Raw genomic sequence first — 54,643 nt, forward strand, 5'->3', positions numbered from 1 at the left:
AAATAGGGTGGTTTTTTCAAAAAGTCCCTGAAAAAGGTTACTTTTAGCCGAAAAAAAAAGAAACCGACACTCAAAAATGTCAGTTTCCTTCTATATAATATGTCATACTCTCTTTCTCTCACCAAAGTTTGTGGACAACCTGTGGACACCTTGTGGACAACCAAGTGTCAAACTGTGAACAAACTTGACAGAATTGTGCGAAGCCTCTACATTACAACGATTTAGCAAACCGTCCTCTTCAGCCTCTTGAGTACCACTCCATATATGGCGGAGAGGGTGGGATTCGAACCCACGGTGCCTTGCGACATCACTGGTTTTCAAGACCAGCTCCTTAAACCACTCGGACACCTCTCCATAGCAATAAACATTATAACAAAATGATTTTATCAATGTCAATAAAAAATACTGTTGGGGCTTTTATTTTAGCATGGTTTAAGGTAAAATAATATGAAGTATTTTTAGAATCAGAAAAGGATTATTATAAGCGAGGTGAAATCACCAGGCTGCAGTAGGGCGGTCTGGTGCCTATTTGCAGAATATATCAGAAGAAATTATTGAATTTGCCGATAGAAGCGAAGCCATGGCTTTGCTGGGAGAAAGAGACGAGTATGTTCGTGTACTGATGGAGAGTTTTGACGCCCGGTTCATTAGCCGTGGAGAGGTGCTGGAAATCAGCGGTGAGTCCTCACAGGTGGAGCCGGCTGCCAAGATTATGCGGGAGCTGCAGTACCTGTACAGACAGGGCAACGCCATTACCATGCACGAGGTAAGATACAGTATAGGTCTGGTAAAAGGTGGCAAGGGTGAAGCACTTCACAGCCTTTTTGGGGATACCATTTTGGTTACCTCACGTGGCCGTCATGTACGTCCAAAAACTTTGGGACAGCGTGTTTATGTAGATGCAATCAAGAAGAATTCCATCACCTTTGGGGTGGGGCCTGCGGGAACGGGCAAAACCTACCTGGCAGTGGTGCTGGCCTGTGCGGCCCTCCGTAACCGCGAGGTGGAAAAGCTGATTCTCACCCGTCCTGCAGTGGAAGCGGGAGAAAAGCTGGGCTTTTTGCCAGGAGATTTGCAGGAAAAGGTAGATCCATATCTTCGTCCTCTGTATGATGCCCTGCAGGATATATTGGGACAGGACACTTATCAGAAGCTGATGACCAAAGGGGTTATTGAAATTGCTCCCTTGGCCTATATGCGTGGCCGTACTTTGGAAAATGCTTATGTCATTCTTGACGAGGCTCAGAACACCACTGCCAAGCAGATGAAAATGTTTTTGACCCGTCTTGGCTTTGGCTCCAAGATGGTGGTAACCGGCGATCCGGGGCAGATTGATTTGCCACGGGGAGTTACCTCGGGTTTACTTGAAGCAACCAAGGTCCTTGAAAATGTCAAGGGTATAGAAATAGTACGAATGGAAGCCATGGATGTAATAAGACATGATGTGGTATCGAGGATAGTGGAGGCCTATGACCGTTATGAGGCTTCCCACAAAGAAGATTAATAGGAGAATTTGCCAATGGATGTTATTATTAGCCGTGAGCCTGAAAATTTGGATTTTGAGCCGGAAATCGAGGAAATTGTCCGCCATGCCGCAGAGATTACCGGTCCCCTTTATGGTGTGGATAATGGCGAGGTCAGCATAACTTTAACCAATAATGAAAATATTCACGAGTTAAACCGTCAGTATCGCGGCCTTGACCGTCCCACTGATGTGCTTTCCTTTGCCTTTGCTGACAGCCAGGAGGAGGAGCCGGAAATTGAAGGTGGCCTTGAGACTGAGATTTTGGGAGATATTATTATTTCCGTGGAAAAGGCCAGGGAGCAGGCCAAGGAATATGGCCATAGCCTTAAAAGAGAGCTGTCCTTCCTTACGGTTCATGGTATGCTTCACCTTATGGGGTATGATCACATGGATGAGGAAGAGCGTCTGGAAATGGAAGAGGAGCAGCGTTATGTAATGGGCAAGCTGGGTATCAGCCGGGATGACGGTGATGACAAGGATATGCAGCTGCCATTGGCCCAGGCTCCTGATGTGGTAAAAAATAAGGGGGTAGAAATTGATATCAATTCTATTCCCAAGAATGAACCCAAGAAGCTGCCAAAGGATTATAAGTCCGGCTTTGTGGCAGTAATCGGACGCCCTAATGTGGGGAAGTCCACTTTGATTAACAGTCTTATCGGTCAGAAAATTGCTATTATGTCCGACAAGCCCCAGACTACCCGCAACAGAATTATGTGTGTGCTGACCAAGCCAGATGCCCAGCTGGTATTTTTGGATACCCCGGGTATTCACAAGCCAATTGATAAGTTGGGTGAATATATGGTAAAGGCAGCTGAGGGAACCCTTCAGGAGGTTGATGCCATTATTTTTGTGGTTGATGCCAACGAGAAGTTTGGTCCTGGGGAGCATTATATTCTGGAACGTCTTAAGTCCACCAAAAAGCCGGTTGTATTGGCGATTAACAAGGTGGATTTGTTGGAGGATAAGGAATCCCTTCTGCCAATTATTACAAACTACAATGGCAAATATGATTTTGCCGCCACTGTGCCTATTTCAGCTTTGGAGGAAAACAATCTGGAGGGCCTCCTGGACGAAGTAAAGAAGTATCTTCCAAAGGGGCCTCAGTATTATCCTGAGGACATGGTGACAGACCAGCCGGAGCGTCTGATTATTGCGGAAATGGTGCGTGAAAAGGTGCTGCATCTTACACGTGATGAGGTGCCTCATTCCATTGCCGTTGATGTGGACGAAATGAAAATTCGCGATAACGGTGATAACTATGTACGGGTAACTATTTACGTGGAGCGTGATTCCCAGAAGGGAATTATTATCGGCAAGAAAGGTGCCATGCTGAAGGAAATAGGTGCCCAGGCCCGTCAGGATGTACAGATGCTCTTGGGGGGCAAGGTTTTCCTGGACCTGTGGGTTAAGGTAAAGAAGGATTGGCGTAACCGTGACAATATCCTTAAAGGATTCGGTTTTGAATAATGGGACAGTATCAGACTGATGCCCTGGTGCTGGGGGTAAAGAACTGGGGCGAAGCAGATAAAATAATTACCCTGCTGTCCCGTGAACACGGGAAAATAACGGCAACTGCCTTTGGCTGCCGCCGGCCTAAAAGCCCTTTGGCAGGAGCCCTGCAAATGTTCAATGAGGTGGATATTCAGCTTACCAAGGGGAACCGGCTGGACACTGTCCGTCAGGCTTCTTTAAAGCATGCCAACCGCACCATGAGCACGGATTTTTCGGCAATGGCCTATGGCGCCTTTGTGGCGGAACTGGCCACTAATCTGGCTGTGGAGGGATTTCCCCAGGGGGATATGTATAATAAGCTGCTGGAGGTTTTTGATGCCTTCGGCACCCGCAATCCCAGAATTGCGGCCCTGGCGGCGGCCTTTCAGATTTTGGAATTTTCCGGAATGCAGCTTTCCTATGAAAGATGTGTAAGAAGTGGCCTCGATATTGAGGGAGATGCCTTTTTTTCCATACAGGAGGGTGGGGCAATGCTACCGGAAATGGTGCAGCCCGGGGACAAGGATATAATGGAATATCCGGAGGCTATGCGGGTATTTATCTGTCAGCTTCTGAAGCTGGACTGGCTGGAAAAGCCTGCCTTCAAGGTTAGCGGCAGTATAATGGTGCAGGCAGAAAATCTGCTTTTGGGCTATCTTTACAATATGTTTGGCAAGCCGATGAAATCGCTGAAGTTTATCCAGCAAATAGGATAAAAATAAAAGTCTGGGAAGTGATTACAATCATTTCCCAGACTTTTTTGTTTTGGTTTATTTACCGAAATATCTCTTTAAAAGACCCTCAAAGCCCTTGCAGTGTCTGGCCTCGTCCTTGCACATTTCATGTACGGTATCATGGATGGCGTCAAGATTAAGCTTCTTGGCATGAACAGCCAGCTTTTTCTTGCCCTCACAGGCACCAAACTCTGCATCTACACGCATTTTAAGGTTCTTTTCAGTGCTGTCGGTAAGGATTTCACCTAAGAGCTCTGCGAATTTTGCTGCATGCTCTGCTTCCTCCCAGGCATAACGCTTAAAGGCCTCTGCAACCTCAGGGTAGCCCTCGCGGTCAGCTACCCGGGACATGGCCAGATACATACCAACCTCAGTACACTCGCCGCTGAAGTTTTTCTGAAGCCCCTCAACGATTTCAGAGTCCACCCCCTGGGCTACTCCCAGCTTGTGCTCGTCAGCCAGCTGCTGTTGTCCTTCTTCTACCTTGTTGAATTTTTCTGAACCAACGTGGCAGATAGGGCACTCATCTGGTGGAGCGTCTCCTTCGTGAACATAACCACAAACGCTGCAAACATATTTAGCCATTTTGTACCTCCTTAAAAATAGTACACACACTAAGCTTCTTACCTATAATTATATCCTAAAAATTGCAAAAATAAAGAATAATTTGACAAGAGCAAAATTATTGTGCAAAAATGACGATAAATATACCAGTAAGTTTATTTTAAGGAGGTTTTTGTATGAAAAAGATGATTATAGCATCGGTGGCAGGTCTTACTATGGCAGCTTCAGCCCTTTGCTGTGCCATGGTTTCACCGGATGTAATTGCAATTTCCGGCGTTGCTCCCGGTTCCTCAGTAACAGAGGCTACTGCTAAGCTGGGGAATCCTCAGTATGCCGGCGATAAGATTTATTTCTCCAATGGGATAGTTATTGAGCGTTCTGATTATAATCCTAATATGGTGGAGGAAATTGAAACCTATACTGCCGGTAATGTGACTCCGGCAGGAATTCAGGTGGGCATGAATGAAGCTTCTATCACTGCCGCTTATGGGGCACCGGACAAAATTGACAGGGATTATGATGATACGGAATATACCTATTACAGCACAGATTACTTTAAAAAGCTGGAATTTAAGGTTGTGGGCGGCAATATCGTGAAGATTAAGTGTAAGCTTCGTGATTAAAAAAGAGGCTGTAGTGCCATAAGAATATCCCCCAAGGGTTTGACACCTTTGGGGGATTAATTTTTGTATTAATAAAATTTAACTACAATCTTTTAAAAGAAATACTTCAGCTCGCAGATGCAGCCAGGGCATTTCCACTCAGCAGCGGCAGTGCCAAGGCTGAAATGGCAGCCACAATCCCTTTTTTCATATAAATCCCCCCAAAATATATGTGTATGATTTCTTGTTTAAAAGTAGCATAGTGGTTGGTAAAAATTCAATGATTATTTGTCAATTATTTCCCCAATAGTATAATGGCAATTATATATTCCCTTTATATTAGTTTGTAATTAAATGGCAAATATGATAAAATCGCTTGTTAGTATCAGTATCATATATGAGATTTGAGCATGAATTCTTCAGGAGAAAAATATGTTTGAAATTGTTTCAAAATCCCCGGTGGAAACGGCTGCCATAGGTGAGAAAATAGGCAGGCTTTTTTCTGAGGGAATAGTAATTTGTTTATATGGTGATCTGGGAGCGGGCAAGACCCTCTTTGTGCAGAATCTGGCCAAGGGACTGGGGATTGATGAGGATGTTACCTCTCCTACATTTAATATAATGAATGTTTATGAGGGGAGACTGCCCCTTTATCATTTTGATCTGTATCGTCTGGAGCAGGAGTACGAACTGGAGGATATTGGCTTCTACGACTATGTGGATGATCCTGACGGTATCGTGGTTATTGAATGGGCGGATAAGTTTGCCGACTGTCTGCCTGATGATTTTGTGTTGCTTAATATTGAAAGAACAGAAGCAGACGAAAATCAGCGCCGCCTGATTTTTGATATCAGAGGGGACGTTTATACAGATATTTTCCGGGAGGTGGAAGAGCTGTGCCAATTTTAGCAATGGATACTGCCACCATGGTTTCAAGTGTGGCAGTTGCAGACAATAAAAAATTACTGGCGGAGTTAATCGTAGAAAATAAGCTGACCCACTCCGAGACATTGCTGCCTCATGTGGAGCAGGTTCTTAATATGGCTGGGACCCAAAAGGAGGCAATTGAGGCCGTAGCTGTGAGCATTGGCCCAGGCTCCTTTACGGGACTTCGCATTGGACTGGCTGCAGCCAAGGCCATAGCCTATGGCCTGAATATTCCAATCATTGGTATTCCAACCATGGAGGGCCTGGCCTGGCATTATCCCGTTCCCGGAATCAGGGTGGCAGGCTTTATTGATGCCCAGAAGGGCAATGTTTATACCGCTCATTATAAGTGGAACGGCAGTGATTTTGATGAGGTGAAGTCCATTGAAGTGCTGCCTCTGGATGATGCCATTAATATCTGCAGCGAGATTGATGGTCCTGTTGTGGCTGTAGGAGATATGGTTTCCAAGAAGATGACCAGGATGGACGGCCTGCCGGAAAATCTCATCATTCCTCCTAAGCACACCATGATGCCACGGGCAGCCAATATTGCTATGGCAGGTCTGAAGAAGCTGGGCGCTGGCCAGGTGGGGTCCGTTATGGATATGGAGCCTATTTACATAAGGAAGTCTGAGGCTGAGGTGCTTTGGGAAAAGCGTCAGGAAAAGCTGAAGCAGGAGGCAAAATGATTAGCTTTCGTAAAATGGTGCCGGAGGATGCCGATGCGGTGGCTGAGGTGGAGAAGCAGTGCTTTGCCACTCCATGGTCCCGGGAATCCTTTTGGCGTGATGCCTCCAGCAGCGATACATATTATCTTTTGGCCATTGATGAGGATGCTGATAACAAGGTAATTGGCTATGTGGGATGCTGGATCTTGGCCTATGAGGGCAGTATTACCAATGTGGCCATAGCTCCTGACTATCGACGTCAGGGAATTGGGCGGCAGATGCTCCTTAAGTTAATTCAGGAGGTTAAGGCCCGTGGCGTTACGGCCATGACTTTGGAGGCAAGGGTTTCCAACACTCCTGCCATTAAATTGTATGAGGGCCTGGGCTTTAAAAGTGTGGGCCAGAGACCAAAATATTATACCAGTCCCGTGGAGGACGCTGAAATAATGTGGAATACCCATATTTAGGCTGGTTATGGATACGGAGAATAATATGGATAAGGTTAATAAGGATAAAGAAAAGATTATTACACTGGCAATCGAATCCAGCTGTGATGAGACTTCCGCTGCTGTGCTGGTTGGTGGCAGAACTGTGCTTTCCAACATCATAGCAACCCAGATTCCAATACACAGAAAATTTGGCGGGGTGGTGCCTGAAATTGCCTCCCGCAAGCATATTGTAAATGTGATGCCGGTTATTGATGAAGCACTGGAAAAAGCCAGTGTTACACTTAAGGATATTGATCAGGTGGCGGTAACCTATGGCCCAGGGCTGGTAGGAGCACTGTTGGTGGGTGTATCTGCCGCAAAGTCTCTGGCTTTCACTTTGGGTGTGCCTCTTATTGGAGTAAATCATCTGGAAGGCCATATTTTTGCCAATTTCCTCAGTGCCCCTGAGTTAAAGCCACCATTTATGGCATTGGTGGTTTCCGGCGGACATACTTCTTTGGTTCATGTAAAGGATTATAATTCCTTCAGCCTTATGGGACAGACCAGAGATGATGCGGCTGGGGAGGCCTTTGACAAGGTGGCAAGGGTTATGGGACTGCCGTATCCTGGTGGTCCTCAGATAGACAAGCTGGCCCAGGAGGGAGACCCAATGGCCATTGATTTCCCAAAAGCCTTGCAGGAGAAAGGGAACTATGAGTTCAGCTTCAGCGGTTTGAAGTCTGCTGTGCTTAATTATCTTAACAGCATGAAGCTGAAGGGCATTGAGGTGAACAAGGCTGATGTGGCGGCCTCATTCCAGCATACTGTTATTGAGGTACTGCTGGCCAAGGCCTTGGACGCCGTAAAGGAGACTGGCTGTGACACCTTGGTATTGGCTGGGGGCGTGGCGGCAAACAGCTCCCTGGAAAAGAGACTCCGTGAGGTAACAGCTAAGAATAATATAAAATTCTACTTCCCGGATAAAATTCTTTGTACCGACAATGCAGCTATGATAGGCTGCCGTGGTTATTATCAGTCTTTGGCCGGGAATTATTCGGACTTGTATTTGAATGCAGTACCAGGACTGGCCCTTAGTGATTTGTGACCTCATCCACCATCTGTGATGGACCCCCTTCCCCAGAGGGGAAGGCAATTTACACAAGATTACGGGGAGAGTATTATGAGCAGGCACAATAATCATGAATCAGATACTTCCATATATAGACAGCATACGGATTTAACTGCGGTGCAGATTGATCTTTTGCGGCGCATGGGAAGCTGTTTTGGTTTCATTGCGGATTTTGCCCATGCACACCTTCTTTTGTATGTTAAAACAAAGACTCCTGATGTATATATGGTTATGAAGCATCACAAGCCCCATACCTTCTACAGCCAGGTGGAGCTGCCCAAGGTGGGCAGCATGGTACAGGCCCAGACAGAGCCATTGGTGGCCTATGTTTTTGAGAAGGAAAAATCAATTCATGGCCGCAGGGAATGGCGCTTGGGCATGACCCTTGATATGTACGCTTATCCCATTAAGGAAGGCAACGAGATAATTGGTGTTATTACGCTGGAGACCAGCAAGGAATACGCTTCCGGCAGCAATTATTATCAGACGCTGGATACGGCGGAGCTCCTTATGCATCATTCCAAGCGGAATATTGACATGGAGATGTTTAGCCCGATTTTTGCGGGAACCGGTGTGGTTATAGCGGATAAGATGAATCGCATAACTTATGTAAATCTCTCCGCCAAGAGAATTTATCGTGCTCTGGGCATAAATCATTTGCTGGGGGCAAGGCTTCCCGACCGTGAAATAAGTGCCATGCTCCATAGGGAAACCTTCGACAGCAGCCGCCCTTTTGAAAAGGAAATTCAGATAGGGGACATGATACTGCTTCAGCGTGATATTAAGCTGGAGGAAGCAGGGGTAATGCAACGACGGATTCTGCTGCTTTCCGATGTTACAGAGGTTCGCAAAAAGGAGCGGGAGATTAAGATAAAGACGGCGGTTATTCAGGAAATCCACCATCGGGTCAAGAATAACCTTCAGACTATTGCCAGCCTTTTGAGACTTCAGGGGCGGCGGTCAAAGTCCCCGGAGGTGAAGGCCGCTCTCCAGGAAAGTACAAACCGCATTTTGAGTATGGCGGTGGCCCATGAATTCTTGTCCCAGCATGATACGGAAGAAATAAATGTCAATGAAGTTACCAAGGGCATAATAGAGCGGGTGGCACCCAATATGGTGCCCAATGATTTTCAGCTTACCAGCAAAATTGAGGGACCGGAGGTGGTACTGCCTTCCCAAAATGCCAGCAACCTTGCGGTAATAATTAACGAGCTCATATTAAATTCCATAGAGCATGGCTTTGAGGGCCGAAATTATGGTATGATTGGCCTTAGAACTGCCATTGAGGAAGATGGTTATCTGATAGAGCTGTATGATGATGGTATAGGTCTTCCGGAAAATTTTGATATAAATAAGTCAAAGTCTTTGGGCCTGCAGATTATAAAGACCTTGGTGCAGGATGATATAGGGGGCAGCTTTGAAATGAAGAATGCTCAGGGCACCCATTGTATTTTGCACATACCTGTAAGTAATGCGGGAGGAGAGTAAGTATGAATCCCTTGAAAATCCTTATTGCCGATGATGAAGCCTTAATCCGTATGGATATGAAGGAGTTGCTGGAGGAGGCCGGCCACGAAGTGGTGGGTGAGGCACCAAACGGTCGCAAGGCTGTGGAGCTGGCCAAGAAGTTGAAGCCAGACCTTTGTATATTCGATGTAAAAATGCCGGAAATGGATGGTATTGAGGCAGCCAAAATCGTGGGGAAGGAAAAAATTGCCCCAGTGGTACTGCTGACAGCCTTCAGTCAGCCGGAATTTGTAAAACGGGCCAGTGATGCCGGAGTACAGGCGTATCTGGTAAAGCCGGTTCAGGAAGCAAATCTTTTCCCTGCCATCGAGGTGGCCATGTCCAGATATCAGGATATGCAGGGCCTTGAGGAGGAGCTTTTCAAGGTGAAGGATACTCTGGAAATGCGCAAGCTGCTGGACAGAGCCAAGGGAATTCTTATGGATGCCCATAATATCACTGAAAGTGAAGCATTCAACCGCATTCAAAAATACAGCATGGCAAAAAGAAAGACAATAAAAGAGGTTGCGGAGGCCATTATTCGCGCTGCAACCAAATAATCATAATACGCTGACATCAGAACTTCGTTTCCTTTTGGAGACGAAGTTTTGTTTTTTTGACTTTTTACTTGATTTTTTGCTCAAATAGATTTATCATAATACTCGGAGTTAGCACTCAGCTATATGGAGTGCTAACAAAAAAGTTTACAAACTATCTTTTAGGAGGCAGATAAATATGATCAGACCATTAGGTGACAGAGTCGTTATTGAAGTTGCTGAGGCAGAAACCAAGACTGCCAGCGGTATTATTTTGGCAGACACTGCAAAGGAAAAGCCTATGAAGGGCAAGGTTATTGCAGCAGGTCCTGGCAGCATCGATAAGGACGGCAACCGCATTGCTATGGAGGTTAAGGCAGGAGACAGCGTTCTCTATTCCAAGTATGCAGGCACTGAGGTTAAGATTGATGGCAATGATTACCTCATTATGCGTCAGAGCGATATTCTCGGCGTAATCGAGTAATCCCAACAATCCTTAAATTTCGGTTTATCTTATTTCTAATATAGATTATTGGAGGCATTTAAAATGGCAAAGCAGATTTTATTTGATGAAGAAGCTCGTCGTGCTCTGGAAAAGGGCGTTAACGCATTGGCAAATGCAGTAAAGGTTACCCTTGGTCCAAAGGGCCGTAACGTAGTTCTTGATAAGAAGTTTGGTGCACCTACCATTACCAATGATGGTGTTACCATTGCCCGTGACATTGAGCTGGAGGATCCATTTGAAAACATGGGTGCTCAGTTGGTTCGCCAGGTTGCTACCAAGACCAACGATATCGCCGGTGACGGTACTACCACTGCTACTCTTCTGGCACAGGCCATGATTCGCGAGGGTATGCGCAATGTAGCTGCTGGTGCTAACCCTATGGTTCTGAAGAAGGGTATTGAGCAGGCTGTTAAGTCTCTGGTGGCTGAGCTCCAGAAGGTTTCCAAGCCAGTTGAGTCCCAGAAGGCAATTGCACAGGTTGCAACTGTTTCCTCCGGCGACGAGGAAATCGGCAAGTACATTGCTGATGCCATGGAAAAGGTTGGCAAGGAAGGTGTTATCACCGTTGAGGAGTCCAAGGGCATGGAGACCAGCCTTTCCGTTGTAGAGGGTATGCAGTTCGACCGCGGCTACATCTCCCCTTACATGGTTACAGACACTGACAAGATGGAAGCTGTAATGAACGATCCTTATATCCTCATTACTGATAAGAAGATTTCCACCGTTAATGATATTCTCCCAATCCTTGAGCAGGTTGTTAAGATGGGCAAGGAGCTGGTTATCGTTGCTGAGGATCTTGATGGCGAGGCTCTGGCTACCATCGTTGTAAACAAACTCCGTGGTACCTTCAAGGCTCTGGCAGTAAAGGCTCCTGGCTTTGGCGATCGCCGCAAGGCTATGCTGGAGGATATTGCAATCCTCACTGGTGGTCAGCTCATCTCCGAGGAGTTGGGCCGCAAGCTGGACAGCGTAACTATCGAGGATCTTGGTCGCGCCCGTCAGGTTCATTCCTCCAAGGAGAACACTACTATTGTTGATGGTATGGGTGATAAGGGCGCTATTAAGTCCCGCATTGAGCAGATTAAGAAGCAGATTGTTGACACTACTTCCGACTTTGATAAGGAGAAGCTCCAGGAGCGTCTGGCCAAGCTCTCCGGCGGTGTAGCTGTTATTGAGATCGGTGCTGCAACTGAGGTAGAGATGAAGGACAAGAAGCTCCGCGTTGAGGATGCTCTCCATGCTACCCGTGCAGCTGTTGAGGAAGGTATCGTAGCCGGTGGTGGCACTACCTTTATTGACATCATGTCTGTTCTGGATTCTCTGGAGGCTGAGGGTGATGTTAAGACTGGTATTGACATCGTTCGTCGCGCAGTTGAGGAACCAGTTCGTCAGATTGCAAATAATGCAGGCCTGGAAGGCTCTGTAGTAGTTGATCAGGTTAAGAACAGCGACTTTGGCGTTGGTTTCGATGCTTACAAGGGCGAGTATGTTGACATGATTGCCAACGGTATCGTTGACCCTGCAAAGGTTACCCGTTCTGCTCTGCAGAATGCTGCTTCCATCGCTGCCATGGTTCTCACCACTGAGACCTTGGTTGCTGACAAGCCAGCTCCAGAGGGTGCCGCAAACCCTATGGGCGGTGCAGGCGCAATGGGCGGCATGCCTGGTATGATGTAAAAAGTCGGATAGTATCCATACGGTGAACGCTCGCGCTCTGTATTTTACGTAGCGGACACTAAGCTCATGCAGCATTTTCGGCTTGCATTCACTAAGTGCCGACGTAAAAAAGGCCACCGTATGGACACTATCCTCCTATGTGTATATAATACTTGACTTAGATATATTAATAGTCTATAATACGTACCGTGATTTTGGCTTTAGGGTCAAAATCACGGTAATATTATTTTTGAAGTCTTTATGTTCATATACTGAAAGAACTTATGGTTCTAGCGCATGGCCTTGCTTTGACAGAAAGCAAGGTGACGAGGAAGAGGTTGTCGATTTATCAGCGGATGCCTCTCGGCTTGCCGGTCGTTAGAATACTGTTAAAACTGTCGGGTGACTGGCAGGACAGAGCGGTATTTGGGCAGGACATGGGACTTCCAGTTTTTTATTGGAGGTTTTTATTATGTGTGGTATCGTTGGTTACATTGGTAGCAAGCAGGCTACCCCATTCCTCATTGAGGGTCTCACCAAGCTGGAGTATCGTGGTTATGACTCTGCTGGTATTGCAGTTCTCAATGGTGAAAAGATTCGCGTGGAAAAGTCAGTAGGTCGTCTGGCTGCTTTGGAGGAGAAGATTGAGGGCAATGTTCCTGAGGGCAGCATTGGTATTGGTCATACCCGTTGGGCAACCCATGGCCGTCCATCTGACAACAATTCCCACCCTCATACTGATTGTCATGGTGATTTTGCAGTTGTTCATAACGGTATTATCGAGAATTACATGACTCTGAAGGAAGAACTTATGGCAAAGGGACACAAGTTCCTGTCTGATACTGACACCGAGGTTCTGCCTCATCTTTTGGAAGAAGTATACAACGGTGATTTCGAGGCTTCTGTCCGCGAGGTTATTAAGCGTATTGAGGGCTCCTATGCCATCGTATTCATGAGCAGGAATGACCCGGACAAGCTGATCTGCACCAAGCAGGACAACCCTATGGTTATCGGTCTGGGTGATGATGAAAATTTCATCGCTTCTGATATTCCTGCTATTATTTCCCGCACCCGCCGCACCTATATCGTAAATGACGGTGAGGTTGCTGTTGTAAAGAAGGATTCCGTATGGATTACCAATAGTCTGGGTGAGCCAATTACCAAGAAGGTATTCGAGGTTAACTGGAATGCTGAGGCTGCTGAGAAGGGCGGCTATGAGCACTTCATGCTGAAGGAAATCCATGAGCAGCCAAAGGCAGTTCGTGATACCCTGGCTTCCCGTATTTCCAAGGATAATTCCGCTGTAGTTCTGGAGGAGCTCAGCTGGACCGAGGAATATGTAAATTCCTTCTCCAAGATTTTCATTGTTGCCTGTGGTACTGCATATCATGCAGGTCTGGTGGGCAAGTATTATATTGAGCGTCTGGCCCGTATCCCGGTAGAGGTGGATATTGCCTCTGAGTTCCGTTATCGTCAGCCAATTATTGATGATAACACCCTTTGCATCGTGGTAAGCCAGTCCGGTGAAACCAGTGATACCATGGCTGCCATGAAGGAGGCCAAGCGTTTGGGTGCCAAGACCTTGGCTGTAACCAATGTGGTTGGTTCCTCCATTGCCCGTGAGGCAGATCAGGTTATTTACACCATGGCAGGTCCTGAGATTGCTGTAGCTTCCACCAAGGCGTATACTACCCAGCTCATCGTTATGTTCCTGCTGGGTGCTTATATGGCAGGCCTCCGCGGTACTGTTGCTCCTCGTCGCATGAAGGAGCTCCTGGGCAAGCTGCGTGAGATTCCTTCCCAGATCAGTGAGACTCTGGAGGATGTGGAGCCTATTAAGGTATTTGCCAAGAAGTATGGCTTCAACACTGATGTATTCTTCATTGGCCGTGCCCTGGACTATGAGGTGGCTCTTGAGGGCTCCCTGAAGCTGAAGGAGATTTCCTATATCCACGCTGAGGCTTATGCTGCAGGTGAGCTGAAGCATGGTACTCTGGCTCTGATTACCACCGGTGTGCCTGTAGTGGCCCTGGCTACCCAGAAGAGCGTTTACGAGAAGACCCTCAGCAACATCAAGGAGGTTAAGGCCCGTGATGCTGTTGTTATCGGTATTGCTGCCGAGGGGGATACTGAGCTGAAGAAGTATGCGGACCATGTTATCTCTGTTCCTAACACTGATGAGCTGCTGATACCGCTTTTGGCAGTTCTGCCACTCCAGCTCCTCAGCTACTACACTGCAATTACCCGTGGTGCAGATGTTGATAAACCAAGAAATTTGGCGAAATCTGTAACTGTTGAATAAGGTTAAATAGAGGGCTGTCCTTGCTGAGAGGACAGTCCTTTTTTTGTTGACAAGGTGCATGGATTGTACTAGTATAGTAACAATATCTTTTGACCCGACAGGTTTTTAAAGGTTGAAATGTGTTTAAAAATTTAAAGAAAAGAAGGGATTAAGTTGGCATTCTATTTTGAAGAACCATCACACACTTTTGGCGAGTATTTATTAGTTCCTGGTTATTCTTCTGATAAGTGCATTCCGGCGAATGTTTCTCTGAAGACTCCTCTTGTAAAGTTCAAGAAGGGTGAAGAACCAAAGATTTCTATGAATATTCCAATGACCTCTGCTATAATGCAGTCCGTATCCAACGACACTTTGGCTATTGCATTGGCTCGTGAGGGCGGCGTGTCTTTTATCTATGGTTCTCAGACAATAGAAGAAGAAGCAGCCATGGTGGCCAAGGTTAAGAATTTCAAGTCCGGCTTTGTACGCAGCGACTCCAATATCATGCCTTCCACCACCCTGGGTGAGATTCTTGCCCTGAAGGAGAAGACCGGTCATTCCACTATGGCGGTTACTGAAAACGGCGAGCCAACAGGCAAGCTGCTGGGTATCGTAACCTCCCGTGACTATCGTATCACCCGCATGACCATGGATACTCCTGCTTCTGAGTTCATGACTCCGTTTGATAAGCTGGTTTATGCCGGTGCAAACACCACTCTGTCCGAAGCCAACGACCTTATTTGGGAGCACAAGCTGAACATGCTGCCATTGGTAGATGCAAATCAGCGTCTCGTATATATGGTATTCCGCAAGGATTACACAGCCAACAAGGAACACGAGCTTGAGCTCATTGATTCCAACAAGCGTTACATCGTTGGTGCCGGTATTAACACCCGTGACTATGCTGAGCGCGTTCCTGCATTGCTGAAGGCTGGTGCTGATGTACTGTGTATTGACTCCTCCGAGGGCTTCTCTGAATGGCAGCGCATGACTTTGAAGTACATCCATGAGCATTTCGGTGAGGATGTAAAGGTTGGTGCCGGCAATGTTGTTGACCGTGATGGCTTCATGTTCCTGGCAGAGGCCGGAGCAGACTTCATCAAGGTTGGTATCGGCGGCGGTTCCATCTGTATCACCCGTGAGACCAAGGGTATCGGCCGTGGTCAGGCAACTGCTCTTATTGATGTTTGCAAGGCCCGTGATGAATATTACGAAAAGACCGGCGTATACATTCCTGTATGCTCCGATGGTGGTATCGTACACGATCATCATATGACCCTGGCTTTGGCCATGGGTGCTGACTTCATGATGCTGGGCAGATATTTCTCCCGCTTCGACGAGTCCCCAACTGATAGAATTAAGATTAATGGTACTTACTATAAGGAGTATTGGGGTGAAGGTTCCAACCGTGCCCGCAACTGGATGCGCTATGATTTGGGCGGCGCCAAGAAGCTGTCCTTCGAGGAAGGCGTTGACTCCTATGTGCCTTATGCCGGTTCCCTCCATGACAATGTGGGGGTTACCCTCAGCAAGATCCGCTCTACAATGTGCAACTGCGGTGCCCTTACCATTCCTGAGCTCCAGGAGAAGGCACGCCTGACTCTGGTATCTTCCACTTCCATTGTGGAAGGTGGTTCCCACGACGTAATTCTGCGTGACCAGTTTACCCGTGCAAACGTATAACTATTAAATATTAAGGACTGTAACAGTATTGGTTACAGTCCTTTTATATATGGGGAAAAAGATACTTCTGATTTCATAAAGTTTTCAAAATATGATACTATTATTATGACAGTGGGGCGGAGGCTCCCTTTGTGATAAATCAGATTATTTTTGAAGATAACGATGAGGTGATATATATGCGGGTTTTGTTGGCAGAAGACGATATGAAGCTGGGGAAGCTCACCCAGTATATGCTGGAGCAGGATGGTATCAATACTGAATGGGTTACCACTGGTGATATGATATATGAATGTGCTATGTACGATGATTATGATGTGCTCATTTTGGACTGGATGATGCCGAAGGAAACTGGGGTGGATGCATGCCGCAGACTTCGTGCTGAGGGGTATCAGAAGGCTATTCTGCTTCTTACTGCCCGTGATGCGGTGGAGGACAGGGTTACCGGCCTTGATGCAGGTGCTGATGATTATCTTGTGAAACCCTTCGAGTTTTCCGAGCTTATGGCCCGCCTGCGTGCCCTCAGCCGCCGCAGCAGCCAGAAGATTCAGCAGGATGTGGTGGAGCTGGGGGGCTTTACCCTGGACCGTACTTCCAAGCTGCTCTTAAAGGGCAAGCAGGAGATACAGCTTTCCCCAAGGGAGTTCCAGATTTTTGACCTGCTGGTGCAGAATATCGGTATTGTTGTGCCCCGTGAAATCATTTTGGACCGCATTTGGGGTATTGAGTCTGATGTGAGCTCCAATAACATCGATTCCTATGTAAAACTTATTCGTAAAAAGCTTGATACTGCTGATGGGAAGATTATGATCAGTACGATTAGAGGTGTTGGCTATAAACTGGAAACAAAATAGGCTAAAGTTTGGCGGGCTCTTTTCCCGCAGCCGCATGAGGCTCACCTTTGCCTATTCCCTGTTGATGTTTGGCCTGTTTATTATAATAATCTTTTTGGCTCATCAGACCATGGAATGGGCAGTAACCTCCGAGCAGGCCAGGGAGCTTTCCGAGACGGTACATGCTGTTTCGGAAACGGAGTCCACCATGATACGCAATGGTGTATATGTGGGTAACGACGATCTGGGCAAACGGGAGAGAATGTTTTTTTATACCTACGACAAAAGCGGCAAGCTGCAGAATTTTTCCAGGGCACCGGAACGTATAGAGGATGACGTGCTGGAGGTAATAAAGCATGGTGACGTTCCCACTGGGGAAGTGGCCATATACGTTCAGCAGCAGGACGAGGACAAGCCCAAGGTGCTGATGATGACGGCTTGTGATGTGCGTCTGGTTACCGGCGAGAAAATCGGTGTGGTATATCTGGGAAAGGACGTGTCAGCCCTTTATAAAGGCATAAAAAAAGCCACATATTTTTATGGGGCCATTTCCTTCATTGCCTTGCTTACGGCCATTATGCTGGGGCATGTGGTTTCCGGCAGGGTTGTGGCCAATATGCAGCAGGCTTATATCAGACAGCGCCAGTTTGCGGCGGATGCTTCCCATGAGCTCAGAACTCCTCTAAGTGTTATTATGGCTTCGGCGGATCTTCTTTCCAACGATAAATCAATTCAGTCCCCATTCCTGCAACAGGTAATACAGGACATGAAGGACGAGGTAAAGAAGATGTCCAATCTGGTGGGGTCCCTTTTACAGATTGCCCGATCGGATAATAATGCTGAGTCGCTGGACATTAAGGAGTTTGATATTATCGCCATGATGGAGCAGCTGGGGCGCAAAATGCAGCCACTGGCTGAGAAGAAGAATATTACCCTTAATGTAAATGCCTCCGGCCAGGTTATGTACAGGGGCGATGAGCAGAAAATCCAGCAGCTTATGCTGATTTTGGTGGATAATGCTATAAAATATACCCCTGATGGAGGCACAGTAACCCTGTCCTACGATGGCAAAGGGCTGGGCAGCTTGGGCGGTATTCGTTTTTCCGTCAAGGATAATGGTATTGGTATTTCTGCTGAGGATTTGGATAAGCTCTTTGAACGCTTCTTCCGGGTGGACAAGGCCCGTTCCCGCTCCATGGGCGGCAATGGCTTGGGACTTGCCATAGCCAAGACCATCGTTGATGCCCATCATGGTAAAATCGATGTGGACAGTGAACTGGGCAAGGGGACTGTTTTTAAGGTTACTCTTAAAAATATGAAAAATCCAAAAAAGAATTAAATAATGCTGGCATAATGCAGGGCTGTTCTTTCCCTAATATATGGGAGAGAACAGCTTTTTTATTATCCTAACAAAAAAAGTCAAAAAGTCTAAAACATCAATTGACTTTTTGACTAATTCGGCTATAATAACCTTAGAAGACTAAATACAAGTCATTTGGAGAATGGAGGGAGCAGAATATGGAACAGGAAAAATACACTCAGAGAGTTTTAAATACCTTACAGTCCGCACAGCAGAATGCGGCACTTCGCTATCATCAGGAAATCACATCACTTCATGTGCTCATGGCACTGGCCCAGGAGCCGGAGGGACTTCTTGGAACTATTTTTCAGGAGTCCAATGTGGATACCAGAATGCTGCAGGCCAGCGTTGAGGAACAGTTAAAGAAGATTCCAAGTGTCAAGGGACAGGACCGTCTGACCATGAGCATTGAGCTGGGCCGTGTTATGGCCAAGGCTGAACAGCTGGCCGGGAAGATGGGTGACTCCTATATCAGCACTGAACATCTGTTGCTGGCCATCTGTGAGGACGGCGGTGATGAGGCCAGGGAAATTTGCAAAAGCTTCGGTCTCACCAGTGGCAAGGTGAAGGATTCCATCAAGAAGAACAGAAAACAGAATGTTAATTCCACCAATCCAGAGGAAAGCTATCAGGCCCTGGAAAAGTATGGCCGTGATTTGACCCAGGTGGCACGTCAGGGCAAGCTGGACCCGGTTATTGGCCGTGACGAGGAGATTCGCAGAACCATTGAAATTTTGTCCCGCCGTACCAAAAACAATCCTGTGCTTATTGGTGAGCCAGGTGTGGGTAAAACCGCTATCGTTGAAGGATTGGCCCGCCGCATTGTGGCAGGGGATGTGCCGGAATCCTTAAAGAGTAAGACATTGTACTCACTTGATATGGGGGCCCTTATAGCTGGTGCCAAGTATCGTGGCGAGTTTGAGGAGCGTTTAAAGGCTGTACTTAATGAAGTCGTAAAATCCGACGGTCAGATACTGCTCTTTATTGATGAGGTTCATACCGTTGTGGGTGCCGGTGCTTCCGAGGGCTCCATGGATGCGGGCAATCTGCTGAAGCCTATGATGGCCCGTGGGGAGCTTAGATGTATTGGTGCCACCACTTTAAATGAATACCGTAAGTACATTGAAAAGGATACTGCCCTGGAGAGACGTTTCCAGCCTGTTATGGTGGGTGAGCCAAGTGTGGAGGATACCATTTCCATTCTCCGCGGCTTGAAGGAACGCTATGAGGTTCATCACGGCGTAAGAATTCGTGATGCGGCCCTGGTTTCTGCAGCTGTCCTTTCCGACAGATATATTTCTGACCGCTTCCTTCCGGACAAGGCCATTGATCTGGTGGACGAGGCTGCAGCCAAGCTCCGTACGGAAATTGAGTCCATGCCGGCACCTCTTGATGAGGTTCGCCGTAAGATTTTACAGCTGGAAATTGAAGAACAGGCCCTTCAGAAGGAAACAGATGAGGCTGGCAAGGAAAAGCTGGCAGCCATTCAGAAGGAAAAGGCACAGCTTCAGCAGGAGCAGGAGGCTTTGCAGGAGGAATGGGATTCTGAGCATCAGGCCATTCTCCGTATTCGCGGTATAAAAAAGGAAATGGATGCTGTACGCAGCCAGATGGAAGCGGCAGAGCGTGATTATGATCTTAACCGCCTTTCCGAGCTTAAATATGGCAAGCTGCCGGAACTGGAAAAGCAGCTTAAGGAGCAGGAGGAGGAAATGGCGGCCAAGGCCGGCGATGAACAGCTCCTCAAGGAAGAAGTTGGTGAGGAAGATATTGCCAAGGTTGTCAGTCGTTGGACTGGTATTCCTGTAACCAAGATGATGACCGGTGAACGGGAGAAGCTGATACATCTGGAGGACAACCTTCATCAGCGTGTCATCGGCCAGGATGAGGCAGTAACAGTGGTAAGCGAGGCTATTCTTCGGGCCCGTGCCGGCATCAAGGCTCCGGACAGGCCAATTGGTTCCTTTATTTTCCTTGGTCCTACAGGTGTGGGCAAGACCGAGCTGGCCAAGACATTGGCGGAATCTCTCTTTGATTCCGAGCGCAGCATGATTCGCATTGATATGAGTGAGTACATGGAGAAGCATTCCGTGGCCCGTCTTATCGGTGCGCCTCCGGGCTATGTGGGCTATGAGGAAGGCGGACAGCTTACTGAGGCAGTACGGCGTCAGCCATACAGCGTAATTTTGCTGGATGAAATCGAGAAGGCTCACCGTGATGTATTCAATGTTTTGCTGCAGATTCTGGATGACGGTCGTCTTACTGATGGCAAGGGACGTGTGGTAAACTTCAAGAATACCGTTATAATTATGACTTCCAATCTGGGCTCCCACGAAATCCTTAATAAGGATTATGATGAGGCTGAGGCGGCTGTAAAGGAAATACTTAAGGACTATTTCCGTCCTGAGTTCCTCAACCGTGTGGACGATATTGTGGTATTCAAATCCCTGGCCAAGGAGCAGGTAAGGGAGATTGCAGATCTGATGCTGAAGAATCTCAACGAACGCGTAAGCAAGCAGGTTAAGATTACCCTCAGCTGGGATGATGATGTGTTGCAGTACCTTTCCGATGAGGGCTATGAGCCAAACTTTGGTGCCCGTCCTCTCCGTCGGCTGCTGACCCGTGTAGTGGAAACAGAGCTTTCCAAGGCCATCATCAGAGGTGATGTGGCCGAAGGCGACAATGTAGCCATGAGGGTGACAGATGGACATATTTCCTTTAAATAAGGGAGTTTACAATATAATTATTGCAATTTAACAAACAAATGGGCATTTGCAGAGGACAAAACCTTTACAAATGCCCATATTTTTTATGGAATTGCTTGAAAAACACTTATGGGTGTGATATATTTAACGAGTAAGTAAATATAAGAATGTGTTGATGAGGAATAGTAGCATCAGGAAGTCTTCCAGAGAGCTGTCGTCAGGTGCGAGACAGCAGACGAGCTTTTGTGAACTGGCCTTTGAACAGCCAGCTGAATTCGTTCCAATGCACTGGGGATGATAGTAGGTGACGCCGGGACTGACCGTTATATCAGGAGAATATGAAGTCATGGGATATGACCGTATTCGGTGAGTGTGTGCCTTTACGGGCGCGAAATTGAGTGGTACCGCGAAAGTCAGTCTTTCGTCTCTTTGGAGATGAAGGGCTTTTTTATTGCAAGCTGGCCTCATCCGTCACGCTTCGCGTGCCACCTTCCCCATAGGGGAAGGCAATACAACATAGGGGGAGAATATGATGAAGAATTTTACAAAATATTCCAAGGGGTATTATATGCCACCAAAGCCAGATATGAGCTGGATGTACAAGGAGCATCCTGAAAAGGCACCTAAATGGTGTTCCGTTGATCTTCGCGATGGTAACCAGGCCCTGATTATCCCTATGAGCCTGGATGAAAAAATAGAGTTCTTCAAGATGCTGGTGGAGGTTGGTTTCAAGGAAATTGAAGTGGGCTTTCCTGCTGCCTCTGAGACAGAATACACTTTCCTTCGCCGTCTGGTGGAGGACAATCTCATTCCTGATGATGTTACAGTACAGGTGCTGACCCAGGCCCGTGAGCATATTATCAAGAAAACCTTTGAGGCTCTGGAGGGAGTAAAGAACGCCATCGTTCACGTTTATAATTCCACCTCTGTGGCCCAGCGTCAGCAGGTATTCAGAATGTCCAAGGAGGAAATCAAGCAGATTGCCGTGGATGGTGCCAAGCTTTTAAAGCAGCTCACTGAGGAGGCAGGGGCAGATTATCGTTTTGAGTATTCCCCTGAAAGCTTCACGGGGACTGAGCCGGAGTATGCTTTGGAAGTATGTAATGCAGTGTTGGATGTGTGGCAGCCAACTCCTGACCACAAGGCCATTATAAATATCCCGGTAACTGTGGAAATGTCAATGCCCCATGTGTATGCCATGCAGGTGGCATATATTTCCCAGAATCTTAAGTACCGCGATGCAGTTGAGCTTTCCCTGCACCCACATAATGACAGGGGCTGCGGCGTAGCTGATACAGAGCTGGGTCTGCTGGCCGGGGCTGACCGGGTTGAGGGAACTCTCTTTGGAAACGGCGAGCGTACGGGTAATGTGGATATTGTTACCCTTGCCATGAATATGTTTGTTTTGGGGGTTGATCCGGAGCTGGATTTCACCGATATGCCAAAGCTGGTGGATCTCTATGAGAAGGTTACCCGTATGCAGGTACCTCCTCGCCAGCCTTACGCCGGTGCTCTGGTGTTTGCTGCTTTCTCAGGCTCCCATCAGGATGCCATTGCCAAGGGCATGAAATGGCGTGATGAAAAGGACCCTGACCATTGGACTACTCCATATCTGCCTATTGATCCCCATGATGTGGGCCGTGAATATGATGGTGATGTTATCCGTATCAACAGCCAGTCCGGCAAGGGCGGCGTGGCCTTCATTATGGAGCAGAAATACGGCATTACTATGCCAAAGAAAATGCGCGAGGACTTCGGTTATTGCGTAAAGAGTGTATCTGATCACAAGCATAAGGAGCTTATGCCGGATGAAATCTATCAGATTTTCCATGATAATTATGTAAATGTGGAAACTCCGTACAAGTTAATAGACTTTACCTTAAGGAAGGATGTGGACGGCAGCCGCTGCGGCGTTGTGGATCTGGAAATTGATGGGAAGATGGTAACCTTCAATGCCCGGGGCAACGGCCGTCTGGATGCAGTGTCCAACGCTATTCAGGAGAATACGGATATTAAGTACACTGACCTTACCTATAGTGAGCACGCTCTGGAAATTGGTGCAAATTCCCGTGCTATGGCCTATATTGGCATAACTGGAACTGATGGCAAGATGACCTGGGGTGCCGGAATGGATACAGATATTATCACCGCCTCTATTATGGCTCTCTTTAGTGCCATAAACAGAATGAAGGCTGGAAAATAATAAAAATTATGTTAGAATAACATAGTGAAGTTCAAGACAAAGGGCTTGCAGCAGCGAGCCCTTTTTGCGTGATATGGAGGAAAAAATGAGAGCTGTTGTTACCCGAGTTAATTCTGCTTCCGTGGAAATTGACGGCAAGATTCACGGAGCTATAGATAAAGGCTTTTTGGTGCTTTTGGGGATTGCCCCGGAGGACACTGAGGAGGACACGGAGGTTTTGGCGGAGAAAATCTGCAATTGCCGCATTTTCCCGGATGAAGATGATAAGATGAACCTTAATCTGGAGGCGGTTGGGGGAAGCCTTTTGGTGGTGTCCCAGTTTACCCTTTATGCTGATGTGAAAAAACGTCGTCCCAGCTTTTCCGGTGCCGGCAAGCCGGATATGGCTATTCCTCTCTATGAGAAGTTCATGGCTGTTTGCCGGGAGAAGGGCTTTAGAGTAGAGCATGGTGAATTTGGTGCCATGATGAAGGTTACTTCGGAAAATGATGGGCCTGTAACCCTGTTGTTTGATACTGCCGAATGGCGCAAGTAACATGGTAAATTACTAAAGCGTTAAAGCTACCCTTCCTTGACACTATTTGTGTATTTAAGTAAAATATAATAGTATGGCTGGGTAAAACATTCCAGTCAACAAATAATGATAATTAATGCTTAGAGAGGCTTAATAATTAGTAGGGAGGTGTGTTATTATCATTGAAATAGTTGGAGCAGCTGTTGTTGCCCTGTTAGTGGGCGGCTTTGGCGGATATATGATGCGCAAGCAAGCAGCCGAGCAGCAGATTGGTTCTGCTGAGGAAGAAGCAAAGCGTATCGTTCGTGATGCTGAGGAAAAAGGTGAAGCAGCGAAGAAGATGAAGCTGCTGGAGGCAAAGGAGGATGTCCATCGTCTTCGTCAGGAGCTGGATAAGGATACTCGTGAGCGCCGCTCCGAGATTCAGCGCCATGAGCGCCGTATAGTTCAGAAGGAAGAAAATCTTGATCGCAAGATTGACGCTCTGGAAAAGAAGGAGGAGAACCTTGCTTCCAGAGAGGCCAAGCTGGAAAAGAGCCAGGCTGAGATTACGGAGCTGCATGAAAAACAGAAGGAAGAGCTGGAGCGTATTTCCGGTCTTTCTCCAGAAGAGGCCAAGAACATGCTGTTGGCAGAGGTAGAGGAAGAGCTGAAGCATGAAAAGGCCATCATGATTAAGGAATATGAGCAGCAGACCAAGGACGAGGCTGAAAAGAAGGCAAGAAATATTATTTCTTTGGCAATTCAGCGTTGTGCTGCTGATCATGTTGCAGAGACTACAGTTTCTGTAGTAGCTCTGCCAAATGATGAAATGAAGGGCCGTATCATCGGTCGTGAGGGCCGTAACATTCGCGCTCTTGAAACCATGACTGGTATTGACCTGATTATTGATGATACCCCAGAGGCAGTTATCCTTTCCGGTTTTGATCCGGTTCGCCGTGAGGTGGCCCGCATCGCACTGGAGAAGCTCATTACCGATGGTCGTATCCATCCAGCAAGAATTGAGGAAATGGTTGACAAGGCCCGCCGTGAGGTGGAGCAGCGTATTAAGGAAGCCGGCGAGCAGGCAACCTTTGATACTGGTGTTCATGGTCTGCATCCAGAGATGATTAAGCTGCTGGGGCGTCTGAGATATCGTACAAGCTATGGCCAGAATGTGCTGAATCATTCTGTGGAAGTTTCCCATTTGGCTGGTATGATGGCCGCAGAGCTGGGCGTAGACGTTATGCTGGCAAAGCGTGCCGGTCTTATCCATGATATTGGTAAGTCAATCGACAACGAGGTTGAGGGTACTCATGTTACTATTGGTGCTGATATTGCCAAGAAGTACAGAGAATCCAAGAATGTTATTAATGCCATCGCCGCTCACCATGGCGACGAGGAGCCTATGACTGTTGAGGCAGTTCTGGTGGCAGCAGCGGACGCTGTTTCTGCAGCCCGTCCTGGTGCCCGCCGTGAGAGCCTTGAAACCTATCTTAAGCGTCTTACCCGTCTCGAGGAAATCGCCGAGTCCTTCAATGGCGTTGAGCGTTGCTTCGCCATTCAGGCAGGCCGCGAAATCCGCGTAATGGTTAAGCCAGACAAGGTTGATGATGTGGAAGCAGTTGCACTTGCTCATGATATCGTTAAGAAGATTGAGGCTGAGCTTGAATATCCAGGCCAAATCAAGGCAACCATTATCCGCGAAACCCGCGTAGTAGATTACGCAAAATAATCTAAAAGAAAAAATTTTTTATAATGGTCTGGTACATGATTATGTATCAGACCATTTTTTTAGCCATATCATAATTGAGAAATAACTCTGATTTTATGGTATAATATAAGAGTATTTTAAGTAAAAAATAATTGAGCCGGCGTCAGCCGGCTCTTTGGAGTTTTTTAAAACTGTTTTACAAAGGAGGCGGGAAATATGGATTATTCTAACGGCACTGAGAGTGAAGTGAGCATGGACAGCGTGCAGCTGGTGGCTGGGCTTCTTATTTGCTTTCCTGAATTTTCCAAGATTCGCCTGGACTCCAAGGAAAAGGCTGTTATTATGGAGATTTCCGTCAGGGAGGCTCCGGAGAAGGAAAAATTTGAAGAGGCTGAACGGCTGATTGAGGACAGCCTTACGCTTTATCATAATATTGAGCATACCAGCGGCGGAAAGCTGGGCTTTGTATATGAGAATTTTTCCCTGCAGATTTATAGGGATATTGCCAGTCTTTCCAGGGGAGAGGTTGGCCTTATTGTCAGCTTGCTGAAGGAAAAGTTTGCTGATATTATCATAACCGACGAGGTGAGAAATCCTGATGAGGACCTGATTTTCATGCAGTCGGAAATGATAGATCACCGCATCAGATTCCTTAAGGAAAACAAGATTCCCGAGTCCATGGTGGGTGTCCGTGAAGAGGGCAGGGTCATGGTTTATGACAATGATTTAATTTAAATGAGGGATTGCCTGTGAAGATTTTAATTGTTGGTGACGTGGTGGGCCGTCCCGGCCGTAAAGCCTTTAAGAAGTATACCAAGGAGCTTCGTGAAAAACATAATATAGATATTGTTATTGTTAATGGTGAAAATTCTGCAGCGGGAAAGGGAGTAAGCCGCAAATCCCTTGATGAACTCTACGCTGCCGGGGCAGATATTGTTACTTCGGGGAATCACATTTGGGATAAGCGGGAGGTCTATGAGGTTATTGATACTGACCCTTATCTTATCCGCCCTGCCAATTATCCTGAAGGGGCTCCCGGAAAGGGCTGGTGCCTGTATCCGTTTAAAGCAAAAAATCTGGCAGTGATTAATATGTCCGGACGTGCCTTTATGCCGGAGATGGACTGTCCGTTCCAGAAGATTGAGGATGTGCTGTCTGAAATCGGGGATGAGGCGGATATTAAGATTCTGGATTTCCATGCTGAAACCACTTCAGAAAAGATGGCCATGGGCTTCTACCTTGATGGCCGTGTACAGGTGGTGGTGGGAACCCATACCCATATTCAGACCGCTGATGAGCGCATTTTGCCTGAGGGTACAGCATACATTACAGACCTGGGCATGGTGGGGCCATGGAATTCAGTGCTGGGTGTTAAATCCGACATAATCATCAAAAAATTTACATCATGTATGCCTGCCAGATTTGATTTGGCAGACGGTCCGGCTGTTTATTCGGCCATTGTGGTGGAAATAGATGATGCCACTAATAAACCCGTGGGCGTGGAGCGAATTCTGATTAAAGAATAAGTATTTTGCAGGATATTTGGCAGTTTACTGCGAATATATTACGCCAGAGTATATTTTTGGGGAGAAAATTCATGTCTAGTGACTTACATATGCATACCACCAGTTCTGACGGTCGGTTGACTCCTGAGGAGCTGGTTGATGCGGCCAAGGCTGCGGGGCTGAATTATATAGCTATTACGGATCACGATACTGTTGATGGCATCCGTCAGCTGTATGAGGCAGACCGTTATCCCGCCAAGGGCATCAAGATTATTCCAGGCATTGAATTCAGTGCTCATCACGAGATACATGAGATTCACATTCTGGGCTATAATATTGATATTTTTGACAAGACGCTGGCTGACAGACTCAATGATGTGGTGGAGGCCAGATGGCTGCGCTTTTCCAGCATAGTGCAGAAATTGCAGAAGCTGGAATATGATATTTCTGAGACGGATGTATTGGAAATAGCCGGTGACAGCACTTCCATCAGCCGATCTCACATTGCACAGGCGCTGATGAAAAAGGGTGCCTTTGGTTCCGTCAAGGAATGTTTCGATAAGGTGCTGGGCAAGGGGTGCCCTGCCTACGTTTCACATTTTCTGTTGGAGCCGGAGGAGATTATTGACCTTATTAAACAAAGTGGCGGTATTCCAGTTTTGGCTCATCCCAGACTGATCCATGATGATGAACTGGTGGAGGAGCTGCTGAAAAAGGGGATAGAAGGGGTTGAGGCTATTTATCCAAAGCACAGCCCTGAGGATACACAGCGCTATATAGATATGGCCAATAAATATAATCTGATGATTACCGGTGGTTCTGATTTTCACGGAATTCCTGGGCGATTGCCCGAGAATTTGGGGGAATTCGTTATTGAGGACAGCTATGCAGCTGAGATTTATCGCGAACCAGGGATGTAGAAGAGCCATTAAATAGGGGTGGTTGCATGGACGTTATAGCATTTGTTGGTCCCAGCGGGACCGGAAAAAGTCATAGAGCTCTTTTGGTAGCCCACAATAATCAGGCGGACGCCATTATTGATGACGGCCTTTTTATCAAGGACGGAAAGATTATTGCTGGTTCATCTGCCAAGAAGGAGCAGAACAAGGTGCTGGCTGTGAAGCGGGCGATTTTCGTGCTGCCGGGCCACGCCAAGGAGGTCAGCAGGGCCATAGAGGATACTCAGCCAAAGCGAATTCTTATTTTGGGAACCTCGGAGAATATGGTTATTAAAATTGCCAAGGCCCTTAATTTGCCGGAAATATCAAAATTTGTCCATATTGAGGATATTGCTACCCAGGGGGAAATGGACAAGGCGAGAAAGCACCGTCTGGAGCAGGGCAAGCATGTTATTCCTGTGCCTACCATTGAGCTGAAGCCTCATTTTTCCGGGTATCTTGTGGATTCATTGAAGTCAATGGTAAAACGCAACAATGAGCAAGAGCGCCGCCAGCGTCATTTGTTGGGGGAAAAGTCCATTGTACGTCCGATATTCAGCTATTATGGGAAGCTGATTATTGATGATTCCTGCATAGAGGCCATAGTACGAAAGATTCTCATCGACAGCGGCAAGGTAACCAAGGTGGCTGATGCGGAGGTTCGTCACGTTTATCGTGGAGATGGTGCTGTGGGCTATGAATCCCAAGGGGTGGAGCTGGACTGCTCAGTTATTATTTCCTATGGCAAGCATATTCCAACCTTGGTTCAGCAGATGCAGACGGAGATCAAAAAAGAGGTTGAACGCCTCACCGGCATGGCTGTAAAAAAGGTTAATATAACCATTAAGGCACTCTTTGTGCAACCTAAGAACTTGTAATTTAAAGGATATATTTTTAAGCATAACAAAAAGGGTTCTGCTATTGCAGAACCCTTTAATTTTTATATGGCAGGGGTAGCAGGACTCGAACCTACGAATGCTGGATTCAGAATCCAGTGCCTTACCAACTTGGCGATACCCCTATGCTGTTTTCACAACGATAATTAGTATAAGTGAAAGCCGGGGGCTTGTCAAGAATAATTTATTTTATTTCTTACGAAGGGTTGGGGAACAGGTAAGGTTTATTTCAAAGGTTCTCGGCCATGGGAAATAGGTATTTATCTGCATATCCGTTACGGCATATTCGGTATTTCCTGCGGTAAAGGAACTTTTAAAAGCCTTTGAGGCTTTATATTGAACAAGCCTTTGCTTCATGGTGTCTTCCATCATATCCACGGCCCATTTGTAGTTGTGCTCAAGATCAAGGTCATACACGTTACTGTAGCCCTTTTTCCTCAGATTGTCATTTACCAGATCTATAATGTCTTTAAGATAATAGTAATCCTCGCAAATACGGTTGTTGAGATTGCAGATATTGCTGAATACTACCCTGTCATGTTCCGATGCTTCAGTAAGGGCGGAAAGGTATATTTCAGCCTGGGATATGGCCGTGCCTATGGAATTGCTGGCAGTATTCCAGCCAGCATAGGCTGTCAATGAATTTATAGGGTAGTTTTCCTTTATGAGAATTGGCAAAAGAGCCTCATGGGCGGTGAAGTTTTTGCTCAGATCCACCAAAGCCACCGGCTTCCCGTTTTGCTGATAGTTTAACAGCTTTTCTGCATTGGATCGTCGCCTGTCCATGGCTTCTTCATCGGTGGCACTTATAAAGAGAATATAGTCAGCTTCCTCAGGGGTGCCCACAATCAGACTATGATGAAAGGCCAGGCGTTCTTCCGCTGTATCCTGATTGCTGATGGCCATATATGGCATTACTTCCCTGGCGGCCTTTTCGCTGCTGTAATCCACATATACCTTGAAGCTTTGGGCTTTTGATACAATGTTGGTCAGTATGGACAGAGCCACCTCATCGGCACCGTGCAAAATGGACAGTTTATCCTTTGGAATTTGCTTCTTGTCTATATAGTGCCTGAAATCCTTGAGCTTCAGATTCGGCAGGCTGAAAATTTCTCCGTCATCCTGTCCAAAGGTAAGATCCTCAAGGGTTTCATCGGCCACAAGGTTTGCCAGTTGGCAGTTAAGACGTAAATTTCTGTTGTATATGTCTTTATAGGCGTTTATTAGCGCCGAAGGGATTTCTGCCTCCAGCTTCTGTATTTTTTCCCCGGTTTCGGAAAGGGGCTTTTCATCGTATTTGTGAATCAGCCGGGACCATTCCATCAGTTTTTTTCGGTCCTGATATTTTTCCACAAAATCCGGCGGATTCATACGGGGGAGAATAGAAAAGGCGTGGAGTTTGACATTTGGGTTATCAGCGTGAAGCTTTTTCAGATATTCCGACAGGGCGGCTATGTCCACATCGCTTACGGATTTATTTCTGGAGGCAATAAGCCCTCCATACAGGAGCTGGTCTATGGAAATGATAGCTTCATCACAGCTTTTTATTTCCTGGTTCAGCCATTCCTGCAGCTTTTTCCTGTCCCCGGGCAGGGTGTAGAAATCCATGGACTCGCTGGGAGGTATAATAACCTCAATGCCTGCGGTGCGGCCGTTGTCTGCCACCAGTTTTCCGCAGGGCGGGCGGCTGTCCAGAGGAACCAGCAATATCCTTTCGTTAAATTCCGGCATCTGGTCAATTGTTTCTCCCTGTTGTTTCTGGGACATAAGGAACAGGGACCCCAGCAATATACATATTATTATTAAATATACGGGAATGTGTTTTTTCATATTAGCCTCTGCTACATAATAATCTCTGCCTGTATATTATACCTTATCTGTATTAAATATACTCTCCAAAAGCAAAAGAAAAGGAAGCCACGGGCAATGGCTTCCCTTTCGAGGGATGGAATATGAAAAAATGGGTTGTATAGCGATTTGCTATGGTCATATAATACTAAAGAAAAATGGAAAAACCATGGAAGACTATGGAAAAAACATGAAAATTTTAATATTTTTTGTGCTTCACTTTTGTGTTAGAATTATGAAGGATATTTTTAGTGTAACGAGGTTTATATATGCGTATAATTACTGGCTCTGCCAAGGGGTGCAATCTGAAGACACCCAAGGGAATGAACACCCGTCCCACCTCTGACAGGGTAAAGGAGTCCCTGTTCAGCATTTTGGGCCGGGAGGTAGTGGGCAAGAGAATACTTGATATATTTGCCGGTACCGGCAGTCTGGGGTTGGAGTCCCTCAGCCGTGGGGCGGAGCACGCCTGCCTGGTGGATAAGGCTACGGCAGATATTTTGAAATACAATGCTGAGCATACCCGCCTGGCAGATAAAACAGAGATTTATAAGGGAGACGTATTTGCTATAATGCAGCGCCTTTCCACCCAGGGGAAGGAGTTCGATGTGGTATTCTGTGACCCGCCTTATCATTTGGGCCTTTGGGAGAGAGCTCTTTCATGGCTGGATACCAGTGATATTTTGGCTGATGATGCCCTGGTTATTGTGGAAATGGGCGGGGATGAGAATAATATTCCTGAGCTTTCCCACATGAAAATGCTGAGGAATCAGAAATATGGCAAAACAACCCAGATATGTTTTTTTGAGTATAAAAAGGCAGGTGTGGACAATGAGCACAGCGATTTTTCCGGGGAGCTTTGATCCTGTAACAGAGGGGCATCTGGATATCATCAGACGGGCCGCAAAACACTTTGATAAGCTGGTGGTGGGAGTATTTAATAATATAAGAAAGAAGGCTTTTCTGCCTGTGGAGCTTCGGGTAAAGGCCCTGGAAGAGGCAGTGTCGGACATGGGCAATGTGGAAGTGGTGGCCTTTGACGGACTGCTGGCAGATTACATGACAGAAAACGATATTCCCGTTATTGTCCGGGGACTTCGTTCCGTTACTGATTTTGAGTATGAGCAGGGGCAGGCCCAGATTATAAAGGATATTCACCCTGAGCTGGACACATTTTTTTTGCTTACAAAACCCCAATATTCCTTCATCAGTTCTTCGGTTGTAAGAGAGATGTACAATTTTGGGGGAGATATTAGTAAATTGGTGCCGGAATCCGTCCTAATAGCTATTGAACATTTTAACAATAAATGATATTCTTATAAGGTAGATTATTTTAAGAAAGTGGGTTTTGGCTCATGGAAATGGAAATAGATAAGATTTTAGAGGAAATTGAGAATTTGGTTGCATCTTCCAACCGGGTTCCGTTTTTGGATAAAGTAATGATTGATGATGTGGAGCTTTTCCGTCTGATGGACGTTCTCAGGAGTGAACTCCCTCGTCAGATTCAGGAGGCTGGTGATATTGTCAGCCGCCGTGATGAGATTATCAGTGCAGCACAGATGGAAGCAGACCGTCTGGTGGATGGTGCGAAGCGTGAGGCCGATCAGACCATTGAGCGTGCCAATGCTTATGCTCAGAAGGCTGTAGATGAGAATGAAATCGTTGTCAGAGCCAAGGAACAGGAAAAGGCTATTATGGACCAGACCATGGCAGCAGCCCAGCAGATGAAGGCGGAGACTGAGCAGTATTCTACCCAGCTCAGAACCAGTGCTGATGATTATGCCAACCAGATTTTTGACCATGTTTTGGATACTGTGGGCAGCGTACTGCAGGCTGTTCAGGAGGCAAAGGGCCAGCTCAACAATCAGCAGTAATTTATATTGTGCTTTGTTCAGGATGTCGCGTATGCGGCATCCTTTTTGTTTTGAAGTTTCTCATGTTTTGGGGTATAATAAAGTCAAATAGTCAATTAATCAATTAATTTTACAAGAAGGTGATATTATGAGCAATATAGCAGATTTAATTGAAGAATATATCCTGCGTCGGCTGGCAGAACAGCAGAATGGGCAGGTGGAGCTGCGGCGTACAGATATAGCTGATGAGATTTCCTGTGCCCCGTCCCAGATAAGCTATGTGCTTAATACCCGCTTCACACATGACAAGGGCTTCGCCGTGGAATCCCGCCGTGGTTTGGGCGGTTTTATCCGTATTGTACGGGTGCCATTGCAGAATATTATTTATGAGGATATGATCAGCAAGATTGACGCTGATACGGAATTCGTGGAAATAAAGGGCATGGTGCGCTATCTCATTCAGCATCAGATGATTAATTCCCGTGAGGGAGCCCTGGTAATCCAGGCCGCCAGCTGTGCCTATAACGGTATGGAAACAAAGGACAGGGTTAATTTGCTGAAGACATTGTTCATAACCCTGGCGGAATTTTCCCGTTAAATGAATACGTGGAAGGACTATGAGCAGAAATAAATTGGCCCCTGATGAGGGGGGTATCCTAAATAAAATTGTAAACTTTGGGCTTAGCTTTGGCATAGCGGTGGTGTGGCTCCTTAAGTCCGTCATAAAGCTGGCAGCAAGGCCCTTTGTGGGGAAAGGGAAACAGCAGTAATGGCAAAATCAAAGACCATGTTTGTTTGTCAGGAGTGCGGCTATGATACTCCTAAATGGTTGGGGAAGTGTCCCGGCTGCGGACGATGGAACACCTTGGTGGAGGAGGTAATAAAGCCAGATAACACCAAGCAGCGGGGACTGAATTTGGGACTTTCAAATCAGAGCAAGCCATGTCCTATAAGCGACGTGGTACTGGAAAAAATGCCCCGTATAACCACTGGCTCTGCAGAATTGGACAGAGTGCTGGGAGGCGGATTGATACCAGGCTCCATGGTACTGATTGTGGGAGACCCGGGGATTGGCAAATCCAGCCTTACCCTACGGGTGTGTGCCAACGAGGCCAGGGATGGCCGCAAGGTGCTGTATGTCACCGGAGAGGAAAGCGTACAGCAAGTTCGTATGCGTGCTGATCGTATTGATGCAGTTTCTGATGATCTGATGGTGGTCAGTGAGACTAATTTGGAGGTTATAGAGAAGCATATTCTGGATATTAAGCCGGAGGTGCTGGTCATTGACTCCATTCAGACTGTATTCCGTCCTGATATTCAGAGTACTCCCGGCAGCGTAAGCCAGGTGCGGGAATGTGCAGTGGAAATACTTCGGGTGGCTAAAACCAACGGCATCGCGGCCTTTATTGTGGGCCACGTTACCAAGGATGGTACACTGGCGGGACCAAGGGTATTGGAACATATTGTGGATACAGTTCTTTATTTTGAAGGGGGCAACAATGCGGAATACCGTATGCTGCGGGCAATAAAAAACCGTTTTGGCAGCACCAATGAAATAGGTGTTTTTGAAATGCGTGATGTGGGGCTGGTGGATGTCTCTGATGCCTCAAAGCTGTTTTTATCCGAGCGCCAGGACGAAAACGGCAGCGTAATCGTGCCCACGGTGGAGGGAACCAGACCTTTGCTGGTGGAGATACAGGCCCTGGTGGCCAAGACTCCCTATGTGCCTCCAAAGAGAATATCCGATTCGGTGGATTTAAAGCGTTTGCAGCTTTTGTTGGCAGTTCTTGAAAAGAAGGTTCATCTTGCCATGGGGGGCTGTGATGTTTTCGTAAAGGCAGCGGGGGGAATTCGTATTGATGAACCGGCGGCGGACCTTGGTATTTGCATTGCCATGGCCTCCAGCTTTGCCAGCCGTCCTCTGCGTCCTGCTACAGTGGCCTTTGGGGAGGTGGGACTCTCCGGGGAAATAAGGGCTGTCAGCCAGTCCGAAAACAGAGTACGTGAGGCAAGACGCCTTGGGTTCAGGAGTATCGTGCTGCCACAGAAAAATTACGAGCAGCTGCTGGCGGATAAAAAGTTTACGGATATGACGCTCTATGGAGTGTCCAATATAACGGAAGCTCTTAGCAGTGCTATGCCGAGATAAAATGAATCCTGCTTGTTTAAGATGACCCTATATCCGTTGTATATACCTGCTATACCTCCTTTGTATAGTGTTGACAGATATTTTTATATATGATAAACTATCGCTTTTTTAATGTTGATTTTTTTGGTATAATTTTATTTGTAGAGGTGTCAATAGGGGGGGTGAATGTTTGCTGCAGATTGGTGACCGGGTAGTGTACCCGATGCATGGTGCTGGAGAAATCACCGGCATTGAAGAGTACGATGTTATGGGGCAAGGACAGATGAAATCCTATTATGTTATGGAAATGCCCATTGGCGGAATGAGAATTATGCTTCCTGCTGATAATATTGACAAGGTTGGTTTGCGGGAGGTCAGCCCTACAGACATGGTCGATCGGATTGAAGAAGTGCTGAAGGGTGATCCTGTTAAGGCTGTGGGAAGCTGGAATAAAAGATTCCATGCGAATCTGAACCGCTTGAAGACTGGTGATATTTTGGAAGTAGCCGCTGTCCTCAGAAATCTCGTTCTTCAGGACAGAATCAAAAAAATATCCAGTGGCGAACGTCGCCTGCTGGATACGGCGAAACAGATTTTTTTAACGGAAATGGTATATGTCCTGGATGGCACCATGGAGACGACTGAGGCATGGCTTCAGAAAATGCTCGCGCGAGATGAATGATTTTATGCTTGCAATGGAAAGGTTTTAGGCTGCGTTGCCATAACTATTGGTCATGGTACAGCAGCCCCTTTTCATTTCATAAAAAATTATATTGAAAGGGGGTGAGAGAGATGTTGGAAAAGGTTTTAAGAGTATTTGTTGTGGCACTGCTGGCCATTATTGGCGGTATTGCGATGCACATTGCTAGTCCGTTTTTGACGGAGCTTATCAGTACTGAGGTATTAAAGAGTGAGCTGGGTCTTTTCAAGATGACTGCGGCACACCTTATTTTTCTTGTGCTGGGTATTGTAGCAGGTGCAGCAATAGGTTATACCACATCACCTTATTTTGCTTCAAAGCTTCAAAGATTTTCAGTCTGGGTTGAAGGACAGCTTAACAAAATGCCTTTGCATGATGTTATAGCCGGACTTATTGGCCTGGCAATAGGACTTATAATTGCTAATTTGTTAGGTATAGCGTTTTCAAAGATACCTGTGGTGGGAGACTATATTCCCGGTATTTTCAGTATCGTTTTTGGTTATTTGGGTATTCATATTGTTATTCGCAAGCAGAAGGAATTGGGTGACCTTATTGGCAAGATTCCAAGATTTTTCAAGGAAACCAGCCAGCATGTGGATCAGACCATCAGCAAGAAAAAGGCCAAGGGGGCAGACCTTGAGGCCATAAAGGGAATTGCTTCTTCTGAGATTCCCTGCAAACTCCTTGACACCAGCGTTATAATTGATGGCCGTATCGCGGATATTTGCAGAACTGGCTTTATTGACGGCAAGCTGCTGATTCCGGTTTTCGTATTGGAGGAGTTACAGCATATTGCAGATATGTCGGATTCCCTGAAACGGGTTCGGGGAAGAAGAGGTCTTGATATCCTGCAGCAGCTCCAGAATGAGTTCGGTTCCAAGGTTGAGATTGTCAATCAGGATTTTGATGATATAACCGAAGTTGATTCCAAGCTGGTGAAGCTGGGGCAGCTTACTGGAGGAAAAATAATCACCAATGACTACAACCTTAACAAGGTGGCAGAGCTTAGAGGCGTTTCTGTGCTGAATATCAACGAGCTGTCCAATGCCATTAAGCCTGTGGCTATTCCAGGCGAGAGCATGAATGTGCAGATCGTCCGTGAGGGTAAGGAACAGGGCCAGGGGGTGGCCTACTTGGATGATGGTACCATGATTGTGGTGGAAAACGGTCGTCGGTACATCAACGAGAATATCACGGTGGAGGTCACTTCTGCATTGCAGACTGCTGCAGGCAGAATGATTTTTGCCAAGCCGGTGGTTTAATCATTGCTTGAGTTTAAAGACTAAAGGTTTAGGGCTCCTTTGGAGCCCTTTTCTGATATTTCGATAATTTCTCACATGCTAACTGGTGCTTTTTATGGAGGTCGTATGGTTACAGTAATTTTTCCCGCTGCTGGCAAGGGAAGCAGAATGAAGGCCGGCATGAACAAGGTATTTATGCCCCTGGGGGGCGTTCCTATTTTAATAAGAACCCTTCTTCAGTATTCCGGGTGCGCTGAAATTGACCAGATGGTTGTGGTGGTGGCTGCTGCCGAAGTTGACTTCGTGGAATCAGTATTGGCCAAGGTTCGTGGGCTGAAGCCATATAAGATTGTGGCAGGTGGCAGCGAACGGCAGTATTCTGTATTAAATGGCATAAAAAGCGTTGATGGTAATGATGATGATATTATTCTGGTCCATGACGCAGCCCGTCCTTTTATCAGCCATGAAACCATAACTGCAGTAATTGATGGTGTCAAAAAGCATGGCGGTGTAATTGCAGCGGTGGCGGCCAAGAATACCATTAAGGTTTGCGATGGGGAAGGTATGGTAAAGGAAACCCCGGACCGTTCAACACTTTGGGAAATACAGACACCTCAGGGCTTTACAAGGAAAATCCTTCTGGAGGCCAATGACAGGGCAATGGCAGATGGCTTTTTGGGCACAGATGATGCAAGCCTGGTGGAGCGCATCGGTCAGCCGGTTCATATAGTAAAGAGTGATTACAGAAATATAAAGATAACCACACCGGAGGATATAATTATCGGTGAGGCTTTTATCAAGAGTCAGGGGCAAAGCACCCTTATAGAGAAAAATAACCAGATTATGGATGAAATAAATAAGTTAATCAAGGATTGCTGGCAGCAGGAGGCGGTTTTATGACAAGATTTGGTATGGGCTATGACGTTCATCAGCTTACTGAAAATAGAAAACTTATTATAGGCGGTGTGGAGATTCCCTTTGAAAAGGGGCTTTTAGGCCATTCTGATGCAGATGTGCTGCTTCATGCCATTGCGGATGCCCTTTTGGGGGCAGCTGCTTTGGGGGATATCGGAAAGCATTTCCCTGATACAGATGACCGTTACAAGGGGATTTCCAGTATTATCCTTTTGGAGCATGTGGGCAAACTGCTGTCGGAAAAGGGCTATACAGTGGGCAATGTGGATGCTACTATTGTGGCCCAGCGCCCAAAGATGCTGCCCCATATTCCTCAGATGCGGGAAAATATCGCCAAAGCCCTGAATGTGGATGTGGACAGAATCAATGTGAAGGCCACCACTGAAGAACATCTGGGCTTTACTGGCAGCGGGCAGGGGATTTCTTCCTATGCAGTTGCAGGAATAGAAGGCTAATGATACAATGGGATTTATTCAGCAGGGATGTGCTTATGCTGAAAGTTAATCGATTTTACCCGCCAAAGGAGTATATATAGGTTATGTTGAAAGTTTATAATACCTTAACACGCAAGAAAGAAGAGTTTGTGCCACAGGAGCCAGGGAAGGTGGGCATGTACGTCTGTGGTGTAACGCCTTATAACTATCCTCATATTGGCAATGCCCGTCCCTTTGTGACCTGGGATGTTATTAAGCGTTATCTCAGAAATCGCGGTTTTGAGGTAAAGCATATTCAGAATTTTACTGATATGGATGACAAGATTATTAAGGCCGCCAATACAGAGGGCGTTTCCTGGGAAACCATTACTGAGCGTTATATAGAAGGATATTTCAAGTCCATTGATGCACTGAATGTTCAGCGGGCAGACCTTTATCCAAAGGTAACTGAGCATATTCCGGATATTATAAATATGGTTCAGCGCATTATTGACAACGGTTTTGGCTATGTTATTGACGGGGATGTGTATTTCAGCGTGGAAAAATTCCCTGAATATGGCAAGCTTTCCGGCCGTAAGCTGGAGGATATGCAGGCAGGAGCCCGTGTTGAAGTGGACAGCCGCAAGCATAATCCAATGGATTTTGCACTTTGGAAATCGGCCAAGCCAGGGGAACCTTTCTGGGAAAGCCCTTGGGGCAAGGGACGTCCCGGCTGGCACATTGAATGCTCCACCATGTCCCTGAAATACCTTGGGGAAACCTTTGATTTCCATGGTGGCGGCAGTGATCTTATTTTCCCTCACCATGAGAACGAAATCGCCCAGTCCCAATGCTGCTGCGGTGATTACAAGAGCTTTGCCCAGTATTGGCTTCATAATGGCTTTATTACCATTGACAATGAGAAGATGAGCAAGTCACTGAACAACTTTATTACTGTTCCGGATATTTTGAAGCAGTATCCTGGTGAGGTGGTACGTTTCTTCATTTTACGTACCCATTACAGAAGTCCGTTGGATTTCAGTGAGGAGCGTATCAAGGAGGCACAGGCCGGTCTTTTGCGTCTGAAGAACGCTTTTGAACTTGGCAACGAGATTCTGGAGAAGGCTGGAAATACAGAAAAGGATACCCAACTGGAGGAGATTGCTGAAAAGGCCATGGCAGATTTCTATGAGGCCATGGATGATGACTTTAATACGGCCCTTGCCATTGGCTTTATGTTTACTCTTTCCAAGGAAATTAATACTTATGCCAACAATGTAATCAACAAGGGGACCGATTTTGATGCGGTTCACTTTGGCAAGCTGATGCAGGTTTATAAGGATATGGCAGCAGTTATAGGTATTTTTGAAAGCTCACTGGAAATGCCTGAGGCTGATGACGGGGAGGGTATTTCCCCTGAGGAAATTGAGGCACTGATTGCTGAAAGAGCTGAGGCGAAGAAAAACAAGAACTGGGGCAGGGCTGACGAGATCAGAGACAGTCTGAAGGCCCAGGGCATTATTCTTGAGGATTCTGCAGCTGGTACAAAGTGGAAGAAAGCGTAAAATATGACATTTGAACATTTAAAGAAGCTTGTTGATATGATGTTCGTGGATGATGGCAATGGTGGCGTGCAGCAGAGATATGAGTCTGTGGATCCCAAGAGCCTTAATCCTTTGGTGCTGGCATATATAGGTGACGCCTATTTTCACCTGTTCGTAAGGGGAAGAATACTATCCTATGAGCAGAGCAAGGTCCAGGTGTTGCATCAGTTCAGTGCCCAAATGGTATCTGCTGTGTGGCAGGACAAGGCATATCGTGGCATAGAATCCATGCTGACAGAGGAAGAAATGGCTGTCTACAAGCGTGGCCGCAATGCCAAGAGTCATGCCCCGAGAAGTGCCAGTGTGGCCCAGTATCATTCCAGCACGGGCTTTGAGGCCTTGCTGGGGTACTTGTACCTTATGGAAAAAAGCGAACGCCTTTATGAACTTGCGGAGGAATCCTTTAAGATTATTTCACGGGCCATGATGGATGAAATATCAAACAAGAAGTAATTTTTGTGTACATATTATATTGGAGATAAAACTATGATAAAGGTAAAATTATTGGAGCACACCCCTGATCCTGAACGTGTTGTGGCTATGTCAGCAAGACTTTGTTATTCTGCCTCCGGTGCTGAGGAGCTTTCCGAGCGTATGACTGATGAGCAGGTTCAGAAGCTGCTGGCCAAGATTATTAAAATGGGCCATGCCTCCACCATGGAGCACGTGTCCTTTACCTTCGGTATTGAGGGGGTATCCCGTGTACTGACCCATCAGCTGGTGCGCCATCGCCTGGCATCATACAGCCAGCAGTCCCAGCGTTATGTGGCGGAGCATGATTTTGAATACATTCTGCCACCAAGTATTGAGGAAAAGCCGGAGGCCAAAGAGCGTTTCCAGACCCTTATGGATGATATTCAGAAGGCGTATAATGAGCTGGCTGACATGGGGATTCCCAAGGAAGATGCCAGATATGTGCTGGCAAATGCCACAGAGACCAAGATTGTAGTAACCATGAATGCCCGTTCTTTGATGCATTTCTTTAATCTGCGCTGCTGCAACCGTGCCCAGTGGGAAATCCGTGAGCTGGCATATAAGATGCTGGAGCAGGCAAAGAAGGCGGCACCGCTGTTGTTTAAAAACGCCGGAGCCTCTTGTGTTGCCACCGGACATTGCCCTGAGGGTGCCATGACCTGTGGTAAATTTGCTGAAATGATAAAGATGAGAGAAGACTGACATGGACTATAAAAGAAAGCCGGAAAACAAGTCTGATAAGAGGGCGGCGGCCTTAAAGGAGCATAAAGGCAGCAAGCTTGAATATATGGCCAAGAAGAAAAAGGCAAGAAATGATGCACCTCTGGATGCGGTTGAATTGCCGGATGATATGGTGGCCGGACGTAATGCTGTTATGGAGGCTTTAAAGGGCAGCCGCAGCGTAAACAAAATTATGGTGGCCAATGGCAGCAATGAGGGCTCTATCAAGGAAATTCTCGCTGTAGCCAAGGAAAAGGGCGTCAATATTATGTACATGGAGCGCAGCAAAATAGACTCCATGGCACGTGGAATCCGCCATCAGGGGGTGCTGGCCCAGGTGGCACCGGTTCAGTATGTGGAACTGGAGGATATATTGCAGATTGCCCGGGATAAGAATGAGCCACCGTTTATTTTGCTTTTGGATGAGCTGGAGGATCCGCATAATCTGGGAGCCCTTCTTCGTACTGCTGATGCAGCCGGGGTTCATGGCGTACTGATTCCAAAACGGCGCAGTGTGCCATTGTCCGCCACGGTGGCCAAAACATCCGCGGGAGCAGTGGAATATGTTCCAGTGGCCCGTATCGGCAATATGGTACAGACCATTCGCCGCTTAAAGGATGAGGGCTTGTGGGTGGCAGCCGCAGATATGGATGGCACTGACTATTATGAGGCCGATATGACCGGCCCGTTGCTGTTGATTGTGGGCAGCGAAGGCCATGGGGTTGGCCGTCTTGTGAAGGAACAGTGCGACTTTGTGGTGCGTATTCCAATGGTGGGAAAGATTAATTCCCTCAATGCATCTGTGGCAGGATCAATTCTCATGTATGAGGCCATGAAGCAGAGAATCCAAAGGGGCTAAATATAATGAAGAAAAAGCCAAGAGAATATTATATTATTGATGGCTATAATGTAATCAATTCCTGGCCGGAGCTTATGAAGCTGAGGAATAATCTGGCTGAGGCCAGGGACACACTCATTCGCCTTTTATCAGAATACGGAGCTTATGAGCGCTATGAGATGATAGTGGTTTTTGATGCCCTCTTCACTGATTCCGAAGAGCATGTGGAAAAGATACATGACCATTTTATGGTAGTTTATACTGGCAAAGGGGAAACTGCCGACAGCTATATTGAGCGCAACGCCTATGATTATGTGCGTATGGGCAAGGAGGTTCATGTGGTAACCTCCGATGGGGCAGAACAGTCAGTAATACTTGGGGCAGGAGCCTATCGCCATCCTTCCAAGGAATTTCATCTTATAATGAAGCGGGCCAAGAAGGAACTACGGCAAAACTATCTGAATAAGCCTGTTTTTCCTGTTTCCCGCAATGAAGTCAGCAGCCATCTTGATGCTGAAACCTTGGCCAAATTGGATGCTCTTCGTAAAATGAAATAGCCAGAATAAATAGTAATTATTGTTAGGTTATTGAAATAGTTGTTACTCTTGATTATTTTTTTACAGGGCTGTATAATCGTATTGTAGGCTGTATATAGAAGATATGAAACAGTCTGACAATTTTTGGGAGGCAGGGGCTTAATGGAAAACAGCTTGTTGACCTGGGATGAATCCTTTGATGATTACATTGATCTTCCCGATGAAGATGTAATAGTAAAAATTCAGGATAATCAGGATGGCGTTGCCATGGATTACCTTATTAATAAGTACAGAAATTTTGTCAGGGCCAAGGCGCGTTCTTACTTCCTTATTGGCGCTGACAGGGAGGATATTATCCAGGAAGGTATGATTGGCCTGTACAAAGCCATCAGGGATTTCCGGAATGATAAGCTGTCTTCGTTTAGGGCTTTTGCGGAGCTGTGTGTTACCCGGCAGATTATTACTGCCATTAAGACAGCTACACGTCAGAAGCACATACCACTTAACTCCTATATTTCATTAAACAAACCTATTTATGATGAGGACTCTGATCGCACCTTGATGGATGTATTATCCGGTGCAAAGGTGACTGATCCCGAGGAACTGGTTATCAGCCGGGAAGAGTTTATCGATATTGAGGCCAAGATGGAGGACATCCTCTCTGATTTGGAGTGGTGTGTTCTTATGGCATATCTTGATGGAAAGTCATATCAGGAGATAGCATTGGATCTGGACCGCCATGTAAAGTCCATAGACAATGCTTTGCAGCGCGTAAAACGCAAGCTGGAACGCTACATGGAAATGAACGGCAACGAAGTGGATATTGGAACTATATACAAAGGACTTACTACAATTAAGCGTAAGGGCCGCATTTTCTCTGAGATTAAAAAAGGAGAAGGGGTGCAATGATGCACCTCTTTTTTAGTAGCTATAAATATTTTTTATCTTATTATTTAAAGGGGGATAAATATGATGCATAAAGGGCTTTATAGCGGGCCTTTCGGTTGACAAGTTTACAATCAGTATATTATACTCTTTATTAATGGCGTTTATTGTAACATAAATGTAATCTGCACAAGATACATTTATTCAAAAACGTATAAAGGGGTTAAGGAGGGGTTTTTATGGATGGTTATGCAACACTGGGAATTTTTTTCATCATGGCTTTGGGCTTTCCTATTGCACCTATTATTATTGCCAATATTATTCAGCCTAAACAGCCAACCAATGAAAAAGATATTCCCTATGAATGTGGTGTAAACACCATCGGAAAGAACAACGTGCAGTTTCATATAGGCTATTTTATGTACGCACTTGTCTTTCTGCTGTTTGATGTTGAGACAGTATTCCTTTATCCATGGGCTGTAAAATACAGCCAGCTGGGCCTTTTTGCACTGGTGGAAATGCTGGTGTTTGTGGGGATATTAACAATAGGTCTCTGGTATGCGTGGAAGAAGGGGGCGCTCTCATGGAAATAGTAGATATCGTGCCACCTGAGCTGAAAAATAATGTTATTGTTACCAGCGTGGATGCACTTTTTAAATGGGGTAAATCCAACTCCATTTGGCCGTTGTCATCTGGTCTGGCCTGCTGCTCCATTGAAATGATGTGTGCTGCTGCTTCCAGATTTGACTTGGCTCGTTTTGGTTACGAGGTATTTCGTTCTTGTCCTCGCCAGTCTGACCTTCTTATCGTTGCAGGAACCTTAACATGGAAGATGACACCACCGCTTATTCGTCTCTACGAGGAGATGCCTGAGCCAAAGTATGTTATTGCCATGGGCAACTGTAATATAGGTGGCGGACCTTTCGCAGATTCCTATTCTGTAGTTACGGGGCTGGATAAAATTATGCCGGTGGATGTATATCTGCCTGGTTGTCCTCCAAGGCCAGAGGCTCTTATTGATGCTATGCTTAAGCTGAAAAAGCTGATTCGTCATCCTGAGCTGGGCCGCGATGCCGCGGATGCCAAGGCTCTCAGCAGAGCCAATCTGGAGCTGATGACCCGTCCTGTATGCAATGTGGAAGAAAGGGCGGAATAGTATGGGAACTTATTTTGAATTAGATAAGCTGGACCTTTTGAAGGACCAGTTTGATACAGCTGAGTATGATGCAGAGCAGGCTGAGCCAGCTCTGTATATTGGTAAGGAACAGCTCTTGGACCTGATGCGGGTGTTAAGGGAGACTCCTACCTACTCCTTCGACCGTATGGGCATGCTGACAGCGGTGGATTACAAGGAATATATTGAAATGGTATACAGTCTGTACTCCCGCCGCTATGACAAGTGGGTTACGGTAAAGGTGAAGCTTGATAGGGACAATCCTGAAGTGGAATCCATGACCCAGATTTGGGAAGGCACCAATTTTGAGGAGCGGGAAACCTATGACCTTATGGGGGTTAAATTCCTGCACCATCCGGATCTTCGCCGCATTTTGATGCCGGATAACTACGAGGCACATCCTCTCAGAAAGGATTTTGTACCTCTGGAGCCTAGAATCGAAGGAGGGGTGCTGACATGGCACAAACAGAGAAGTATGTCTTAAACATGGGACCTCAGCATCCAAGTACCCATGGTGTACTTCAGGTCCAGGTGGAGCTTGACGGTGAGAATATCGTTGGGGCAAAGCCTGTAATGGGCTACCTTCATCGTGGTATTGAGAAGCTGATGGAATCCCGCACTTATGTGCAGTGTGTACCATTTACTGACAGACTGGATTATGTGTCTGCCATGAACAATAATCTTGGTTTCTGCATGGCTGTGGAAAAGCTGGCGGGAATTGAGGTGCCGGAACGGGCAGAATATATCAGGGTAATCTGTGCTGAGCTGAACAGAATTGCCAGCCATCATGTATTTATCGGTTCACTGACCAATGATCTTGGCTCTGCCACGGGTATGATTTATGCATTCCGTGACAGAGAAAAGATTCTGGATTTATTTAATATTATATGTGGTGCCCGTATGACTGCCCATTATATCCGTATCGGCGGTGTGGCAGCGGATGCCCAGGATGAATTTTTACGTGATACCCAGAAGTTTATCGACTATGTGCCGGAAATGCTGGATGAGTATAATAAGCTGTTCAGCGGCAATGAGATTTTCCAGGCCCGTATGAAAAAGACTTCCATTATAACCAAGGAAATGGCCCTGAAGTTCGGAATGTCCGGTCCAAATATTAGAGCCAGCGGCGTGGATTACGATATCCGTAAGATTGATAAGTATGGCGCCTATGGCAAATTTGATTTCGAAGTGCCTTTGGGTAAGCGTGGCGATAACTGGGACCGTTATATGATCCGCATGAAGGAAATCGCTGAGAGTGCAAAGATTATTCAGCAGGCACTGGATAATATGCCGGAGGGACCTTATATGGCCAAGGTACCAAAGGTTCTGCGCCCACCTAAGGGAGATGCATATCATCGCGTGGAGAATACACGCGGTGAGCTTGGCTTCTATATTGTAAGTGATGGCTCCACCAAGCCGTACCGGGTTCACATTCGTCGTCCATCCTTCGTAAATCTTCAGGCCCTGGACACAATGTGCAAGGGAATGCTGCTGGCTGATGCCGTTACAGCATTCGCTACCATTGACCCGCTCATGGGCGAGGTAGATTGTTAATACAGATTGGCAGGTGGAAATATGCATAGCGGAATTCTTTACTCTTTGGGACAGTCCCTCAGAGAAATTCTGACGTCATTAATAGGCGTTCCTATTTTAGTAGATCTTCTTATGACGATAATATGCGCTACGATTCTCCTTTTGATCATGGCTACCTCAGCCCTGGTATTTACCCTTGGAGAAAGAAAAATCTGCGCATTTATCCAGGTCCGTATCGGGCCAAACCGGGTAGGTCCCGGCGGTTTGCTTCAGTCTGTAGCAGATATGCTTAAGCTGATGGACAAGGAGGACATTGTTCCCCGTGGCATTGATAAGTGGCTTTGGGTATTGTCCCCAATCCTTTTGCTGGTGCCATCCGCATTGATTTATGCCTTCTTCCCGTTTGACGATGGTGTAATATTGGCAGATGTTAATGTGGGTCTGTTCCTGCTTATTGCCATTACCTCCCAGACAGTTCTGCCATTCCTTATGGGTGGATATGCTTCCAACAGCAAGTATTCACTGATCGGTGGTATGCGTACTGTGGCCCAGATGCTGGGCTATGAGGTGCCTATGGTATTTGCCCTTATGGGTATTGTAATGATTACCGGTTCTTTGAAAATGAGCGCTATTGTGGAGGCTCAGAGCGATGTGTGGTTTATCGTGCTGCAGCCGTTGGCATTCCTCATTTATATTATTACTGCTCTCGTGGAGAGCAACCGTCCTCCGTTCAACATTGTAGAGGGTGAGTCTGAGATTATTGCAGGTCCGTTTACTGAGTATACTGGCATGCGCTGGGCACTGTTTTTCCTGGCAGAATTCTCAAATCTCATGTGCATTGGTATTTTAACCACAACCTTGTTCCTGGGAGGCTGGCACGGGCCTGATTTCCTGCCGGGATTCTGTTGGTTCTGGATTAAGACCTTTTTGTGCGTACTGTTTTATCAGTGGGTGGGCTGGACCTTCCCCCGCGCCAGAGTGGACAGCATGCTGTCCTTTGGCTGGAAGGTGCTGCTGCCAATCGCTCTCATTAACGTATTGCTGACCGGTGTTGGTATCTACGTTTACAATGTAATGTGATAGGAGGCTTCATTATGTGGGGCAAAGGACTTATTACAGGAATGAAGGTTACCTGGGGCCACTGGTTTGGCAAGAAGGAAACCGTTTATTATCCTGAAGAAAAGCTGCCAATGACTGAACGCTTCCGCGGTGGTCATCTGGCATTCGATGAAGAAAAATGCATCGGCTGCAAGCTGTGTGCCATAGGGTGTCCAAATGCGGCACTGGATCTTACGGTATCCGTTGACGAAAACAAAAAGCGTCACATGGAATCCTATGTTCATCAGATTGGCCGTTGTATGTATTGTGATTTGTGCATTGAGGCATGTCCTACCAAGGCAATAACCTGGGATAAGAACTATGAGTTTGCTTCTTATTTCAAGGAAGACATGACCTATGATGCATTGGTGGAGGCACGGAACAGGAGGGGTAATGATGAATGAAATGATTAGTACCCTGGTGTTCTATGTACTGGCCATGGTTATTCTGGGCACAGCAATGGGAGTGGTAATGAGCCGGAATCTGGTTCACAGTGCTCTCCTTATGACAGCCTGCTTTATCGGAGTCGGCATGCTGTTCTTTTATCTTGATGCTGACTTCCTTGGAGCCATGGAATTTATGCTTTACTCCGGCGGCGTAGCAATTCTGGTGGTAATGGGTGTCATGCTTACAAAGCGTCATGACGGGCCTCCGGGCAATCCGTTTAATAACAATACCATTCTGGCATTAGGCGGAGCAGGATTGTTTATCCTCGTAATGATAGGAGTAGTGATTTCCACCCCGGTTCCTGCCGGTGGTTACGTTTCTCCTGATACAGTCAACGAGCTGGCGGATATGATGCTGAACACGTATATCCTGCCATTTGAAATTGCAGCAACCCTGTTGCTGGCTGCCCTTGTGGGAGCAATTATCTTGGCGAAGGGAGATGGCGAAGCATGAGTGTAGGATTGGGTCATTGCCTGCTTTTGGCGGCAATGTTATTTGCCATCGGCCTTTACGGAGCATTGGCAAAACGTAATATAATAGCAATTCTCATGGGTATTGAGCTTATGCTTAATGCCGTAAATATTAATTTTGTTGCCTTCAACCGTTTCACTCCCGTTTCTGACCTGACCGGTCAGCTGATGACAGTTTTTGCCATTACTGTGGGTGTGGCTGAGGTGGCAATTGGTGTGGCACTGGCTTATCGTATCTACAATGACAGATTAACTATCAATGTGGATGAGCTGGATAATATGAAGGGATAAGGGGGAGTTTAAGATGTTTTATGATTTTGCACTTGAACATGCCTGGCTGATTCCTTTGTTACCGGCAATGGCCTTTGTCGTTATTGGCATGATAACCCGTTCCTACGGAAAGCTTTCAGCAGCAATTGCTGTTTGTATGAGCTTTATAAGCTTTTTGCTTTCCTCCGGGGTTACATATGCTTTGGTAAATTATGGAATCAGTGTTGAGCAGCCCTTTGTGCAGCAGTTAAACTGGATGCACATTGGCGGCGTCAACATTTCCATGGGTGTTCTTATTGATCCTTTGACAGCCATGATGCTTATGGTGGTTTCCACAGTATCATTGCTGGTACAGATATATTCTGTGGGATATATGAAGGGGGATAAGGGCTATGGACGGTTCTTCGCCTTCCTTTCACTATTTGCCGCTTCCATGCTGGGACTGGTATTGGCAGTAAACTTCCTTCAGATGTATGTATTCTGGGAGCTGGTTGGTCTTTGCTCCTATCTGTTAATTGGCTTCTATTATTACAAGGTTTCTGCAAGGGAAGCTGCCAAGAAGGCATTTATGACCACCCGTGTGGGTGACTTTGGTTTGCTCCTTGGTATTCTCCTGTTGCAGATTAATTTTGGCACCCTTGATTTCATGGAGCTTAGGGAAATTATTCCGGCCTACATTTCTATGGCAGGCACTGGGATGATGACCATCATTGCATTGCTGGTATTTGTTGGTCCTATCGGAAAATCAGGTCAGTTCCCGCTTCATGTGTGGCTGCCAGATGCCATGGAGGGCCCTACTCCTGTATCTGCACTGATTCATGCAGCAACAATGGTTGTTGCCGGTGTATATCTGGTAGGACGTGCCTTCTTCATGTTCACGGAGTTGCCTTGCGTTATGAATGTTATCGCCTGGGTGGGCGGCTTTACAGCCTTCTTTGCTGCCAGCATTGCCTTTACCCAGACAGCCATCAAACGCATTTTGGCGTATTCCACCATCAGTCAGCTAGGTTACATGATGCTGGCCCTGGGTGTTGGCTCTCTTACCGCATCCTTCTTCCACTTAATGACCCATGCATTCTTTAAGGCATTGTTGTTCCTCTGTGCCGGCGCTGTAATGCACGCTATGGCAGACGAGGCAAATATCTTCAAGATGGGCGGCCTCAGAAAGAAGATGCCGATAACCTTTGCCACCATGACCATTGGTGTGTTGGCAATTGCCGGTATCCCGCCTTTCGCAGGCTTCTTCTCCAAGGATGAAATTCTCCTGGCTGCAGCACAGGTGAGCACACCTCTTTATGTGCTGGCTACATTGACAGCTTTTATGACAGCCTTCTATATGGCCCGTCTGCTCTTTGTAACCTTCTGTGCTGATCCCGCCGACGAGGAATCCTATGAGCATGCCCATGAACCTTCTAAGTTTATGCTGTTCCCATTGATTGTTCTGGCTGCCCTGGCAGTTGTCAGTGGCCTTTGGGGGCATCTGGAGGGCTTTGGCCAGTGGGTACGCTTCGGCCATCCTCATGAAGCCGGAATTGATATGACTATTGCCGTTTCTTCTACAATTCTTTCCTTCATTGCTTTCGGTATCGCCTGGAACATTTACGTGGCCAAGCGCTGGAGTTCTGATACTATTGCGGAGAAAACGGGTATTCTTTACAAGTTAAGTTACAACAAATTTTATATTGACGAAATCTACGAAGCCCTTATCAAGGTATTTGTGGATGGCGTTGCCAAGGTATTCTACTGGATCGACATTTACATCGTTGATGGTGTTGTCAACGGTCTGGCTCATCTGGTGGGAGGCATCAGCTGGATTTTAAGCAAGGCGCAAAACGGACAGGCCCAGCATTATTCCGGAGTCTTCATCTGTGGCGTGGTAATCCTTGTGGCTTATAGCCTCTACTATTTGGCAGTTCTGGGAGGTGCATTGTAATGACTAGCTTTCCTTTGTTATCAGCAGTCCTGCTGGCACCTATCTGCGCTGCTGTAATTCTGTGCTTTGTCTCTCCAAAGGCGGCACAGTCCGTAAGAGTTATAGCTGCTTCTGCCATGACTGTGGCACTGGCTCTTACCCTGTATGCTTTCTTCAACTATGATATGACAGCAGGGGGCATGCAGTTTACTGAAAGTATTCCCTGGATAAAGGATTTGGGAGTTCATTACGCATTGGGTGTGGATGGTATTTCCCTTCCGATGCTGTTGCTCACCGATCTTATTGGTTTGGCGGCAGTATACAGCTCCTGGAATATTACCAACCGCCCGAAGGAGTTCTACATTCTGCTGATGATTCTCATTGCAGGTGTTACAGGAACCTTTATCGCAACTGACCTTTTCATATTCCTTCTTTGCTATGAGGTAGTGGTTATTCCTATCTACATCATGGTAATCATTTGGGGCTCCACAAAGAGAGTTTCCAAGGAATATGCCGGCATGAAGCTCACTATCTATCTTCTGATGGGATCTGCCTTTATGCTGGTGGGCGTAGTTGCCCTTTATCTTGCGGTGGGTGATGTGGTTGGCTTCAGAACCTTTGATATGCAGGCATTGGCTGTGGCAGGGCAGAACGGACTCCTCAGTGAGGAATTCCAGATTTTTGCCTTTCTGTTGCTACTCCTGGGCTTTGGTTCACTCCTTTCCATGTTCCCGTTCCACAGCTGGTCTCCGGATGGTTATGCCGGTGCACCAACTGCGGTTTCAATGATTCATGCCGGCGTACTTAAGAAAATTGGTGGTTATGGTCTTATCCGCCTTGGACTTTTGGTGCTGCCATTGGGGGCCAGATTCTGGGCACCTCTTATTGCAGGCCTTGCCATCATCAACGTAATGTACGCCGCCTATATAGCACTTGCCCAAAAGGATTTAAAGTATGTAATCGGTTATTCCTCTGTATCACATATGGGTTATGTTCTCCTTGGCTTTGCCTGCCTCAATGTGGTATCGGTGAGCGGTGCTGTTGCCAACATGGTGGCTCATGGTGTAATGAGCGCCCTGTTCTTCTCCATGATTGGTTTTGTGTATGAAAAGACTCATTTGAGAAGCGTTACCGAGCTTCGGGGGCTGGCTCATCAGATGCCTCGTGTAGCCACTGGCTTTATGCTGGCTGGTATGGCATCTTTGGGACTCCCGGGTCTCATTGGCTTCATTCCTGAGTTTACTATTTTCGTTGGTTCCTTCAGTGTATATCCTGTTTTTGCCATTCTGGCAATTTCCGGTATTATCTTCACTGCCCTTTACACATTGCGTGTATTGGCAAAGGTGCTGTTTGGACCAAGGGATTCCAAGTTTGACAGATATAAGGATGCCAGAGGCGTTGAGATGATGCCGCTGGTAATTCTGGGTATCGCACTGGTTGGTTTTGGTATATTCCCACAGGCTCTCATGGGAATGGTTGGCTCCGGCACGGAGCAGCTTATGCCATTGCTTGACCGCATTGCGGAGGTACCTGGGTTCATAGGAGGGATCAGATAATGAATTTTGAAGCTATTAGTACAGAAATTTTCATTTTGGTCCTGAGCCTTTTCGCTATTGTTATGGACCTGGTATTACCAAAGAATGAGTCCCGCAAGAGCATTGGTGGGGTCCTGGTATTTGCTCTTACTGGATGGGTTCTCTACATGTTCTCAATGTACGTGCCGGAGGCTGCTGTGGCCGATGGTTCGGCAACTGCCAGATATTTCATGGACATGATGTATATAGTGGATAACTATTCCCTGTTCTTCAAGCAGCTCTTTATGGTTGCCACTGTATTTACATTGCTGTTTTCCATGGATTATATGCAGACGGTGCTTCGTTATAAGGGTGAGTTTTATGCTTTACTGATGACTGCACTTTTAGGTATGTGCGTATTGGCTTCTGCCAATGACTTCCTGACTGCATTCATTGGTCTGGAGCTTATGACCATTTCCTTCTACATTCTGGTTGGTGCCAGGATTTCTTCCGTGAACTCCTCTGAGGCCGCTGTAAAGTACCTGGTTGTGGGCTCTGTATCTACGGCTATTATGCTTTATGGTATCAGCCTGGTATATGGTTCCACTGGTACGGTTCAGTTCTACGAAATGTTCCGCAACCAGCATCTCTTTACCGCTGCTGGTCTTGCAGGGGCTACAATGATAATGATTGGCTTCTTCTTCAAGCTGTCAGTTATTCCGTTCCATATGTGGGCTCCTGATGTTTATCAGGGGGCGCCAACCCCGATTACAGCCATGCTGGCCATGGGCTCCAAGGCTGCGGGCATTGCAGTGCTTATGCGTGTGCTCTATGTGGCCTTCCCGTTGATTGGCTTCTATTGGCTGCCAATACTGGCGGTGCTGTCTGCAGTATGTATGATTGGCGGTAACGTTATGGCTATCCGCCAAAATGACGTGAAGCGCATGCTGGCGTATTCCTCCATTGCCCAGGCGGGCTACATGATGGTGGGTATGGTGTCTGCGGATTATCCTGGCATGAAGGCTGTTATGTTCTATGGCATGCTGTATGTATTCGCCAATGTGGGTGCCTTTACGGCCCTTTCAGTAGTTGAGCAGCAGCGGGGCGGCTCAGATTATAAGTCATTGGCTGGCCTCGCCAAGTCAGCCCCTGTTCTGGCGGCAGTAATGACCATTTCTCTGTTGTCTATGGCTGGTATTCCGCCAACAGCAGGCTTTGCGGGCAAGTTGTATCTCTTTACTGCTGTAGTAAATCAGGGGTATCTGTGGCTGGCCTTTGTGGGCTTCATTATGTCCATGATTTCCGTTTACTACTATTTGCAGGTGGCCAAGGCCATGTACCTAAATGAGGGGGATGGCAAGGAGCTTCATATCAGCGGTGCAGTTCGTGCTGCTGCAGTATTAAGCGTTATTGCCACCATTCTCTTTGGTGTATGGCCGGAGAAGCTGGCTGAGCTAACAAATTTGGCTGCATATACATTCCTGCAGTGAGGAAATTAATTGCATAAAAAAGGGGTCTGTGACGGGACATGTGTCTTGTCATAGGCCCTATTTTTATTTTGTTGTTAGTGCTATTTTCTATAAACTTTTTTGGTATATCTATGTATACAGTATATTTAACAATAAATATTAATAATGCCTTGCCTGACTATTGGTATGATGTTAAAATTGTGGCTAGTGGAGATTTGCTAATAACTTGGTTTTTTAGTCTTAGCCAAGGGATGGCTAGCGGAATCAGGGAGGATTAATGGGATGGTATTAAAGAATTACATGGAGGACTGCGTGCTGGATAAGTTGAATGAGCTTATTCCCCAGTATCCGGGACGTTGTTTTTGTGAAAATTGCATGATAGATATAGCAAATTTGGCGCTGAATCACCTGCCGCCTAAATATGTATCCACCGAAAAGGGGCAGGTTTTTGCCCGGGTGGAGTGTTTCAGCCGCCAAAGTGAGGTAGAAATCGTCAAACAAATTGCCGCAGCTATTGAAAAGGTGGAAACACATCCAAGACACTAATTATTCAATTGTATTCTAATACTGTAAATAATTTATGGTATAATGTCTCGAAGGTGATTAGTCTATGAGTTATGAAAAAGCATTAGAATATTGGAAATCACAGGATGTGCAGACTGGGGCAAAAATAGAGGCTGTGTTAAATGGCCAGATTATAAATTTTGCTTATCATTCTGGAAAGATAGAAAATCCCAGTATTACTTTTAATGATACACGGGAAATTTTTGAAAATGACAGCGTTTCCTCATATACGGGAGATTTAAGGACGTTATTTGAGATTCGCAATGCAAAGGATGCCATGTATCTGATGCTGGAGCATTTTGATAAACGGACTCCTTTGAGTGAGCAGCTGATAAAAGAGTTTCAATTTGAGCTTACAAAAAATACCTATGACAGCCGCAGATATAAAATTGGAGAGCGGCCAGGTGAGTATAAAAAGCACGATTATATTGTGGGCAGAGAAGAAGTGGGGGCCTCTGCTGCTGATACAGAAGCTGAAATGCAGGAATTGGTGGATGACATTAATTCAAATGAATTGGCTTCCTCCAATGTACTGAAGGCAGCAGCCTATTTTCATTGCAAGATGGAAAATATACACCCCTTTTCTGATGGCAACGGCAGAACCGGCCGCCTGCTGGTGAATTACCTCTTGATGCTATACAACCACCCACCAATGGTTATCCATAACGAGGATAAAAACGAGTATTACCAGGCCCTGCAGGATTGGGACGAAAATCTTTCCATTAAGAAGATGGTGGACTTCTTCAAGGGCCAGATCGTAAAGACATGGCATAAAAGGCTGGAGAAGTTTTATAAAGATAGATAATAGAATATATAACAGTTTGAGAGAGCACTCTTTCCTAAATGATATGCTCCCCCTATAAGAGACAGTGAAAAACAAAAACTGTCATTATAGGGGGATTTTTCTATGCCACATAAAAAGAAAGCGACTACTGAAGAAATAATTAGAGTCATTCATGCATACTTATCTGAAGAAATTGAATTAAAAGATGCTGCCCAGCAACTTCAAGTTCATACTTCCACGATACGTAGATGGATAAGACATTATAAGGCCGAAGGGATCCAATTTTTTATGCCTCACGAACATAATCGTGTGTACTCAGCAGAGCTAAAGATGAAGGCTGTTCTTAGTTATTTAAACGGTGAAGGCGGCTATAT

At 46.4% G+C, this 54,643-nt stretch carries 56 protein-coding genes, 2 tRNA genes, 1 pseudogene and 1 other annotated feature; of the genes and pseudogenes, 55 read left to right on the forward strand and 4 right to left on the reverse strand.

All coding sequences use genetic code 11. The annotated features are described in order from the left end of the window. Nucleotides 1-265 precede the first annotated feature (265 nt). A tRNA-Ser gene (locus T525_RS0109205) sits at nt 266-354 on the reverse strand. A 226-nt stretch (nt 355-580) separates the two neighbouring features. Here T525_RS0109205 and T525_RS0109210 point away from each other — a divergent pair. From T525_RS0109210 to recO, 4 genes and pseudogenes are all read left to right on the forward strand, one after another. Then, the gene (locus tag T525_RS0109210) at nt 581-1,504 is read left to right on the forward strand and encodes a PhoH family protein (RefSeq protein ID WP_051533531.1); all 924 of its coding nucleotides are present in this window, start codon (nt 581-583) and stop codon (nt 1,502-1,504) included. 15 nt (nt 1,505-1,519) lie between these two features. Beyond that, nucleotides 1,520-1,984, forward strand: a pseudogene (gene ybeY / locus T525_RS16550) (rRNA maturation RNase YbeY); the annotation flags it as partial. 114 nt (nt 1,985-2,098) lie between these two features. Continuing rightward, entirely contained in the window at nt 2,099-2,992 is an 894-nt protein-coding gene (era, locus tag T525_RS16060; protein WP_027406962.1) for a GTPase Era, read from the forward strand. Then, a complete protein-coding gene (gene recO / locus T525_RS0109220; protein WP_027406963.1) occupies nt 2,992-3,732 on the forward strand; it encodes a DNA repair protein RecO in 741 nt (246 codons plus the stop codon). The genes era and recO overlap by 1 nt, the downstream gene beginning before the upstream one ends. 54 nt (nt 3,733-3,786) lie before the next feature. Here the strand turns inward: recO and T525_RS0109225 are convergent, their stop codons facing one another. After that, a complete protein-coding gene (locus T525_RS0109225) occupies nt 3,787-4,335 on the reverse strand; it encodes an NADH peroxidase (RefSeq protein ID WP_027406964.1) in 549 nt (182 codons plus the stop codon). Nucleotides 4,336-4,490: 155 nt separating this feature from the next. On the opposite strand from T525_RS0109225, the gene T525_RS0109230 reads away from it, so the two are divergent. The 21 genes from T525_RS0109230 to T525_RS0109335 all read left to right on the forward strand — a co-directional run bounded on the left by T525_RS0109230 (nt 4,491) and on the right by T525_RS0109335 (nt 28,861). After that, nucleotides 4,491-4,937: a hypothetical protein gene (locus T525_RS0109230; protein WP_027406965.1), complete on the forward strand. Its 447-nt coding sequence runs from the start codon at nt 4,491-4,493 to the stop codon at nt 4,935-4,937. A gap of 411 nt (nt 4,938-5,348) precedes the next feature. Further along, nucleotides 5,349-5,825 carry a tRNA (adenosine(37)-N6)-threonylcarbamoyltransferase complex ATPase subunit type 1 TsaE gene (gene tsaE, locus T525_RS0109240; protein WP_027406966.1) on the forward strand — a complete coding sequence of 159 codons (477 nt, stop codon included), beginning with the start codon at nt 5,349-5,351 and terminating at the stop codon, nt 5,823-5,825. Then, nucleotides 5,813-6,532: a tRNA (adenosine(37)-N6)-threonylcarbamoyltransferase complex dimerization subunit type 1 TsaB gene (tsaB, locus tag T525_RS0109245; protein WP_027406967.1), complete on the forward strand. Its 720-nt coding sequence runs from the start codon at nt 5,813-5,815 to the stop codon at nt 6,530-6,532. The genes tsaE and tsaB overlap by 13 nt, the downstream gene beginning before the upstream one ends. Continuing rightward, nucleotides 6,529-6,978 (forward strand): ribosomal protein S18-alanine N-acetyltransferase, encoded by a 450-nt coding sequence (gene rimI, locus T525_RS0109250; RefSeq protein ID WP_027406968.1) that lies wholly within the window; start codon nt 6,529-6,531, stop codon nt 6,976-6,978. The genes tsaB and rimI overlap by 4 nt, the downstream gene beginning before the upstream one ends. Before the next feature lie 25 nt (nt 6,979-7,003). Beyond that, nucleotides 7,004-8,044, forward strand: coding sequence for a tRNA (adenosine(37)-N6)-threonylcarbamoyltransferase complex transferase subunit TsaD (gene tsaD, locus T525_RS0109255; protein ID WP_027406969.1), 1,041 nt, complete (start codon nt 7,004-7,006; stop codon nt 8,042-8,044). Nucleotides 8,045-8,119: 75 nt separating this feature from the next. Beyond that, nucleotides 8,120-9,556: a histidine kinase N-terminal domain-containing protein gene (locus T525_RS0109260; RefSeq protein WP_037325578.1), complete on the forward strand. Its 1,437-nt coding sequence runs from the start codon at nt 8,120-8,122 to the stop codon at nt 9,554-9,556. Nucleotides 9,557-9,558: 2 nt separating this feature from the next. Continuing rightward, on the forward strand, nt 9,559-10,134 hold the full coding sequence (locus T525_RS0109265; protein ID WP_027406971.1) for an ANTAR domain-containing response regulator: 576 nt from the start codon (nt 9,559-9,561) through the stop codon (nt 10,132-10,134). A 175-nt stretch (nt 10,135-10,309) separates the two neighbouring features. Next, nucleotides 10,310-10,594: a co-chaperone GroES gene (groES, locus tag T525_RS0109270; RefSeq protein ID WP_027406972.1), complete on the forward strand. Its 285-nt coding sequence runs from the start codon at nt 10,310-10,312 to the stop codon at nt 10,592-10,594. Nucleotides 10,595-10,657: 63 nt separating this feature from the next. Continuing rightward, on the forward strand, nt 10,658-12,292 hold the full coding sequence (gene groL, locus T525_RS0109275; RefSeq protein ID WP_027406973.1) for a chaperonin GroEL: 1,635 nt from the start codon (nt 10,658-10,660) through the stop codon (nt 12,290-12,292). A gap of 451 nt (nt 12,293-12,743) precedes the next feature. Next, the gene (gene glmS, locus T525_RS0109280; protein ID WP_027406974.1) at nt 12,744-14,573 is read left to right on the forward strand and encodes a glutamine--fructose-6-phosphate transaminase (isomerizing); all 1,830 of its coding nucleotides are present in this window, start codon (nt 12,744-12,746) and stop codon (nt 14,571-14,573) included. Between the two features lie 153 nt (nt 14,574-14,726). After that, nucleotides 14,727-16,235 carry an IMP dehydrogenase gene (locus tag T525_RS0109285; protein ID WP_027406975.1) on the forward strand — a complete coding sequence of 503 codons (1,509 nt, stop codon included), beginning with the start codon at nt 14,727-14,729 and terminating at the stop codon, nt 16,233-16,235. Between the two features lie 176 nt (nt 16,236-16,411). Further along, complete coding sequence (locus T525_RS0109290; RefSeq protein ID WP_027406976.1) at nt 16,412-17,086, forward strand: response regulator transcription factor; 675 nt, start codon at nt 16,412-16,414, stop codon at nt 17,084-17,086. After that, nucleotides 17,061-18,404, forward strand: coding sequence for a cell wall metabolism sensor histidine kinase WalK (locus T525_RS0109295; RefSeq protein ID WP_232219210.1), 1,344 nt, complete (start codon nt 17,061-17,063; stop codon nt 18,402-18,404). Before T525_RS0109290 ends, T525_RS0109295 begins: the two co-directional genes overlap by 26 nt. A 179-nt stretch (nt 18,405-18,583) precedes the next feature. Then, the gene (clpB, locus tag T525_RS0109300) at nt 18,584-21,151 is read left to right on the forward strand and encodes an ATP-dependent chaperone ClpB (protein WP_027406978.1); all 2,568 of its coding nucleotides are present in this window, start codon (nt 18,584-18,586) and stop codon (nt 21,149-21,151) included. A gap of 142 nt (nt 21,152-21,293) precedes the next feature. Next, nucleotides 21,294-21,562: a binding site (T-box leader), on the forward strand. Nucleotides 21,563-21,662: 100 nt separating this feature from the next. Further along, nucleotides 21,663-23,333, forward strand: a complete 1,671-nt coding sequence (locus T525_RS0109305) for a 2-isopropylmalate synthase (protein WP_027406979.1) — start codon at nt 21,663-21,665, stop codon at nt 23,331-23,333. Nucleotides 23,334-23,418: 85 nt separating this feature from the next. Further along, nucleotides 23,419-23,868, forward strand: coding sequence for a D-aminoacyl-tRNA deacylase (gene dtd, locus T525_RS0109310; protein WP_027406980.1), 450 nt, complete (start codon nt 23,419-23,421; stop codon nt 23,866-23,868). Nucleotides 23,869-24,025: 157 nt separating this feature from the next. Beyond that, the gene (gene rny / locus T525_RS0109315; RefSeq protein ID WP_255346641.1) at nt 24,026-25,561 is read left to right on the forward strand and encodes a ribonuclease Y; all 1,536 of its coding nucleotides are present in this window, start codon (nt 24,026-24,028) and stop codon (nt 25,559-25,561) included. 195 nt (nt 25,562-25,756) lie between these two features. Then, nucleotides 25,757-26,275, forward strand: coding sequence for a hypothetical protein (locus tag T525_RS0109320; protein WP_027406982.1), 519 nt, complete (start codon nt 25,757-25,759; stop codon nt 26,273-26,275). 14 nt (nt 26,276-26,289) lie between these two features. After that, nucleotides 26,290-27,066, forward strand: a complete 777-nt coding sequence (locus T525_RS0109325) for a TIGR00282 family metallophosphoesterase (RefSeq protein WP_027406983.1) — start codon at nt 26,290-26,292, stop codon at nt 27,064-27,066. A gap of 71 nt (nt 27,067-27,137) precedes the next feature. Then, entirely contained in the window at nt 27,138-27,965 is an 828-nt protein-coding gene (locus tag T525_RS0109330; protein ID WP_027406984.1) for a PHP domain-containing protein, read from the forward strand. Nucleotides 27,966-27,991: 26 nt separating this feature from the next. Then, nucleotides 27,992-28,861: an Asp23/Gls24 family envelope stress response protein gene (locus T525_RS0109335; protein WP_027406985.1), complete on the forward strand. Its 870-nt coding sequence runs from the start codon at nt 27,992-27,994 to the stop codon at nt 28,859-28,861. Nucleotides 28,862-28,928: 67 nt separating this feature from the next. On the opposite strand, the gene T525_RS0109340 is transcribed toward T525_RS0109335, so the two are convergent. Next, a tRNA-Gln gene (locus tag T525_RS0109340) sits at nt 28,929-29,004 on the reverse strand. A gap of 64 nt (nt 29,005-29,068) precedes the next feature. Beyond that, nucleotides 29,069-30,646 carry a DUF4127 family protein gene (locus tag T525_RS0109345; RefSeq protein ID WP_198022675.1) on the reverse strand — a complete coding sequence of 526 codons (1,578 nt, stop codon included), beginning with the start codon at nt 30,644-30,646 and terminating at the stop codon, nt 29,069-29,071. Between the two features lie 350 nt (nt 30,647-30,996). On the opposite strand from T525_RS0109345, the gene rsmD reads away from it, so the two are divergent. The 30 genes from rsmD to T525_RS0109500 form a co-directional block, all read left to right on the forward strand. After that, the gene (gene rsmD, locus T525_RS0109350) at nt 30,997-31,590 is read left to right on the forward strand and encodes a 16S rRNA (guanine(966)-N(2))-methyltransferase RsmD (RefSeq protein WP_027406987.1); all 594 of its coding nucleotides are present in this window, start codon (nt 30,997-30,999) and stop codon (nt 31,588-31,590) included. Continuing rightward, nucleotides 31,559-32,038, forward strand: coding sequence for a pantetheine-phosphate adenylyltransferase (gene coaD / locus T525_RS0109355; RefSeq protein WP_027406988.1), 480 nt, complete (start codon nt 31,559-31,561; stop codon nt 32,036-32,038). The genes rsmD and coaD overlap by 32 nt, the downstream gene beginning before the upstream one ends. Nucleotides 32,039-32,082: 44 nt before the next feature. Then, the gene (locus T525_RS0109360; RefSeq protein WP_051533529.1) at nt 32,083-32,601 is read left to right on the forward strand and encodes a hypothetical protein; all 519 of its coding nucleotides are present in this window, start codon (nt 32,083-32,085) and stop codon (nt 32,599-32,601) included. Between the two features lie 127 nt (nt 32,602-32,728). Continuing rightward, complete coding sequence (locus T525_RS0109365) at nt 32,729-33,178, forward strand: CtsR family transcriptional regulator (protein ID WP_027406990.1); 450 nt, start codon at nt 32,729-32,731, stop codon at nt 33,176-33,178. Nucleotides 33,179-33,197: 19 nt separating this feature from the next. After that, nucleotides 33,198-33,350, forward strand: a complete 153-nt coding sequence (locus T525_RS16350; RefSeq protein WP_156945701.1) for a hypothetical protein — start codon at nt 33,198-33,200, stop codon at nt 33,348-33,350. Further along, nucleotides 33,350-34,729 carry a DNA repair protein RadA gene (radA, locus tag T525_RS0109375; RefSeq protein ID WP_027406991.1) on the forward strand — a complete coding sequence of 460 codons (1,380 nt, stop codon included), beginning with the start codon at nt 33,350-33,352 and terminating at the stop codon, nt 34,727-34,729. Before T525_RS16350 ends, radA begins: the two co-directional genes overlap by 1 nt. Before the next feature lie 169 nt (nt 34,730-34,898). Continuing rightward, the gene (locus tag T525_RS0109380; RefSeq protein ID WP_027406992.1) at nt 34,899-35,390 is read left to right on the forward strand and encodes a CarD family transcriptional regulator; all 492 of its coding nucleotides are present in this window, start codon (nt 34,899-34,901) and stop codon (nt 35,388-35,390) included. A gap of 110 nt (nt 35,391-35,500) precedes the next feature. Next, the gene (locus T525_RS0109385; RefSeq protein ID WP_027406993.1) at nt 35,501-36,670 is read left to right on the forward strand and encodes a PIN/TRAM domain-containing protein; all 1,170 of its coding nucleotides are present in this window, start codon (nt 35,501-35,503) and stop codon (nt 36,668-36,670) included. Nucleotides 36,671-36,775: 105 nt separating this feature from the next. Continuing rightward, complete coding sequence (gene ispD / locus T525_RS14890; protein ID WP_037325579.1) at nt 36,776-37,549, forward strand: 2-C-methyl-D-erythritol 4-phosphate cytidylyltransferase; 774 nt, start codon at nt 36,776-36,778, stop codon at nt 37,547-37,549. Then, on the forward strand, nt 37,546-38,019 hold the full coding sequence (ispF, locus tag T525_RS0109395; RefSeq protein ID WP_027406994.1) for a 2-C-methyl-D-erythritol 2,4-cyclodiphosphate synthase: 474 nt from the start codon (nt 37,546-37,548) through the stop codon (nt 38,017-38,019). The genes ispD and ispF overlap by 4 nt, the downstream gene beginning before the upstream one ends. 83 nt (nt 38,020-38,102) lie before the next feature. Then, complete coding sequence (cysS, locus tag T525_RS0109400) at nt 38,103-39,542, forward strand: cysteine--tRNA ligase (RefSeq protein WP_027406995.1); 1,440 nt, start codon at nt 38,103-38,105, stop codon at nt 39,540-39,542. A 3-nt stretch (nt 39,543-39,545) separates the two neighbouring features. Continuing rightward, entirely contained in the window at nt 39,546-40,034 is a 489-nt protein-coding gene (locus T525_RS0109405; protein WP_027406996.1) for a Mini-ribonuclease 3, read from the forward strand. 33 nt (nt 40,035-40,067) lie between these two features. Next, nucleotides 40,068-40,757 carry an FAD-dependent thymidylate synthase gene (gene thyX, locus T525_RS0109410; protein WP_037325580.1) on the forward strand — a complete coding sequence of 230 codons (690 nt, stop codon included), beginning with the start codon at nt 40,068-40,070 and terminating at the stop codon, nt 40,755-40,757. A gap of 85 nt (nt 40,758-40,842) precedes the next feature. Next, nucleotides 40,843-41,634 (forward strand): 23S rRNA (guanosine(2251)-2'-O)-methyltransferase RlmB, encoded by a 792-nt coding sequence (gene rlmB / locus T525_RS0109415; protein WP_051533532.1) that lies wholly within the window; start codon nt 40,843-40,845, stop codon nt 41,632-41,634. Nucleotides 41,635-41,636: 2 nt separating this feature from the next. After that, a complete protein-coding gene (locus tag T525_RS0109420) occupies nt 41,637-42,170 on the forward strand; it encodes an NYN domain-containing protein (protein WP_027406999.1) in 534 nt (177 codons plus the stop codon). A gap of 141 nt (nt 42,171-42,311) precedes the next feature. Next, the gene (gene sigH, locus T525_RS0109425) at nt 42,312-43,058 is read left to right on the forward strand and encodes an RNA polymerase sporulation sigma factor SigH (protein WP_027407000.1); all 747 of its coding nucleotides are present in this window, start codon (nt 42,312-42,314) and stop codon (nt 43,056-43,058) included. Nucleotides 43,059-43,273: 215 nt separating this feature from the next. Next, nucleotides 43,274-43,627, forward strand: coding sequence for an NADH-quinone oxidoreductase subunit A (locus T525_RS0109430; RefSeq protein WP_027397252.1), 354 nt, complete (start codon nt 43,274-43,276; stop codon nt 43,625-43,627). Further along, nucleotides 43,618-44,190 (forward strand): NADH-quinone oxidoreductase subunit B, encoded by a 573-nt coding sequence (locus tag T525_RS14895; RefSeq protein ID WP_051533530.1) that lies wholly within the window; start codon nt 43,618-43,620, stop codon nt 44,188-44,190. The genes T525_RS0109430 and T525_RS14895 overlap by 10 nt, the downstream gene beginning before the upstream one ends. A 1-nt stretch (nt 44,191) precedes the next feature. After that, the gene (locus T525_RS0109440) at nt 44,192-44,692 is read left to right on the forward strand and encodes an NADH-quinone oxidoreductase subunit C (RefSeq protein WP_027407001.1); all 501 of its coding nucleotides are present in this window, start codon (nt 44,192-44,194) and stop codon (nt 44,690-44,692) included. Beyond that, the gene (locus T525_RS0109445) at nt 44,665-45,762 is read left to right on the forward strand and encodes an NADH-quinone oxidoreductase subunit D (RefSeq protein WP_027407002.1); all 1,098 of its coding nucleotides are present in this window, start codon (nt 44,665-44,667) and stop codon (nt 45,760-45,762) included. Before T525_RS0109440 ends, T525_RS0109445 begins: the two co-directional genes overlap by 28 nt. A gap of 21 nt (nt 45,763-45,783) precedes the next feature. Next, complete coding sequence (gene nuoH / locus T525_RS0109450) at nt 45,784-46,821, forward strand: NADH-quinone oxidoreductase subunit NuoH (protein ID WP_027407003.1); 1,038 nt, start codon at nt 45,784-45,786, stop codon at nt 46,819-46,821. A 14-nt stretch (nt 46,822-46,835) separates the two neighbouring features. Further along, nucleotides 46,836-47,243 carry an NADH-quinone oxidoreductase subunit I gene (locus tag T525_RS0109455; protein ID WP_027407004.1) on the forward strand — a complete coding sequence of 136 codons (408 nt, stop codon included), beginning with the start codon at nt 46,836-46,838 and terminating at the stop codon, nt 47,241-47,243. Next, nucleotides 47,233-47,739 carry an NADH-quinone oxidoreductase subunit J gene (locus T525_RS0109460; RefSeq protein WP_232219212.1) on the forward strand — a complete coding sequence of 169 codons (507 nt, stop codon included), beginning with the start codon at nt 47,233-47,235 and terminating at the stop codon, nt 47,737-47,739. Before T525_RS0109455 ends, T525_RS0109460 begins: the two co-directional genes overlap by 11 nt. Beyond that, the gene (nuoK, locus tag T525_RS0109465; protein ID WP_027407006.1) at nt 47,736-48,047 is read left to right on the forward strand and encodes an NADH-quinone oxidoreductase subunit NuoK; all 312 of its coding nucleotides are present in this window, start codon (nt 47,736-47,738) and stop codon (nt 48,045-48,047) included. Before T525_RS0109460 ends, nuoK begins: the two co-directional genes overlap by 4 nt. Before the next feature lie 13 nt (nt 48,048-48,060). Then, entirely contained in the window at nt 48,061-49,959 is a 1,899-nt protein-coding gene (nuoL, locus tag T525_RS0109470) for an NADH-quinone oxidoreductase subunit L (RefSeq protein WP_027407007.1), read from the forward strand. Continuing rightward, nucleotides 49,959-51,494, forward strand: a complete 1,536-nt coding sequence (locus T525_RS0109475; protein WP_027407008.1) for a NuoM family protein — start codon at nt 49,959-49,961, stop codon at nt 51,492-51,494. Before nuoL ends, T525_RS0109475 begins: the two co-directional genes overlap by 1 nt. Further along, the gene (locus T525_RS0109480) at nt 51,494-52,942 is read left to right on the forward strand and encodes an NADH-quinone oxidoreductase subunit N (protein WP_027407009.1); all 1,449 of its coding nucleotides are present in this window, start codon (nt 51,494-51,496) and stop codon (nt 52,940-52,942) included. Before T525_RS0109475 ends, T525_RS0109480 begins: the two co-directional genes overlap by 1 nt. A gap of 261 nt (nt 52,943-53,203) precedes the next feature. Continuing rightward, entirely contained in the window at nt 53,204-53,467 is a 264-nt protein-coding gene (locus T525_RS0109490; protein ID WP_027407011.1) for a late competence development ComFB family protein, read from the forward strand. Nucleotides 53,468-53,531: 64 nt separating this feature from the next. Then, entirely contained in the window at nt 53,532-54,290 is a 759-nt protein-coding gene (locus T525_RS0109495; RefSeq protein ID WP_027407012.1) for a Fic family protein, read from the forward strand. Nucleotides 54,291-54,392: 102 nt separating this feature from the next. Further along, on the forward strand, nt 54,393-54,643 hold a 251-nt coding region (locus tag T525_RS0109500; RefSeq protein ID WP_027407013.1), incomplete at its 3' end, for a helix-turn-helix domain-containing protein.

The sequence above is a fragment of the Anaerovibrio sp. RM50 genome, assembly GCF_000622005.1.
Lineage (GTDB): Bacteria > Bacillota > Negativicutes > Selenomonadales > Selenomonadaceae > Anaerovibrio.

Bases quoted from the DNA above. Each gene is read 5' to 3' on its own strand.
- T525_RS0109210 (WP_051533531.1), top strand. From the start codon at position 581: ATGGCTTTGCTGGGAGAAAGAGACGAGTATGTTCGTGTACTGATGGAG.
- recO (WP_027406963.1), top strand. From the start codon at position 2,992: ATGGGACAGTATCAGACTGATGCCCTGGTGCTGGGGGTAAAGAACTGG.
- T525_RS0109225 (WP_027406964.1), bottom strand. From the start codon at position 4,335: ATGGCTAAATATGTTTGCAGCGTTTGTGGTTATGTTCACGAAGGAGAC.
- T525_RS0109230 (WP_027406965.1), top strand. From the start codon at position 4,491: ATGAAAAAGATGATTATAGCATCGGTGGCAGGTCTTACTATGGCAGCT.
- tsaE (WP_027406966.1), top strand. From the start codon at position 5,349: ATGTTTGAAATTGTTTCAAAATCCCCGGTGGAAACGGCTGCCATAGGT.
- rimI (WP_027406968.1), top strand. From the start codon at position 6,529: ATGATTAGCTTTCGTAAAATGGTGCCGGAGGATGCCGATGCGGTGGCT.
- tsaD (WP_027406969.1), top strand. From the start codon at position 7,004: ATGGATAAGGTTAATAAGGATAAAGAAAAGATTATTACACTGGCAATC.
- T525_RS0109260 (WP_037325578.1), top strand. From the start codon at position 8,120: ATGAGCAGGCACAATAATCATGAATCAGATACTTCCATATATAGACAG.
- T525_RS0109265 (WP_027406971.1), top strand. From the start codon at position 9,559: ATGAATCCCTTGAAAATCCTTATTGCCGATGATGAAGCCTTAATCCGT.
- groES (WP_027406972.1), top strand. From the start codon at position 10,310: ATGATCAGACCATTAGGTGACAGAGTCGTTATTGAAGTTGCTGAGGCA.
- groL (WP_027406973.1), top strand. From the start codon at position 10,658: ATGGCAAAGCAGATTTTATTTGATGAAGAAGCTCGTCGTGCTCTGGAA.
- glmS (WP_027406974.1), top strand. From the start codon at position 12,744: ATGTGTGGTATCGTTGGTTACATTGGTAGCAAGCAGGCTACCCCATTC.
- T525_RS0109290 (WP_027406976.1), top strand. From the start codon at position 16,412: ATGCGGGTTTTGTTGGCAGAAGACGATATGAAGCTGGGGAAGCTCACC.
- clpB (WP_027406978.1), top strand. From the start codon at position 18,584: ATGGAACAGGAAAAATACACTCAGAGAGTTTTAAATACCTTACAGTCC.
- T525_RS0109305 (WP_027406979.1), top strand. From the start codon at position 21,663: ATGAAGAATTTTACAAAATATTCCAAGGGGTATTATATGCCACCAAAG.
- dtd (WP_027406980.1), top strand. From the start codon at position 23,419: ATGAGAGCTGTTGTTACCCGAGTTAATTCTGCTTCCGTGGAAATTGAC.
- T525_RS0109320 (WP_027406982.1), top strand. From the start codon at position 25,757: ATGGATTATTCTAACGGCACTGAGAGTGAAGTGAGCATGGACAGCGTG.
- T525_RS0109330 (WP_027406984.1), top strand. From the start codon at position 27,138: ATGTCTAGTGACTTACATATGCATACCACCAGTTCTGACGGTCGGTTG.
- T525_RS0109335 (WP_027406985.1), top strand. From the start codon at position 27,992: ATGGACGTTATAGCATTTGTTGGTCCCAGCGGGACCGGAAAAAGTCAT.
- T525_RS0109345 (WP_198022675.1), bottom strand. From the start codon at position 30,646: ATGTCCCAGAAACAACAGGGAGAAACAATTGACCAGATGCCGGAATTT.
- rsmD (WP_027406987.1), top strand. From the start codon at position 30,997: ATGCGTATAATTACTGGCTCTGCCAAGGGGTGCAATCTGAAGACACCC.
- coaD (WP_027406988.1), top strand. From the start codon at position 31,559: ATGAGCACAGCGATTTTTCCGGGGAGCTTTGATCCTGTAACAGAGGGG.
- T525_RS0109360 (WP_051533529.1), top strand. From the start codon at position 32,083: ATGGAAATGGAAATAGATAAGATTTTAGAGGAAATTGAGAATTTGGTT.
- T525_RS0109365 (WP_027406990.1), top strand. From the start codon at position 32,729: ATGAGCAATATAGCAGATTTAATTGAAGAATATATCCTGCGTCGGCTG.
- T525_RS16350 (WP_156945701.1), top strand. From the start codon at position 33,198: ATGAGCAGAAATAAATTGGCCCCTGATGAGGGGGGTATCCTAAATAAA.
- radA (WP_027406991.1), top strand. From the start codon at position 33,350: ATGGCAAAATCAAAGACCATGTTTGTTTGTCAGGAGTGCGGCTATGAT.
- T525_RS0109385 (WP_027406993.1), top strand. From the start codon at position 35,501: ATGTTGGAAAAGGTTTTAAGAGTATTTGTTGTGGCACTGCTGGCCATT.
- ispD (WP_037325579.1), top strand. From the start codon at position 36,776: ATGGTTACAGTAATTTTTCCCGCTGCTGGCAAGGGAAGCAGAATGAAG.
- ispF (WP_027406994.1), top strand. From the start codon at position 37,546: ATGACAAGATTTGGTATGGGCTATGACGTTCATCAGCTTACTGAAAAT.
- cysS (WP_027406995.1), top strand. From the start codon at position 38,103: ATGTTGAAAGTTTATAATACCTTAACACGCAAGAAAGAAGAGTTTGTG.
- T525_RS0109405 (WP_027406996.1), top strand. From the start codon at position 39,546: ATGACATTTGAACATTTAAAGAAGCTTGTTGATATGATGTTCGTGGAT.
- thyX (WP_037325580.1), top strand. From the start codon at position 40,068: ATGATAAAGGTAAAATTATTGGAGCACACCCCTGATCCTGAACGTGTT.
- rlmB (WP_051533532.1), top strand. From the start codon at position 40,843: ATGGCCAAGAAGAAAAAGGCAAGAAATGATGCACCTCTGGATGCGGTT.
- sigH (WP_027407000.1), top strand. From the start codon at position 42,312: ATGGAAAACAGCTTGTTGACCTGGGATGAATCCTTTGATGATTACATT.
- T525_RS0109430 (WP_027397252.1), top strand. From the start codon at position 43,274: ATGGATGGTTATGCAACACTGGGAATTTTTTTCATCATGGCTTTGGGC.
- T525_RS14895 (WP_051533530.1), top strand. From the start codon at position 43,618: ATGGAAATAGTAGATATCGTGCCACCTGAGCTGAAAAATAATGTTATT.
- T525_RS0109440 (WP_027407001.1), top strand. From the start codon at position 44,192: ATGGGAACTTATTTTGAATTAGATAAGCTGGACCTTTTGAAGGACCAG.
- T525_RS0109445 (WP_027407002.1), top strand. From the start codon at position 44,665: ATGGCACAAACAGAGAAGTATGTCTTAAACATGGGACCTCAGCATCCA.
- nuoH (WP_027407003.1), top strand. From the start codon at position 45,784: ATGCATAGCGGAATTCTTTACTCTTTGGGACAGTCCCTCAGAGAAATT.
- T525_RS0109455 (WP_027407004.1), top strand. From the start codon at position 46,836: ATGTGGGGCAAAGGACTTATTACAGGAATGAAGGTTACCTGGGGCCAC.
- T525_RS0109460 (WP_232219212.1), top strand. From the start codon at position 47,233: ATGATGAATGAAATGATTAGTACCCTGGTGTTCTATGTACTGGCCATG.
- nuoK (WP_027407006.1), top strand. From the start codon at position 47,736: ATGAGTGTAGGATTGGGTCATTGCCTGCTTTTGGCGGCAATGTTATTT.
- nuoL (WP_027407007.1), top strand. From the start codon at position 48,061: ATGTTTTATGATTTTGCACTTGAACATGCCTGGCTGATTCCTTTGTTA.
- T525_RS0109475 (WP_027407008.1), top strand. From the start codon at position 49,959: ATGACTAGCTTTCCTTTGTTATCAGCAGTCCTGCTGGCACCTATCTGC.
- T525_RS0109480 (WP_027407009.1), top strand. From the start codon at position 51,494: ATGAATTTTGAAGCTATTAGTACAGAAATTTTCATTTTGGTCCTGAGC.
- T525_RS0109490 (WP_027407011.1), top strand. From the start codon at position 53,204: ATGGTATTAAAGAATTACATGGAGGACTGCGTGCTGGATAAGTTGAAT.
- T525_RS0109495 (WP_027407012.1), top strand. From the start codon at position 53,532: ATGAGTTATGAAAAAGCATTAGAATATTGGAAATCACAGGATGTGCAG.